At 67.1% G+C, this 55,531-nt stretch carries 56 protein-coding genes (2 of these 56 cut by a window edge); 26 read left to right on the plus strand and 30 right to left on the minus strand.

Annotation, left to right across the window (positions count from 1 at the left end; all coding sequences use genetic code 11):
- Positions 1–529: the 5' portion of a LysE family translocator gene (locus GU920_RS01950; protein ID WP_161765296.1), read on the minus strand. It extends 71 nt beyond the left edge of the window; only the first 529 of its 600 coding nucleotides appear in the window; the start codon lies at positions 527–529; its stop codon lies beyond the left edge, outside the window.
- Between the two features lie 73 nt (positions 530–602).
- Between GU920_RS01950 and GU920_RS01955 the strand changes: the two genes are divergently transcribed.
- Entirely contained in the window at positions 603–1,055 is a 453-nt protein-coding gene (locus GU920_RS01955; RefSeq protein WP_161765297.1) for an Lrp/AsnC family transcriptional regulator, read from the plus strand.
- A 335-nt stretch (positions 1,056–1,390) separates the two neighbouring features.
- Here the strand turns inward: GU920_RS01955 and GU920_RS01960 are convergent, their stop codons facing one another.
- Positions 1,391–1,804 carry a VOC family protein gene (locus tag GU920_RS01960; RefSeq protein ID WP_161765298.1) on the minus strand — a complete coding sequence of 138 codons (414 nt, stop codon included), beginning with the start codon at positions 1,802–1,804 and terminating at the stop codon, positions 1,391–1,393.
- A 184-nt stretch (positions 1,805–1,988) separates the two neighbouring features.
- On the opposite strand from GU920_RS01960, the gene GU920_RS01965 reads away from it, so the two are divergent.
- Positions 1,989–3,281, plus strand: coding sequence for an O-acetylhomoserine aminocarboxypropyltransferase/cysteine synthase family protein (locus tag GU920_RS01965; RefSeq protein ID WP_161765299.1), 1,293 nt, complete (start codon positions 1,989–1,991; stop codon positions 3,279–3,281).
- 68 nt (positions 3,282–3,349) lie between these two features.
- Here the strand turns inward: GU920_RS01965 and GU920_RS01970 are convergent, their stop codons facing one another.
- Positions 3,350–4,048, minus strand: coding sequence for an SIMPL domain-containing protein (locus GU920_RS01970; RefSeq protein WP_161765300.1), 699 nt, complete (start codon positions 4,046–4,048; stop codon positions 3,350–3,352).
- 166 nt (positions 4,049–4,214) lie between these two features.
- On the opposite strand from GU920_RS01970, the gene GU920_RS19675 reads away from it, so the two are divergent.
- Both GU920_RS19675 and GU920_RS01980 read left to right on the plus strand, forming a co-directional pair.
- The gene (locus tag GU920_RS19675) at positions 4,215–7,241 is read left to right on the plus strand and encodes a translation initiation factor 2 (protein ID WP_161765301.1); all 3,027 of its coding nucleotides are present in this window, start codon (positions 4,215–4,217) and stop codon (positions 7,239–7,241) included.
- 64 nt (positions 7,242–7,305) lie between these two features.
- On the plus strand, positions 7,306–9,282 hold the full coding sequence (locus GU920_RS01980; RefSeq protein WP_161765302.1) for a cation:proton antiporter domain-containing protein: 1,977 nt from the start codon (positions 7,306–7,308) through the stop codon (positions 9,280–9,282).
- On the opposite strand, the gene cobT is transcribed toward GU920_RS01980, so the two are convergent.
- Positions 9,279–10,295, minus strand: coding sequence for a nicotinate-nucleotide--dimethylbenzimidazole phosphoribosyltransferase (gene cobT, locus GU920_RS01985; protein ID WP_161765303.1), 1,017 nt, complete (start codon positions 10,293–10,295; stop codon positions 9,279–9,281). The two genes, GU920_RS01980 and cobT, sit on opposite strands and share 4 nt — an antisense overlap.
- A gap of 80 nt (positions 10,296–10,375) precedes the next feature.
- Here cobT and cobS point away from each other — a divergent pair, with 80 nt between their 5' ends.
- Positions 10,376–11,137 (plus strand): adenosylcobinamide-GDP ribazoletransferase, encoded by a 762-nt coding sequence (gene cobS / locus GU920_RS01990; protein WP_161765304.1) that lies wholly within the window; start codon positions 10,376–10,378, stop codon positions 11,135–11,137.
- Between the two features lie 82 nt (positions 11,138–11,219).
- On the opposite strand, the gene GU920_RS01995 is transcribed toward cobS, so the two are convergent.
- From GU920_RS01995 to GU920_RS02015, 5 genes are all read right to left on the minus strand, one after another.
- Positions 11,220–11,729: a CarD family transcriptional regulator gene (locus GU920_RS01995; protein WP_161765305.1), complete on the minus strand. Its 510-nt coding sequence runs from the start codon at positions 11,727–11,729 to the stop codon at positions 11,220–11,222.
- A 305-nt stretch (positions 11,730–12,034) separates the two neighbouring features.
- Complete coding sequence (gene fdxA, locus GU920_RS02000) at positions 12,035–12,373, minus strand: ferredoxin FdxA (RefSeq protein WP_161765306.1); 339 nt, start codon at positions 12,371–12,373, stop codon at positions 12,035–12,037.
- A 47-nt stretch (positions 12,374–12,420) separates the two neighbouring features.
- Positions 12,421–12,756 (minus strand): RNA-binding S4 domain-containing protein, encoded by a 336-nt coding sequence (locus tag GU920_RS02005; RefSeq protein ID WP_161765307.1) that lies wholly within the window; start codon positions 12,754–12,756, stop codon positions 12,421–12,423.
- A 1-nt stretch (position 12,757) separates the two neighbouring features.
- On the minus strand, positions 12,758–15,616 hold the full coding sequence (locus tag GU920_RS02010) for a helicase-related protein (protein ID WP_161765308.1): 2,859 nt from the start codon (positions 15,614–15,616) through the stop codon (positions 12,758–12,760).
- 13 nt (positions 15,617–15,629) lie between these two features.
- Positions 15,630–16,190: a tetratricopeptide repeat protein gene (locus GU920_RS02015; RefSeq protein ID WP_161765309.1), complete on the minus strand. Its 561-nt coding sequence runs from the start codon at positions 16,188–16,190 to the stop codon at positions 15,630–15,632.
- Between the two features lie 71 nt (positions 16,191–16,261).
- Here GU920_RS02015 and GU920_RS02020 point away from each other — a divergent pair, with 71 nt between their 5' ends.
- Both GU920_RS02020 and GU920_RS02025 read left to right on the plus strand, forming a co-directional pair.
- A complete protein-coding gene (locus tag GU920_RS02020; RefSeq protein WP_161765310.1) occupies positions 16,262–16,549 on the plus strand; it encodes an SCP2 sterol-binding domain-containing protein in 288 nt (95 codons plus the stop codon).
- The gene (locus GU920_RS02025; protein WP_161765311.1) at positions 16,546–17,481 is read left to right on the plus strand and encodes an alpha/beta fold hydrolase; all 936 of its coding nucleotides are present in this window, start codon (positions 16,546–16,548) and stop codon (positions 17,479–17,481) included. The genes GU920_RS02020 and GU920_RS02025 overlap by 4 nt, the downstream gene beginning before the upstream one ends.
- 9 nt (positions 17,482–17,490) lie before the next feature.
- Here the strand turns inward: GU920_RS02025 and GU920_RS02030 are convergent, their stop codons facing one another.
- From GU920_RS02030 to GU920_RS02045, 4 genes are read right to left on the minus strand one after another with little or no spacing between them, the layout of a single operon-like run.
- Entirely contained in the window at positions 17,491–18,213 is a 723-nt protein-coding gene (locus tag GU920_RS02030) for a proteasome-type protease (protein WP_161765312.1), read from the minus strand.
- 27 nt (positions 18,214–18,240) lie between these two features.
- Positions 18,241–19,050 (minus strand): transglutaminase family protein, encoded by an 810-nt coding sequence (locus GU920_RS02035; protein ID WP_161765313.1) that lies wholly within the window; start codon positions 19,048–19,050, stop codon positions 18,241–18,243.
- The gene (locus GU920_RS02040) at positions 19,050–20,000 is read right to left on the minus strand and encodes an alpha-E domain-containing protein (protein ID WP_161765314.1); all 951 of its coding nucleotides are present in this window, start codon (positions 19,998–20,000) and stop codon (positions 19,050–19,052) included. The genes GU920_RS02035 and GU920_RS02040 overlap by 1 nt, the downstream gene beginning before the upstream one ends.
- Positions 20,001–20,007: 7 nt before the next feature.
- A complete protein-coding gene (locus GU920_RS02045; protein WP_201744010.1) occupies positions 20,008–21,399 on the minus strand; it encodes a circularly permuted type 2 ATP-grasp protein in 1,392 nt (463 codons plus the stop codon).
- 195 nt (positions 21,400–21,594) lie between these two features.
- Between GU920_RS02045 and GU920_RS02050 the strand changes: the two genes are divergently transcribed.
- The 3 genes from GU920_RS02050 to GU920_RS02060 all read left to right on the plus strand — a co-directional run bounded on the left by GU920_RS02050 (position 21,595) and on the right by GU920_RS02060 (position 26,209).
- Positions 21,595–22,650, plus strand: a complete 1,056-nt coding sequence (locus GU920_RS02050) for a ligase-associated DNA damage response exonuclease (RefSeq protein WP_161765315.1) — start codon at positions 21,595–21,597, stop codon at positions 22,648–22,650.
- Complete coding sequence (locus GU920_RS02055) at positions 22,647–24,269, plus strand: ATP-dependent DNA ligase (RefSeq protein ID WP_161765316.1); 1,623 nt, start codon at positions 22,647–22,649, stop codon at positions 24,267–24,269. The genes GU920_RS02050 and GU920_RS02055 overlap by 4 nt, the downstream gene beginning before the upstream one ends.
- A gap of 113 nt (positions 24,270–24,382) precedes the next feature.
- The gene (locus GU920_RS02060; RefSeq protein WP_161765317.1) at positions 24,383–26,209 is read left to right on the plus strand and encodes a M3 family oligoendopeptidase; all 1,827 of its coding nucleotides are present in this window, start codon (positions 24,383–24,385) and stop codon (positions 26,207–26,209) included.
- 52 nt (positions 26,210–26,261) lie between these two features.
- On the opposite strand, the gene GU920_RS02065 is transcribed toward GU920_RS02060, so the two are convergent.
- From GU920_RS02065 to GU920_RS02085, 5 genes are all read right to left on the minus strand, one after another.
- The gene (locus GU920_RS02065; protein WP_201743951.1) at positions 26,262–27,245 is read right to left on the minus strand and encodes a Gfo/Idh/MocA family protein; all 984 of its coding nucleotides are present in this window, start codon (positions 27,243–27,245) and stop codon (positions 26,262–26,264) included.
- Positions 27,246–27,339: 94 nt separating this feature from the next.
- The gene (pssA, locus tag GU920_RS02070; RefSeq protein ID WP_161765319.1) at positions 27,340–28,107 is read right to left on the minus strand and encodes a CDP-diacylglycerol--serine O-phosphatidyltransferase; all 768 of its coding nucleotides are present in this window, start codon (positions 28,105–28,107) and stop codon (positions 27,340–27,342) included.
- A complete protein-coding gene (locus GU920_RS02075) occupies positions 28,104–28,796 on the minus strand; it encodes a phosphatidylserine decarboxylase (protein WP_161765320.1) in 693 nt (230 codons plus the stop codon). Before GU920_RS02075 ends, pssA begins: the two co-directional genes overlap by 4 nt.
- A gap of 312 nt (positions 28,797–29,108) precedes the next feature.
- A complete protein-coding gene (gene rpoH, locus GU920_RS02080; RefSeq protein ID WP_161765321.1) occupies positions 29,109–30,005 on the minus strand; it encodes an RNA polymerase sigma factor RpoH in 897 nt (298 codons plus the stop codon).
- A gap of 187 nt (positions 30,006–30,192) precedes the next feature.
- Positions 30,193–31,263, minus strand: coding sequence for an RluA family pseudouridine synthase (locus GU920_RS02085; protein ID WP_161765322.1), 1,071 nt, complete (start codon positions 31,261–31,263; stop codon positions 30,193–30,195).
- On the opposite strand from GU920_RS02085, the gene GU920_RS02090 reads away from it, so the two are divergent.
- The 7 genes from GU920_RS02090 (at position 31,262) to GU920_RS02120 (ending at position 38,797) form a co-directional block, all read left to right on the plus strand.
- Positions 31,262–31,561 (plus strand): DUF6476 family protein, encoded by a 300-nt coding sequence (locus GU920_RS02090; protein ID WP_161765323.1) that lies wholly within the window; start codon positions 31,262–31,264, stop codon positions 31,559–31,561. The genes GU920_RS02085 and GU920_RS02090 overlap by 2 nt on opposite strands.
- Positions 31,562–31,882: 321 nt before the next feature.
- The gene (locus GU920_RS02095; protein ID WP_161765324.1) at positions 31,883–33,340 is read left to right on the plus strand and encodes an amidase; all 1,458 of its coding nucleotides are present in this window, start codon (positions 31,883–31,885) and stop codon (positions 33,338–33,340) included.
- Positions 33,341–33,410: 70 nt separating this feature from the next.
- Positions 33,411–34,475, plus strand: a complete 1,065-nt coding sequence (locus GU920_RS02100) for an ABC transporter ATP-binding protein (RefSeq protein WP_161765325.1) — start codon at positions 33,411–33,413, stop codon at positions 34,473–34,475.
- A gap of 4 nt (positions 34,476–34,479) precedes the next feature.
- A complete protein-coding gene (locus GU920_RS02105) occupies positions 34,480–35,385 on the plus strand; it encodes an ABC transporter permease (protein WP_161765326.1) in 906 nt (301 codons plus the stop codon).
- Positions 35,378–36,181 carry an ABC transporter permease gene (locus GU920_RS02110; RefSeq protein WP_161765327.1) on the plus strand — a complete coding sequence of 268 codons (804 nt, stop codon included), beginning with the start codon at positions 35,378–35,380 and terminating at the stop codon, positions 36,179–36,181. Before GU920_RS02105 ends, GU920_RS02110 begins: the two co-directional genes overlap by 8 nt.
- Before the next feature lie 47 nt (positions 36,182–36,228).
- On the plus strand, positions 36,229–37,254 hold the full coding sequence (locus tag GU920_RS02115; RefSeq protein WP_161765328.1) for an ABC transporter substrate-binding protein: 1,026 nt from the start codon (positions 36,229–36,231) through the stop codon (positions 37,252–37,254).
- A 130-nt stretch (positions 37,255–37,384) separates the two neighbouring features.
- Positions 37,385–38,797, plus strand: a complete 1,413-nt coding sequence (locus tag GU920_RS02120) for an amidase (protein WP_201744013.1) — start codon at positions 37,385–37,387, stop codon at positions 38,795–38,797.
- 6 nt (positions 38,798–38,803) lie between these two features.
- On the opposite strand, the gene thpR is transcribed toward GU920_RS02120, so the two are convergent.
- The 3 genes from thpR to GU920_RS02135 are packed head-to-tail and all read right to left on the minus strand — an operon-like array spanning position 38,804 to position 40,919.
- A complete protein-coding gene (thpR, locus tag GU920_RS02125; RefSeq protein ID WP_161765330.1) occupies positions 38,804–39,343 on the minus strand; it encodes an RNA 2',3'-cyclic phosphodiesterase in 540 nt (179 codons plus the stop codon).
- Positions 39,340–40,461 (minus strand): acetoin utilization protein AcuC, encoded by a 1,122-nt coding sequence (locus GU920_RS02130; protein ID WP_161765331.1) that lies wholly within the window; start codon positions 40,459–40,461, stop codon positions 39,340–39,342. The genes thpR and GU920_RS02130 overlap by 4 nt, the downstream gene beginning before the upstream one ends.
- Complete coding sequence (locus GU920_RS02135; RefSeq protein WP_235932995.1) at positions 40,458–40,919, minus strand: glutathione peroxidase; 462 nt, start codon at positions 40,917–40,919, stop codon at positions 40,458–40,460. Before GU920_RS02135 ends, GU920_RS02130 begins: the two co-directional genes overlap by 4 nt.
- A 314-nt stretch (positions 40,920–41,233) precedes the next feature.
- Between GU920_RS02135 and GU920_RS02140 the strand changes: the two genes are divergently transcribed.
- The 3 genes from GU920_RS02140 (at position 41,234) to GU920_RS02150 (ending at position 43,029) form a co-directional block, all read left to right on the plus strand.
- Positions 41,234–41,743 (plus strand): NUDIX hydrolase, encoded by a 510-nt coding sequence (locus tag GU920_RS02140; protein WP_161765333.1) that lies wholly within the window; start codon positions 41,234–41,236, stop codon positions 41,741–41,743.
- A gap of 75 nt (positions 41,744–41,818) precedes the next feature.
- On the plus strand, positions 41,819–42,244 hold the full coding sequence (locus GU920_RS02145; RefSeq protein WP_161765334.1) for a DUF1178 family protein: 426 nt from the start codon (positions 41,819–41,821) through the stop codon (positions 42,242–42,244).
- 116 nt (positions 42,245–42,360) lie between these two features.
- Positions 42,361–43,029 (plus strand): Hint domain-containing protein, encoded by a 669-nt coding sequence (locus GU920_RS02150; RefSeq protein ID WP_161765335.1) that lies wholly within the window; start codon positions 42,361–42,363, stop codon positions 43,027–43,029.
- Position 43,030: 1 nt separating this feature from the next.
- Here GU920_RS02150 and GU920_RS02155 read toward each other — a convergent pair whose 3' ends face one another.
- Positions 43,031–43,354 (minus strand): 2Fe-2S iron-sulfur cluster-binding protein, encoded by a 324-nt coding sequence (locus GU920_RS02155; RefSeq protein ID WP_161760838.1) that lies wholly within the window; start codon positions 43,352–43,354, stop codon positions 43,031–43,033.
- Between the two features lie 150 nt (positions 43,355–43,504).
- Here GU920_RS02155 and GU920_RS02160 point away from each other — a divergent pair, with 150 nt between their 5' ends.
- From GU920_RS02160 to GU920_RS02170, 3 genes are all read left to right on the plus strand, one after another.
- Positions 43,505–43,960, plus strand: a complete 456-nt coding sequence (locus GU920_RS02160) for an OB-fold nucleic acid binding domain-containing protein (protein WP_161765336.1) — start codon at positions 43,505–43,507, stop codon at positions 43,958–43,960.
- 98 nt (positions 43,961–44,058) lie between these two features.
- Entirely contained in the window at positions 44,059–44,601 is a 543-nt protein-coding gene (locus tag GU920_RS02165; protein WP_235932997.1) for a peptidoglycan-binding domain-containing protein, read from the plus strand.
- Positions 44,598–45,233, plus strand: coding sequence for an HD domain-containing protein (locus tag GU920_RS02170; RefSeq protein ID WP_201743952.1), 636 nt, complete (start codon positions 44,598–44,600; stop codon positions 45,231–45,233). Before GU920_RS02165 ends, GU920_RS02170 begins: the two co-directional genes overlap by 4 nt.
- Before the next feature lie 55 nt (positions 45,234–45,288).
- On the opposite strand, the gene GU920_RS02175 is transcribed toward GU920_RS02170, so the two are convergent.
- The 7 genes from GU920_RS02175 to GU920_RS02205 all read right to left on the minus strand — a co-directional run bounded on the left by GU920_RS02175 (position 45,289) and on the right by GU920_RS02205 (position 52,132).
- Positions 45,289–46,794 carry a DegQ family serine endoprotease gene (locus GU920_RS02175; protein WP_328799222.1) on the minus strand — a complete coding sequence of 502 codons (1,506 nt, stop codon included), beginning with the start codon at positions 46,792–46,794 and terminating at the stop codon, positions 45,289–45,291.
- Positions 46,795–46,949: 155 nt separating this feature from the next.
- Positions 46,950–47,150 carry a DUF2065 domain-containing protein gene (locus GU920_RS02180; RefSeq protein ID WP_161765338.1) on the minus strand — a complete coding sequence of 67 codons (201 nt, stop codon included), beginning with the start codon at positions 47,148–47,150 and terminating at the stop codon, positions 46,950–46,952.
- The gene (gene hflC / locus GU920_RS02185) at positions 47,147–48,049 is read right to left on the minus strand and encodes a protease modulator HflC (RefSeq protein WP_394351521.1); all 903 of its coding nucleotides are present in this window, start codon (positions 48,047–48,049) and stop codon (positions 47,147–47,149) included. The genes GU920_RS02180 and hflC overlap by 4 nt, the downstream gene beginning before the upstream one ends.
- Positions 48,049–49,260 (minus strand): FtsH protease activity modulator HflK, encoded by a 1,212-nt coding sequence (hflK, locus tag GU920_RS02190; RefSeq protein WP_161765339.1) that lies wholly within the window; start codon positions 49,258–49,260, stop codon positions 48,049–48,051. Before hflK ends, hflC begins: the two co-directional genes overlap by 1 nt.
- 76 nt (positions 49,261–49,336) lie before the next feature.
- On the minus strand, positions 49,337–50,695 hold the full coding sequence (gene gor, locus GU920_RS02195) for a glutathione-disulfide reductase (RefSeq protein ID WP_161765340.1): 1,359 nt from the start codon (positions 50,693–50,695) through the stop codon (positions 49,337–49,339).
- Positions 50,692–51,477, minus strand: coding sequence for a ribose-5-phosphate isomerase RpiA (gene rpiA / locus GU920_RS02200; RefSeq protein ID WP_161765341.1), 786 nt, complete (start codon positions 51,475–51,477; stop codon positions 50,692–50,694). The genes gor and rpiA overlap by 4 nt, the downstream gene beginning before the upstream one ends.
- Positions 51,478–51,568: 91 nt before the next feature.
- The gene (locus tag GU920_RS02205) at positions 51,569–52,132 is read right to left on the minus strand and encodes a hypothetical protein (RefSeq protein WP_161765342.1); all 564 of its coding nucleotides are present in this window, start codon (positions 52,130–52,132) and stop codon (positions 51,569–51,571) included.
- A 169-nt stretch (positions 52,133–52,301) separates the two neighbouring features.
- Between GU920_RS02205 and GU920_RS02210 the strand changes: the two genes are divergently transcribed.
- Both GU920_RS02210 and GU920_RS02215 read left to right on the plus strand, forming a co-directional pair.
- A complete protein-coding gene (locus GU920_RS02210; protein ID WP_161765343.1) occupies positions 52,302–52,958 on the plus strand; it encodes a glutathione S-transferase family protein in 657 nt (218 codons plus the stop codon).
- 6 nt (positions 52,959–52,964) lie between these two features.
- Entirely contained in the window at positions 52,965–54,344 is a 1,380-nt protein-coding gene (locus tag GU920_RS02215) for an L-serine ammonia-lyase (RefSeq protein WP_161765344.1), read from the plus strand.
- On the opposite strand, the gene GU920_RS02220 is transcribed toward GU920_RS02215, so the two are convergent.
- Entirely contained in the window at positions 54,345–54,965 is a 621-nt protein-coding gene (locus GU920_RS02220; RefSeq protein WP_161765345.1) for a gamma-glutamyl kinase, read from the minus strand.
- 124 nt (positions 54,966–55,089) lie between these two features.
- On the opposite strand from GU920_RS02220, the gene GU920_RS02225 reads away from it, so the two are divergent.
- Positions 55,090–55,531, plus strand: partial view of a DMT family transporter gene (locus tag GU920_RS02225; RefSeq protein WP_161765346.1) — the beginning only. 500 nt of this gene lie beyond the right edge of the window; only the first 442 of its 942 coding nucleotides appear in the window; its start codon is at positions 55,090–55,092; its stop codon lies off the right edge, out of view.

Raw genomic sequence — 55,531 nt, forward strand, 5'->3', positions numbered from 1 at the left:
GCAGCCGCCCCGGCCCTTCCAGCCAGCGCCGCAACGCCTGCCCCGCCGCCGCCCAGACCGACACGCTGGGCAGGTTCACCAGCGCAAACACCCCCGCCACCGCCGCATAGGCCCCGACCGAAGGCTCCGGCACATAGGCCGCCACCGCCCCCAGCGCCATGGCCCAGGCCTTGGGGTTCACCCATTGGAACGCCGCTGCCTGCAGAAAGGTCATCGGCCGCCCGCCCGCGCGCCCCTCTCCGGGGGCCGTCGCATGGGCGATCTTCCACGCCAGCCACAGCATGTAACCCACCGCCGCCACCTTCAGCGCGGTCAGCGCCAGCGGATGCGCCAGGAACACCCCCGCCACCCCCAGCCCGACCAGAAACACCATCACCGAATGTCCGACGGAAATGCCCAGCATATGCGGCAGCGTCCGCCGCAGCCCGAAATTCACACCCGATGCCAGCAGCATCATGTTGTTCGGCCCCGGCGTGACCGATGTGACAAAGGCAAAGCCCAGCAGGGCAAGGAAGAGATCATGTGTCATGGCGCAATCCTTGGCACATCCACGACGCGCAGGGATTGCAAACACAGCAAACCATGCGCATATTTCGCAACAAATGGCGAAGATTGACGATATCAACGCGCGCATATTGCGCGAATTGCGCCGCGACGGACGGATCAGCAACCTGATCCTCGCCGAACGTGTCGGCCTGTCGCCCTCTGCCTGCCTCCGCCGCGTGCAAGAGATGGAACGCGCAGGCGTCATCAAGGGCTACCGCGCCGTGCTCGATCCCGTCCAGCTTGGCATCGGCTTCACCGCCTATGTCACCGTGGGCCTGAACACCCATACCAAGGCCAGCCAAGAGGCCTTCGAACGCGCCGTCGCCCGCGCGCCGCAGGTCACCGAATGTCACAACATCACCGGCACGGTGGAATATCTCCTGCGGGTCGAATGCGCCGACCTTGCCGCCTACAAGCACTGGCATACCGATGTGCTGGGCACGCTGCCGCAGGTGCAATCCATCACCACCTTCGTCGTGATGGGCAGCCCGAAGGATGACCGCGCCTGAGCGTAAGGTTTTCTTCATCAGGGCGGCGCACCCTGCTCTCACACCTTGGCCCGGATCCCCGAATACCGACCTTATCCCCCCCGCCCTCGGCCGGCGCTTGGGCGCCGTCCCAAGCCCGGCTCGGGCGGTGGGGTCGGGCGGTGAGGTCGGGCGGGGGCATCACCGAACCGCACCCATCAGGGCGCATCACTTCCGGGGGTTCAGGCCCATCCCTGCATCACCGCACAGAAATCACCCAAAAGGCGCAACAGTCTGCCGGATTTTGTATGAACACTCTGCTGCACAGGCGTCTGCACCATGGTCAGCATCCGGGACACCACCTCAACCCATTGAAATCAATGGGCGAACACGCCTTCCATCGTCGGAAACCCCTTCACCTCGATCGCATTGCCCGACGGATCGCGCAGGAACATCGTCCACTGCTCCCCCGGCTCGCCCACGAACCGCACCTGTGGCTCCAGCACGAAATCCACGCCCGCCGCCCGCACCCGCGCGGCCAGCCGCTGCCAGTCCGCCAAGGGCAGGACCAACCCGAAATGCGGCATGGGCACCATCTTGTCGCCCACCCGCCCGGTGGGCGCATTGGGCATGGGTTCGCCCAGATGCAGGCTCAGCTGATGGCCGAAAAAGTCGAAATCCACCCATGTGGGCGCCGACCTGCCCTCGGCGCAGCCCAGCACCCCGCCATAGAAGGCCCGCGCCGCCGCCAGATCGGTGACGTGAATCGCCAGATGGAACGGTGTCAGCATCGTCTTCCCCCCACTTGCCGCACCTCGCCAGACTATCTTTCCCCACACGCCCCGCAAGACGCTATCGCCCATCTCCCAAACCTTTGCAAAAGCGAAGAAATCCCCCTTTGCACGCAGCCCCCTTCACAGGCCCGGCGCCATCCCCTAGGCTTTCTGCACCGCAATTCCTTGGGAGGGGAACCCGATGTCCGACGACCGCACGCTTGCCTTCGAGACGCTCCAGATCCATGCAGGCACCGCCCCCGATCCCGCCACCGGCGCGCGGCAGGTGCCCATCTACCAGACCACCGCCTATGTCTTCCGCGACGCCGACCACGCTGCGAAACTCTTCAACCTGCAGGAGGTGGGCTATATCTATTCGCGCCTGACCAACCCCACCGTCTCGGCACTGGCGAACCGCGTCTGCGCGCTGGAAGGCGGGGCGGGGGCGATCTGCTGCTCGTCGGGCCATGCTGCCCAGATCATGGCGCTTTTCCCGCTTATGGGACCGGGGCGCAACATCATCGCCTCCACCCGGCTCTATGGCGGCACGATGACCCAGTTCAGCCAGACGATCAAACGCTTCGGCTGGTCCACGAAGTTCGTCGATTTCGACGATCTCGCCGCGATCGAGGCCGCGGTGGATGACGACACCCGCGCCATCTTCTGTGAATCCATCGCCAATCCGGGGGGTTACATCACCGACCTTGATGCCGTGGCGGGCGTCGCCGACAAGGTCGGTCTGCCCCTGATCGTGGATAACACCTCGGCCAGCCCCTATCTCTGCCGCCCCATCGAACATGGCGCGACGCTGGTCGTGCATTCCGCCACCAAATACCTTACCGGCAACGGCACCGTCACGGGGGGCATCGTGGTGGATTCGGGCAAGTTCGACTGGTCCAAGTCGGGCAAGTTCCCCTCGCTCTCGGAACCCGAACCCGCCTATCACGGGCTGGCCTTCCACCCGGCCCTCGGCCCGATGGCCTTTACCTTCCACTCCATCGCGGTGGGCCTGCGCGACCTCGGCATGACGATGAACCCGCAGGGCGCGCATTACACGCTGATGGGCATCGAAACCCTGTCGCTGCGCATGGACCGGCATGTGGAAAACGCCCGCAAGGTGGCCGAATGGCTGGAGAAAGACCCCCGCATCGACTATGTCACCTATGCCGGTCTGCCCTCCTCGCCCTATCACCACCGCATGGCGCGCATCTGCCCCAAAGGCGCGGGCGCGCTGTTCACCTTCGCGGTCAAGGGCGGCTATGACGCCTGCGTGAAGCTGATCGACAGCGTCAAGCTCTTCTCGCATGTGGCGAACCTGGGCGATACGCGCTCGCTCATCATCCACTCGGCCTCCACCACCCACCGGCAACTGACCGAGGAACAGCAGATCAAGGCCGGTGCCGCGCCCAATGTCGTGCGCGTCTCCATCGGGACCGAGAACGCCGATGACATCATCGCCGATCTCGATCAGGCGCTGGCAAAAGCGACCGCCTGACCGAAAAGGAAAAGGGGCGCGGCCCTCCGCGCCCCTTCTGCCCCTGAAATCGCAGGGAAAAGGCAAGCTTACTGCGCGATCTCCCATGTGATGGTGACCTGCGCCGTCACCCCGACCTCGCCGCCCGCCACCGGCACCGGGGCATCGGCCATCGCGGCCTCCATCCGGTACATGGGCATGGGCGGCGCATAGCCGCCGCTCTCGCTGATCGACACGATCCGCCCCAGCCCGACCCCCGCCGCACCGGTCAACAGCTCTGCCCGCGCCCGCGCCTCGGCAACCGCCGCCTTGCGTGCCTCGTCCATGGCAGGGTCCGGCTCGGCCAGCCCAAAGCTCACCCCGTTCAGCGTATTCGCCCCGTCTGCGATCGCGGCATCGAGGATGGGTCCCAGCTTGGCCATGTCGCGCACGCGGATCGACAGGGTGTTGGTCGCCACATAGCCCTGGATTTCGGGCATGGAACTGCCATCGCTGTTCGACCAGTTAGGGTTCAGGTTCAGGGTCGAGGTCTGGATGTCGCGATCCTCCACCCCCGCCGCCTTCACCCGCTCCAGCACCGCGGCCAGCGATGCGGAATTAGCCGCCATCGCCTCGGCCGCCGTCGCGCCCTGCGTGGTCACCCCAAGGCTGACCGTGGCAAGGTCCGGCGCCGCCGTCACCACGCCTTCGCCGGTCACGGTGATCGTGGCGGGGCTCACATGCTGATCGGCCATGACCGGGCTGGCCAGAACGGCGCCGGAAAGAAGAAGGGCGGAAAGGGTGCGCATGGGGATGCTCCTGTTATGCGATGGCCCCTTTTCCACCCGCCGCCCCCCCTGCCGCAAGTCAGATAAACGTGCAGTCTCCTTCCCTTCGGCAAAAAGCTGCTGTAGACCAGTGCGCAGCCGCCGCCTTGCATTCCCGCTGTCCCGGAAGCTGTGCTAGACCCGCCCCATGAAGCCGAACTTTGCCCTCAACTTCACCGATGACAGCATCACGCTGCTGCACCGCACCAAACGGGGCTGGGCAGAGGTCGGAAGCACCCCCTTCGATACCGATGACCTGCCCGCCGCACTGGCCGATTTGCGCAGCAAGGCCGAAGGGTTGGCCCCCGGCGGGATCACGACCAAGCTGGTCATCCCGAATTCGCAGATCAAGTATCTGACGCTGGCCGCCCCCGGCCCCGATGCCGCGGCCCGCAAGGCACAGATCGCCGTCGCGCTGGAAGGCCAGACGCCCTATGACGTGGCCGATCTCGTCTGGGATCACAGCGGCACGGGCGACAGCGTCACCGTGGCCGTTCTGGCACGCGAAACGCTTGACGAGGCGGAAGGTTTCGCCGTTTCGAACGGGTTCAATCCGTTGGCCTTCGTGGCCATCCCGCCCGATGGCGCGTTCGGGGCAGAGCCGTTCTTCGGGCAGACGAGTTTTGCAGAAACCGTGCTGAAGCCGGGCCAGAAGGTGGAGCGCGAGGCCGACCCGATCCGTCTGTCGGATGCCGCAGCCACCGCCTCTGCCGCGCCCTCGTCAGAGACGCCCGACACGACATCTGCCGCCACCTCCGACGCACCCTCTGCGCCGGAAACCGCCCCGGACCCCGCCCCCGCGCCACCGGCCGCGCCGGAAGCACCGCTTGACGTGCGGGCCGCGGCCGATCCCGCGCCTGACGCCGAACCCTCGGCGCTTCCCGGCGGCGTCGATGATCTGCCGGAACCCGCCCCCGTCGAAGTGCCGCCCCCCGGCCCCGAGGCCGCCGTTCCGCAGACCGAACCCGAACCGGCACCCGTCACCACACCCGTTTCGGCACCCGTCGCGCCCCCCACCGCCCCATCGCTTTCCGCCGACAGGGCCACCGATCCGACCGTGGACCCGGCGGCCATCGCCGCCACGCTGAGCGCGGGCGATCCGCCCGCCATGCCCTCCGTGCTCGCTGCCGCGATCCCTGACCCGGACGAGGCGCCGATGGCCGTGGATGTGGGCGACGATCTGCCCGGCGCGGGCGATGCGCCGCGCCGCATCGTCGATCCGGGCGTCGAGGATGATCTTCCGCCGATGCCGTCTGCTGCGGCGCTTGGCGCCTATGCCGGGCGTCCGCAGGGCGCACGGGCCGGAGCGAACGACCTGCCGCCCCGTCCGGCACCCATCGTGGCCGAAGCTGACCGCAGCCTCGCCCGCGGCGGCAAGGCGCCTGCCGAACGTCCGGCCGGGGCGCGCCCCGCACCCAAGTTCAGCTACGAGACACCCGGTGAAAAGCCGCCCTCCGCCGCCAGCAAGGCGCTGCGCGGGGTGACGGCGATGGTCACCGCGCCGTCGATCCCCGGCGGCCGTGGCAAGGCGAAGGTCACGGCGGGCATCGCCGCAGCCGCCACCGCCGCAGGCGCGGCGGCAGGGTCCGCCGCCACTGGCGCCGCGCAGGCCACAGCGCAGGCCGCCGCACAGGCCACATCGCCCGCCACCAAGCGGTCCAGCGGCCTCGGCACCCGCCCCATGCCCGTGCGCGGCAAGCCCCGCCACCTCGGCCTGATCCTGACCGGCATCCTGCTGATCATGCTCGCCCTCGCGGCGGGCCTGTCGTCCTATTATGTAAGCTGGAACTCTGACACTGAGGCGCAGCCCACACAGGCGGCCTCTGACGCCATCACCGCCCCCGACGGGATCACCGCATCCGACGTCGCCCCGGAAGACGAGATGCTGGCCGATCTGCAGGACCCGGCAGATTTCGCGCAGCCCGCGCCGGACGCCGGGGCGCCAGCGCCCGACGATACCGCCGCCGCCCCCCCGGCAGAGGCACCGGTCGCAGAGGCTGCACCACCGCCAGACGCCACCGCATCCGAACCCGCCACAGCCGCTGCACCGGAACCCGCACCCGCGACCGTCGTCGCGGGTGATCCCGCCCGTGCCGCCGCGCCTTCGGCAGATGCGCAGGACGAGATTTTCCTGTCCGCCGCCGACACGCCCCCCGCGCCGGTGGACGCGGCGGCCCTCGCCGCCCCGACAGCCGCGCCGGACACGCCGCCCGCCGCGCCGCAACCGCCCCCGCCCTTCGGCACCGTCTATCAGTTCGATGCGGACGGTCGCATCCTGCCCACGCCCGAAGGCATCGCCACGCCCGATGGCGTGATGCTGTTTGCAGGCAGCCCGGCCCTCGTGCCGCCCAGCCGCCCCGAAAGCGTGACCGAGGCCGCCCGCGCCGCCGCCGCAGCCGCCGCACCGGCAGCCGCTGCCGCACCGGCGGGCGATCCTGCCACCGCCACAGACACCGCCGCCACCACCACGGCCGAGCCTGAATTCATCATCCCCTCCGATCCTGCCCTCGCCGATGCGCGGCCCCTGCCGCGCCCGGCCGGACTGGCCCCTGCACCCGCGACCGAGGCCGTGGTGGACGATGGCGCCGCGCTGGCCCCGGCCGCCGACCCGCGCCTCGCGGGCCTGCGCCCGGCCGCACGGCCACAAAGCATCGTCGCTGCCGCTGCCGCAGCAGGCACAACCCCCGCCGCGAACCCCAATGGCAGCCTCGCGCTGGTCGCCCCCGAAGGCACCGTCACGCCCATCGGCCTTGCCATCTCGCGCCGCCCCGCCGAACGCCCGCGCGATTTGAGCCGCGCCGTGGAAGAGGCTGTCGCCGCCGCGATCCGCCTCCCCGACCCGGAACCGGCCCCGCCCGCCGCAGAAGAAGTCACCCCGGAAACCGAAGAAGAGCCCGAAATCGCCGAAACGGCGGCGCCGCGCATCCCGTCGTCGGCGAATGTCGCGACGCAGGCCACCCTGCGCAACGCGATCAACCTGCGCGACATGAACCTGATCGGCGTCTACGGCACCTCGTCCAACCGCTATGCGCTGGTGCGCAACCCCAATGGCCGCTACGTGCGGGTCGAGGTTGGGGATCGGCTTGACGGCGGGCGTGTGGCGGCCATCACGGCCTCTGAGGTGCGCTACGAAAAGCGGGGCCGGATGGTTGTCCTCGCGCTTCCCAACAGCTGATCGGTTGATCCGAAGCGGCCGCGCGCCCCATCACATGGCCTGAGCGGGCGGCAGAAGGGACGGCATGGAAGGGCTTCTGCTTCAGGGCAGCATCTATCTTGGCGCGGCGGTCCTTGTGGTGCCGCTGGCCATGCGGCTGGGCCTTGGTTCGGTCTTGGGCTACCTCGCGGCCGGGATCCTCGTCGGCCCTGTGTTCGGTCTGGCAGGGGCGGATACGGCGGATCTTCAGCATTTCGCGGAATTCGGCGTTGTCCTGATGCTGTTCCTGATCGGGCTGGAGCTGGAGCCGCGCACGCTTTGGGACATGCGCCACCGGCTGGTGGGGCTGGGCGGCGCGCAGGTGGTGCTGACCGCTGCCGCCATCGCGTGCCTATGCCTTTCGCTGGGCTTTGTCTGGCAGGTTGCGCTGACCCTTGGGCTGGTGTTGTCGCTGTCCTCCACCGCGATCGTCCTGCAGACGTTGAACGAGAAAAACCTGATGCGCACCGCAGGGGGGCGGGCGTCGTTTTCCGTCCTGCTGACGCAGGATCTTGCCGTCATCCCGATGCTGGCCTTCCTGCCGCTGCTCACCCTGCCCGGCCTTGCGGCCCCCACGGCGGCCACCTTCGGCATCACCAACGGCGCCGCAACAGGGGGCGATCACGCCACAGAGGGGGTGGCAGAGCCGCTCTTGACGCTGGTTGATCAGCTTCCGGGCTATGCCACCACGCTGCTGACGCTGGCCATCGTGGGCGGGATCGTTCTGGCGGGGCATTTCCTGTCGCGCCCGGTGTTCCGCTTTGTCCACGCCGCCCGCTTGCCCGAGATGTCCACCTTCATCTCGCTCCTGATCGTGCTGGGCATCGCCTTCCTGATGATGCTGGTCGGCCTGTCGCCCGCGCTTGGCACCTTCCTCGCGGGCGTCGTGCTGGCCAATTCCGAATTCCGCCACCAGATCGAGGCCGAGATCAAACCCTTCAAGGGGCTTCTCCTGGGCCTGTTCTTCATGACGGTGGGCATCGGGATCGACACCCGCGTGCTGTTCAGCCAGCCGGTGACGATCCTCTCCCTCACCCTTACACTGATCGCGGTGAAGGCGGCGATCCTCTATCTCATCGCCATTCCCTTCGGGTTGCGCGGGCATGATCGCTGGCTGTTCACCCTCGGTCTTGCGCAAGCGGGCGAATTCGGCTTCGTCCTGGTCAGCTTTGCCCGCCAGCAGGGCATCCTGTCGCTGAACGAAGGTCAGGTCGCGCTTCTGGTGGTCAGCCTGTCGATGCTGCTGACGCCTGCGCTGTTCATCGCCTATGAACGACTAGCCCGCCGCCTGCGCAGCCGCACCCCGGAACGCGCCCCCGACCTGATCGACGAGAAGGGCCGCGTGATCATCGCAGGGATCGGGCGCTTCGGGCAGGTGGTCAACCGTCTGGTCCGCATGTCGGGGCTGTCGACGGTGGTTCTGGATTCCGACATGGCCACGATCGAGACGATGCGCCGCTTCGGGGTGAAGGGGTTCTTCGGCGATCCGGCCAATCCCGCGCTGCTCGACAGCGCCGGTCTGGACGAGGCGGCGATCCTCGTCGTGGCCGTGGATGACCGCGAAAATGCCAACCGCATCGTCCGCTATGCCCGCCGCCGCAGGCCCGACATCCACATCGTGGCCCGCGCCCGCGACCGGGTGCATGTCTACGAACTCTATCAGGCCGGGGCCGATGACATCGTCCGCGAAACCTTTGACAGTTCGATCCGTGCCGGGCGCTACGTTTTGGAAAACATGGGTTTTTCGGAGTATGAGGCAGCCAAGCTGTCGCAGACCTATTACAAGGTGGACCGCGCCGCGATGCGGGATCTGGCCGGGCTCTGGGTGCCGGGCCAGCCGGTGCATCTGAACGATGCCTATGTGGAACGGGCCAAGCAGCTGGACCGCGATCTGGAATCCGCGCTGACGGATGAACTGCACGAAACCCGCCCGATGGCGGGCGAAGACGTGCCTGCCCCTTTCGTCGATGTGGCCGAAGAAGACGCCCTCGCCGATCCGCAGCCGCGCGGCGAGACGGCCTAGCCGCCCGACACACCCGCCTCGGCAAAGGTCGCCATGTCGGAATGGCAGGCCAGCGCCCCCTTCACCACACCCAGCGCCAGCGCCGCACCCGACCCCTCGCCCAACCGCAGGCCAAGGTTCAGCAGCGGTTCCTTGCCCAAGGCCGCCAGCAGCCGCCCATGCCCGCTTTCCGCGCTGACATGGCCCGCGATGCAATGGTCCAGCGCCCCGGGTACCGCACGTTCCAGCACAGCCGCCGCAGCCGTGCAGATGAAGCCGTCCAGCACCACCGGAATCCGCTCTGCCCGCGCGCGGGCGATGGCCCCGGCCATCGCGGCCAGTTCCCGCCCGCCAAGGCAGCGCAACACCTCAAGCGGATCGTCCAGCACTGCGGCATGCCGCGCCAGACCGCGCGCCACCGCGCTGGCCTTGCGCGCCAGCCCCGCCTCATCCACCCCGGTGCCACGCCCCACCCAGCCCGCCGGATCGCCCCCGAACAGGGCCGCCGCCAGCGCGGCGGCGGGCGTGGTATTGCCGATCCCCATCTCGCCCGTCACGAAAACATCCGCCGCAGGATCCACAGCCGCCCAACCGGTGGCCAGCGCGGCCACCACCTCGGCCTCGGTCATCGCGGGGGCCTTGGTGAAATCCTGTGTGGGCTGGTCAAGTTCGATCGCATGCACCGCCATGTCGGCCCCGAAGGTGCGGCTCAGCTGATTGATCGCGGCCCCGCCCGCCCGGAAATTCGCCACCATCTGCACCGTCACCTCTGCCGGAAAGGCGGAAACGCCTTGCGCCACGACACCGTGATTGCCCGCAAAGATCACCACCTGCGGTCGGTCACAGTGGGGGCGGTCGGTGCCCTGCCAGCCTGCGAACCAGATCGCCAGATCCTCCAGCCGCCCCAGCGCGCCGGGCGGTTTGGTCAACTGCCCGTTGCGGTCTGCCGCTGCGGCCTGTGCCGCCGCATCGGGCCCCGGAAGATCGGCAAGCAGGGCGCGGAAATCGGCAAGGCTGGCGAAGGGAGAAGTCATGCGAAGCTCTTTCTTGAAGGTGGCCCGCCAACTGGCTACCCAAGGTCGCAGGCGAAGACCAGCCGGGAAAGGACACAGCAATGACCAACCGCGACCCCGCCCTGCTGGTCCGCGACGACCTGATCGCCGCCTTCGGCCTCTTGTCGCGCCTGCCCTTGCCCACAAGCGCCGTGGCCCCTGATCCGCGCGCGGCCTGGGCCTGGCCTCTGGTCGGGGCGGTCACCGGGGCGTTGGCCGCGCTGGCGGCCAGCGTGGCGCTGGCGCTGTCGCTGCCCGCAGGGGTGGCGGCGGGGGTGGGGCTGATGACAGGGGCGCTGCTGACGGGCGGCCTGCATGAGGACGGGCTGGCCGACACGGCGGATGGCCTGTTCGGCGCAAGCACGCGCGAGCGGCGGCTGGCGATCATGAAGGACAGCCGCATCGGCAGTTACGGGACGCTGGCGCTTTTGCTGATCACCCTGATGCGCTGGTCGGCGGTCACCGCGCTGGTGATGATCGAACAGCACTGGGCGGGCCTGATCGCCGCAGGCGCGCTGTCCCGCGCGCCCATGGCCGTGCTGATCGCGGCCCTGCCCAATGCGCGCGGCACCGGCCTTTCGCATCTGACGGGCATCCCGCCGCGCGGCGCGGTGATGGCCGCGCTGGCAATCGGAGCGGTGGTGGCCTTCCTCTGCACGGGCCTGACGGTCCTGCCCATGGCACTGGCGGCGGCGGCGACCACGGGGCTGATCGCGCGGGCCGCGCAACGGCGGATCGGCGGGCAGACCGGCGATATCCTCGGCGCGGCACAGCAACTGGCCGAGGTGGCGGCCCTGTCCTTCGCGGCGGCGCATCTGGGCTAAGCGCGCCCTGCCCCGCCACAGGACCATGCGAAAAGGCCGCAGGGCTGCGCCCTGCGGCCTTTGCTTTACGGTCAGAACGGGCTCAGGCCGCGCGGCTGAGCAGCACGTCATCCACCTTCTTCTGCGCCCCGGCCTCATCCACGCCGGAAACAGCGGCGACTTCGCGGGTCAGACGCTCCAGCGCGGCTTCGTACAACTGACGCTCGGAATAGCTCTGCTCGCGCTGGTCATCGGTGCGGTAGAGATCGCGCACAACCTCGGCGATCGACAGCAGATCGCCCGAGTTGATCTTCTGTTCATATTCCTGCGCCCGGCGCGACCACATGGCCCGCTTCACCCGGGCCTTGCCCTTCAGCGTATCCAGCGCCTTGGTCACGATATCGGGCGACGACAGTTGCCGCATGCCGATTTCGGTCGCCTTGTGCGTGGGAACACGCAGGGTCATCTTGTCCTTTTCGAAGGAGATCACGAACAGCTCCAGATGGAGCCCCGCGATTTCCTGCTCTTCGATCGAGATGATCTTTCCCACGCCATGCGCGGGGTAGACGACGAATTCGTTGGGGCGGAATTCGGGCTTCTTGGTCTTGGTCATTCAGTCGCATCCTCGATGGGACTGCCTGCCTCATGCGACAAGTCAACCGCCCGGGTCCTGCATGGCCCCGGTCCAACCGGCTGTTTTGTCACAGAAAGACCCCGCTCAGGCGAGCAGCGCTGAGCCAGGCATCAGGCTTCCGTGGTGTATGTAACAGATTCTATACCACAGAATCGCCCTGATTCCAACTGTGGCAAAGGTCCAAGCATCGGCCAACCGCCCGATTCTTCGGAAAGTATTCAGCGGTATTCCGAATCGTCCATGCAGACATGCCAGAACGGAATGGCCGCCCTGCCCGATCGGGATCAGTTCCCTTCGCCCGCCGCTTCCGAGAAATACTTCTCCAGCTTGCCGGTTTCACCGTCCCGGGCCTCTGCCTCGGGCAGCGGGTCCTTGCGGACGGTGATGACGGGCCACATCTCGGAATACTTCCGGTTGAAGGCCACCCATTCCTCCATGTCCGGCTCGGTATCGGGCCGGATCGCATCGGCGGGACATTCCGGTTCGCAAACCCCGCAGTCGATGCACTCATCGGGGTGGATGACCAGCATGTTCTCGCCCTCGTAGAAGCAGTCCACGGGGCAGACTTCCACGCAATCGGTGTATTTGCAGGCGATGCAGTTGTCGGTCACCACATAGGTCATCGCGGTCTCCTGAATTCACGGCAGTCTGACTAGTGGGCTTTTCCGGATCATTCAAGCGGGTCCGGATCGCCAGCGCCCCCATCCAGATCGACATAGAGCATCTGCGCCTCAGGGGCAGGGCCACGGCGCAGGCCAAGTGCCGTGATCCGCACCAGACGGATGCGGTTTCCCTGCGGGAAGGTCAGCACATCCCCCGCCGCCACCCCGGCGCCGGGCTTGCGCGTGGGCTGGCCGTTGATGCGCAGATGGCCGCTTTCCGCAACCGCCGCGGCCAGAGAGCGCGTCTTGAAAAAGCGCGCCTGCCAAAGCCATTTGTCCAGCCGCAGCGTTTCCCGCTCCGGCCCCGTGCGGGCCCCAGGCTTCTGCGCGCCGGGGCCTGCCAAATCAGGACTTGGTCTTCAGCGCGGCCAGCACCGCAAAGGGATTGTCGGGGTCGATGGGCTTTTCCGCGCGCGGGGGGCGCGCCTCGAAGGCCTTGCCACCGCCCGGCTTGCCGCCATCGCGGTAATCGGGCTTGCCGCCCTTGCCCTTGTGTCCACCCTTGTTCCCGCCATCGCGGCGTTCGCCCTGCGGACGGTCACCCCGGTTGCGATCCCCCTGCGGACGCTCTCCCTGCGGACGGTCGCCCCCTTCGGCGCGTTTCGGACGGTCGCCGCGATTGGGACGGTCGCCCCCGCGTTCGGGCCGCTGGAAGCGCGGCTTGGGCGCCCAGCTGAAGGTGTAGAACACCTCCATCTCGACCGGCGCGGCGGCGGCCTCATCCCCGGCCACGGGCTCAGGCGGCGGCGGCGGGGCGAGGACGGATTCGCCCTCAGGGATCGGCGCGGTGGAAACCGGGGCCTCGGCTGCGGGCGCGGGTTCGGCGGCCTTGACCTTGGCCCTTTCGCCCTTTTCGCCCTTGTAGCCCAGACCCGCCATCAGATCGGCGAACTGCTCCAGCGTCATGCCCGTGATCGACAGCATGTCGGGCGTCGCCTCGAACCCCGCGCGGCTGTCCTTGGCGCGCAGGAGGTCGGCCAGGCGTTCCAGCATATCGATGCGGATCGCCCGGCTGCCCGCCGGGTGATAGCCCGACAGGGTGTAGTGCTGTTTCGGCACCTCGGCGATGTTCGGGATCGTCACCAGACCGGGGGGCGGGCTTTCGGGAAACTCGTCCAGCCCGTTCCAGAGCGACCAGAGCACCAGCCGCAGCCGCGTGGGCGCGGGTTTCAGAAGCGCGGGCAGGAACACCGTGAACTGGCCGAAGCGGACGCCATGCTTGCGCAGCGCGCCACGGGCATCCTGATCGAGTTGCTTGACCTCATCGCCCACCGATTCGCGGGGCAGCACGCCCAGCCCTTCGACCAGACGGAAGGCAAAACCCCGGGCGAGGCCTGTCAGCGCCTCGTCCCGGCTCATTGCGGCCAGCGGTTCGAACAGCGCCGCCACCTTGCGGTCGATGAAATGCTGCAGGCGGCGCTTCACCTTTTCGGCGACGTCGGGACCGGCTTCTTCATCGACAAAGCCTTCGACCGACGGGCGCAGCGCCTCGGCCCCTTTGACCAGTTTGCCGACGGCGGTGGTCCCCCACATGAGGCCACCCTGTTCGGTATAGTCCAATTCGGTATCGGGCGCGTTGTAGAACCGGTCCGCCCGCAGGTGGAACTCGGGCCGCAGCGCCTGCACCGCCGCCTGCCGCAGCGTGCGCGCCTCATCGGGCGTGGCGGAGGCATCCTGCCGGAACCGGAATCCTTCCAGCCGCCCGACGAATTCGCCTTCGACCGTCACTTCGCCCTTGTCATTCACCTCGGCCACGAGGGTCTCCTTCTGCTTCAACCGGCGAAGCAGGACACTGGTCCGCCGATCAACAAATCGCTGTGTCAGCCGCGCATGCAGCGCATCCGACAGGCGGTCTTCTACAGCGCGCGTCTCGTCGCGCCAATGACTTTCCTCTTCCACCCAGCCAGAGCGTTGCGCCACATAGGTCCAGGTGCGGATATAGGCCAGCCGCTTCGAGATGGCGTCGATGTCGCCATCCGTCTTGTCGATCCGGGCGATGGCCTTGGCAAGCCAATCCGAAGGCACCCGCCCGCTGCGCAGGAATTCGAAGATCCGCGCCAGCAGCGTTGCATGTTCCATGCCCGAGGATGACCGGAAATCCGGCACCCGGCAGACATCCCACAACAGGCGCACATCCTGCGGGGATCGCAGGTGATCGCGCACCTCGGGCATCTCGGACAGGGTTTTCAGGGCCACCAGATCATCGGCGTCGCGCGCCCGCGTCAGCCAGTCATTGCTGGTTGGCGCCTCGAGCGACCGGATCAACCGCTCGACCGTGCCGAACTCCAGCGCGGCATTGCGCCAGTGCAGTTTCTTTACCGGGGCGAAGCGGTGGTTTTCGATGGCCTCCACCATCTCTTCGTCCAAGGGCCGCGCCTCGCCCGTGACACCGAAGGTGCCGTTGTCGGTATGGCGCCCCGCGCGGCCTGCGATCTGCGCCAGTTCCTGCGGGAACAGATGCCGCATGCGGCGGCCGTCGAATTTGGCGGTGGAAGAAAAGGCCACATGCCGGATGTCGAGGTTCAGCCCCATGCCGATGGCATCGGTGGCCACCAGATAATCCACGTCGCCGTTCTGGTAGAGCGCCACCTGCGCATTGCGCGTGCGCGGGCTGAGCGCCCCCATCACCACCGCGCAGCCGCCCTTTTGCCGGCGGATCAGTTCGGCGATGGCATAGACGTTTTCAACCGAGAACCCCACGATGGCGCTGCGCGGCGGCATCCGGCTGATCTTTTTCGAACCCGAATAGGTCAGCGTCGACAGCCGGTCGCGTTTGACGAAACTCACCCCCGGCACCAACGCGGCAATCGCGCCGCGCATCGTATCGGACCCGAGGAAGAGCGTCTCATGCAGCCCCCGCGCGCGCAGGAGCCGGTCGGTGAAGACATGGCCGCGTTCGGGATCGGCGCAAAGCTGGATTTCGTCCACCGCCACGAAATCGGCCCCGATCTCCAGCGGCATCGCCTCGACGGTGCAGACCCAATAGGCGGTGCGGTCGGGAACGATCCGCTCTTCCCCCGTGACCAGTGCCACGACCGACGGCCCGCGCTGCGCGACGATGCGATCATAGACCTCGCGCGCCAGAAGGCGCAGGGGCAGGCCGATCACGCCGGTCCGGTGCGCGAGCATCCGTTCGATCGCGTAATGCGTCTTGCCGGTGTTCGTCGGTCCGAGAACCGCCGTAACCCGCCCGGTCATGGCCATGATGTCGCTGCCCTTACAGGTCCTGCCCGGCGGTATCAGCTTCCAGGCGTTCCACCGACTCGATTACCCCTTGCAGATGGGGATGTATAGCCAGCGCGGCCCTATACGCCTCCAGCGCCTTTTCAGGCTGTTCCAGCTGTTCGAAGATCATGCCGAGCCCGGACAAGGCCCCGAAATGGCGGGGGTTCAGCGTCAGGGTGCGGGCGATGTCGTTCACGGAAGGCCCGAGTTCGCCTGCCGCGAAATAGGCGGTGGCCCGCGCGTTCCAGCCTTCGGCGAAATCGGGGGCATGGTCGGTCAGCGCGGTGAAATGGTCGATGGCCGCCGCTGTATCGCCGGCCTGCATCGCATCCCGCCCGCGCTGCAACAGCAGGTCCATCGCGGGAGAGCCGGACTTGGACCATTCGTTCCAGATTTCGCGTTCGATCCGCGATGCTGCCTGGGGATCGGCCTCCTTCAATTCTTCGAACAGGCCGTCAAGCGCGGGGGTCTGTGCCGCCGCGGGCGCGGTAGCGCAGAAAAGCAGCACAAGTGCCGCTACGACATGATTGTGTAACCTGCGACGCGCTTCCATAACGCTAAGGTAAAGCAACCGCGCAGAAAGACCAGCCTGCCGCGGTCACGACCAAGCGATGGAGATGAAGCATGAGCGAAGTGATCGACGCCGCCGTAACCGCCCTGTCGGCCAAGCTGAACGGCGGGTTCGACGGTGTGGCGAAATTCGTGATCCCCGGGGAAGGCGCGATCATGATGGATGCCAATGGCGTGCGCGCGGGCGATGAAGAGGCGGATGTGACGCTGACCGCATCGACCGAGACCTTCCGCGCCATTCTGGATGGCGACATGAACCCGACCATGGCCTTCATGACCGGCAAGCTGTCGGTGGACGGGTCGATGGGGCTGGCGATGAAGCTGGGTTCCGTCCTGTCGTGACCGAAGCCGCGCCGTTCTATGCCGATCTGGCGGATGGGCCGGAGGGTGGGCATGCCCTCTGGGCCGATACGCCCGACCGCCGCCGCATCCGCATCGGTCTTTGGCCGGGCGGCACGCGGGGAACGGTGCTGCTCTTGCCGGGGCGGACGGAGTATATCGAGAAGTACGGCCGCACCGCGCGCGACTTTCAGGCGCGCGGCTATGCGATGCTGGCCATCGACTGGCGGGGTCAGGGTTTGGCGCAGCGCGCGCTGGCCGATCGGCTGGTGGGCCATGTCGATGACTTTGACGAATACCAACGCGACTTTGACACGCTGATCGCGGTGGCGCAGGCGCAAGGCTTCCCCCGGCCCTATTTCCTGCTGGGCCATTCCATGGGCGGCTGCATCGGTCTGCGCGCGCTGATGCGCGGGGCGCCGGTGAACGCGGCGGTGTTCTCGGCCCCCATGTGGGGGATCAGCATGGCCGCTTGGATGCGGCCCGTCGCGCATGTGGTGTCGGCCCTTGCGCGGCCCTTCGGGCAGGCGCATCGCTTCGCGCCCGGCACGAATGACCAGACCTATATCGCCACGGCGACGTTTCAGGGCAATGTCCTGACCACCGATCCCGAGATGTGGCATTATATGCACCACCAGATCCGCACCCAGCCCGATCTGGCGCTGGGTGGCCCCAGCCTTGGCTGGCTGCGCGCGGCCCTGCGGGAATGTGGGGCATTGGCGGCCCTGCCCTCGCCCCGCCTGCCCTGCATCACCGCGCTGGGCAGCGCGGAAAAGGTGGTGGATGCCGCGCCGATCCATCTGCGCATGGCGGCATGGCCCGGCGGGCGGCTGGACCATTACCTTGGGGCCGAACATGAGGTGCCGATGGAGCAGCCCGTCCATCGCAACCGTTTTTTGCAAGAGTCGGTACGCCTGTTCGACGCCAACCGCTAGGCGCGCGGATCAGATGTTGATCTGGCTGAACCCGTCGCGCAGGGCGCGGCTCCAGGCTTCGGACATCGCGCGGAACTGTTCATCCCCCGCCTCGATCCGCCGCGTGTGCGACACGCGGCAGGCGTCCCTTTCGATCACGCAAAGATCCAGCGGCATGCCGACCGACAGGTTCGATCGCAGGGTGGAATCCATCGACAGAAGCACGGCCTTCTGCGCATCGGCGAGCGAGGTGGACGGCTTCACCACCCGGTCGAGGATGGGCTTGCCGTATTTGTGTTCGCCGATCTGAAGGAAGGGCGTGTCTTCGGTCGCCTCGATGAAATTGCCCTCGGGGTAGATAAGGAACATGCGCATCGTACCGCCACGCCGCTGTCCGGCGACGATCAGCGAGGCCGTCACGCCCTGCATGGCCGACATCTTTTCGTCGATATCCTCGCGCACCTTGGCCAGCATGTTGCCCACGATCTCGGCCACCTTGAGCATGGTGGGGGCCTTCATGATCGACTGGGTTTCGTCGGAATCGGGATCCTCGATCGCCTCGCGCAGGCGGGCGATGGTGGTCTGGGTCACCGACAGGCTGCCGGCCGTCATCATGGCGATGACGCGTTCGCCGGGTTCCTCGTACAAAAACATCTTGCGATAGGTGGATATGTTGTCGAGCCCCGCATTGGTGCGGGTGTCTGACAGGAGCACCATGCCTTCGTTCAGCAGAAGGCCCACGCAATAGGTCATGCTTTCTTCCCCTTGGCTGCGACGACCCTATTGCTGCAAATCCTGGACCGCAACGGTAACGTCGAGGCTTTCCTGCCCCAGCCCCCGCGCGATCCCCCGGATGGGGGCCGCATCCTGCGCGTTCAGGCCCGAGCCAAGGCGGATATAGCGCGCATCGGGGCAGCAGCGATTGGCCGGATCAAAGCCGACCCAGCCCAGACCCGCGACATGGATTTCCGCCCAGGCATGGGCGGCCTCATGTGCCGAACCGTCCGCCGTGGCGAAAAGATAGCCCGAAACATAGCGCGCGGGCAGACCGATCGCCCGCGCGCAGGCGATCAGGGCATGGGCATGGTCCTGACAGACGCCTTCGCCCAGCGCCAACGCCTCGGCCGCCGTGGTATGGGCGTGGGTGGCGCCCGGGCGGTAGGCAATGGCGTCGGCGACAGCGGCGGCAAGGCCGTGGGCGGTGGACAGCGCGCCTTCGGGATTGCGGGCGGCATGGGCCAGCGCGGTGAGCGCGGCATCGGCCCGGGTCGGGGGGGTATCGACCAGGTAGACCTCGGGCGGGAGAAGCTCGCGGTGGCCGCGCAAGAGGCCCGCCAGATCGAAGGTTTCCACCGTGCCGGTGACGCGCACCTCGATCTCGGTCACGGGGCCTTTGACCGTCCAGCTTTGGACCACATCGCCCGCCCCGTCGCGGAAGGTTCCGCCGGGGATGCCGTCGGTGACGGTGACGGTCCAGTTGCGCGTCTTCTGCCCGGCAAAGACCGACGGCGTCAGGCGGTGGCTTTGCATCACGGCGCGAACCGGCTGGTCATAGCGGTAGCGTGTCACATGATCGACCGAAAGCAGCATCAGCGCATGTCTCCGCTGAGATAGGTTTCATGGATCAGCGATCCGAGACCAGCCATTTCGCGGATGAAGCGCGAAAGGAAATCGTGCAGGCCTTCATCGAAGATGTCGTCCTCGCGCGTTTCGCGCAGGGCAACCAGCATGGACCGCGCCTGCGCCTGCGCGTCGGTCGTGGTGCCGTAGAGATGGGCCAGGCGGTCAAGATGGGCCGACAGCCCCTCGACACAGGTGATGAGCGAACGGGGGCATTGCGGGTTGAGGATCAGGAAATGGGCGATCTTGGCGGCCGTCACCTCGCCCCCATAGGCCCAGTGGAAGGCGCGGTGGGCCGACATCGCGCGCAGGAGGGTGGACCATTGGTAATTGTCCAGCCCCGAGCCCACGAAATCCACGCGCGGCAGAAGGACATAGTATTTCACATCCATCAGGCGGGCGGTGTTGTCGCCGCGTTCAAGGCTGTAGCCGATGTTGAGGAAATCCCACCCATCGTTGCGCAGGAGCGTGGCCTCGATCGCGCCGCGCACCATGGCGGCGTGGCGCATCGTCCATTCCGTCAGGCGTGACAGTTCCAACTCGCTGCGCGGGGTGCGTTCGAGCTGGCGCAGTTCCTGAAACGCGGTGTTCAGCGCATCCCAGACCTGCGTCGTCAGCGCGGTGCGGACGATGCGGCCGTTTTCCCGCGCCGTGGTGATGCAGGAGGCGACCGAGGACGGGTTGTCGCGGTCGAAGAAGAGGAAGCTTTCGATGTTGCGCTGCACGGGATCGCCATATTTGGCAGCGAAGGCATCGGCATTGCCCGAGGCTTGCAGGAGCGAATCCCATTCGTTGCGATATCCGGCGGCAGAAGGCAGCAGCGCGATGCGCGACCCCACCTCAAGCAGCCGTGCGGCGGTTTCGGCCCGTTCCATGTAGCGGGCGATCCAGAAGAGGTTGTCGGCGGTCCGGCTCAGCATGTCACGATCACTCCGCCAGCACCCAGGTGTCTTTCACGCCCCCGCCTTGGGACGAGTTCACCACCAGCGATCCTTCGGTCAGCGCCACCCGCGTCAGCGCGCCGGGGACAAGTTCGATCCGTTCGCCCACAAGGCAATAGGGCCGCAGGTCCACATGGCGCGGGGCCACGCCTTCGGCCACGAAGGTGGGGGTAGTGGACAGGGCCAGCGTCGGCTGGGCGATGTAATTGCCCGGATCGGCGGTGATCTTGGCGCGGAAGGTTTCCACCTGTTCCTTGGTGGCCTTGGGACCCACCAGCATGCCGTATCCGCCCGACCCATGCACCTCTTTCACCACGAGATCGGCAAGGTTATCCAGCACATAGCCCAGATCATCCTGCCTGCCGCATTGCCAGGTGGGCACGTTCTTCAGGATCGGCTCCTCACCCAGATAAAAGCGGACCATTTCGGGGACGAAGGTATAGACGGCCTTGTCATCGGCCACGCCCGCGCCGGGGGCAGAGCACAGGCTGACCCCGCCCGAGCGGTAGACATCCATCACGCCCGGCACGCCCAGCGTGCTATCGGGGCGGAAGCAGAGCGGGTCGATATAGGCGTCGTCGATGCGGCGGTAGATGACATCCACGCGCTTTGGGCCTTCGGTCGTGCGCATCCAGACGAATTCGCCCTCGACGAAAAGATCCTGCCCTTCGACCAGTTCGATCCCCATCAGATCGGCCAGGAAGCTGTGTTCGTAATAGGCGCTGTTGAACGGGCCGGGGGTGAGCAGGACGATGGTCGGGTCCTTGCTGCATTTCGGCGGCGCGACCGAGGCGAGGGTGCGGCGGAGCAGGTCGGGGTAGCGATCCACCGGTTCGATGCGGTTGCCGCGGAACAGATCGGGGAACATCCGCATCATGATTTCGCGGTTTTCCAGCATGTAGCTGACGCCGGACGGGGTGCGGCAATTGTCTTCCAGCACGAAGAATTCGTCCGGCCCGGTGCGGACGATGTCGATGCCCACGATATGGGAGTAGACGCCCTTTGGCGGCTTGATCCCGGCGACGGCCTTTTCATAGGCCTCGTTCTGATAGACGAGCCGGGCGGGGATGCGGCCCGCGCGGACGATCTCGCCCCGGCCATATACATCGACGAGAAAGGCATTGAGCGCGCGCGCCCGTTGCTTGATGCCCTTTTCCAGACGGCCCCATTCCGCCCCGGTGAAGACGCGGGGGAACATGTCGAAGGGGATCAGGCGATCGGGATCGCCGCCTTCGCCATAGACCGCGAAGGTGATGCCGATGCGGCGAAAGAGATCCTCGGCCTCGGCCTGCTTGAGGGTGCGCAGCTGGGCGGGCATGGCGTTCATCCAGTCCTCCAGCTGCGCATAGGGCGCGCGCACCTTGCCGTTCTGGTACATCTCGTTGAAGTATTGCGTCACCGTCACGCCCCCCGCAGCCACCACTTGCGTGGAGTAAATCAGGGCATCCGGCGCGGGGAAAGCGTTTCGTCCCGCAAAAAAGGGTGCAGCATGAGCAGATGCACAAAATTCAGGCAGGTGTTGCGAGTGGCCCGGCGCGCTGGACCGGGCTTTTGTGGGCGCTAGGTGCGGGGCATGGCTGAGAATCCCGTCCTGACCTTTACCGATCGCGGCATCTTCTGCCCGGATGGCGGGTTTTTCATTGATCCGTGGCGACCGGTCGATCACGCGCTGATCACGCATGGCCATTCGGATCACGCGCGCTGGGGGCACCGGCGCTATCTGGCCACGCATCAGGCGCTGCCGGTGATGCGGCAACGGCTGGGCCAGATCGACGCAGCGGGGATCGCCTATGGCGAGCGGCTTCAGATCGGCGGGGTGACCGTCAGTTTCCACCCCGCGGGCCATGTGCCGGGATCGGCCCAGATCGCGGTGGAGCGGCGGGGCGAGGTCTGGGTCGTGTCGGGCGATTACAAGGTGGAGCCTGACGGGCTGGCCGAAGGATTCGTTCCGGTGCGCTGTCATGCCTTCATCAGCGAATGCACCTTCGGCCTGCCGGTCTTTCGCTGGCAACCGCAGGCGCGGGTGATGGAGGATATCACCCGGTGGTGGGCGGCCAATGCGGCGGCGGGAAAGATGTCGATCCTCGGCGCCTACAGTTTCGGCAAGGCGCAGCGCCTGATGGCGGGGGTGGAGCGGATCGGCCCGATCCTGACGCATGGCGCGGTGGAAGAGATGACGGCAACCCTGCGCGCCCAAGGCTATCCCCTGCCCGAGACGGTGCGGGCGGTGGCAGGTGTGGATGGCAAGACGCATCCCGGCGCGCTGGTCATCGCGCCGCCCGCGGCGCTGGGGTCAGCTTGGGCGCGGCGGTTCGGCCCGGCGGAAGAGGCCTTTGCCAGCGGCTGGATGGCCGTGCGGGGCATCCGCCGCCGCCGTGCGCTGGGGACGGGCTTCGTGGTTTCCGACCATGCCGATTGGGACGGGCTGAACAGCGCGATCCGGGCGACGGGCTGCGAGCGGGTGTTCGTGACCCACGGCTATACCGCGCCCTTCCGGCGCTGGCTGGCCGAGAAGGGCTATGATGCGGGGATCGTGGCCACGGAATATGGGGAAGAGGCCGAAGAGGCCGCCGCCGCGCCGGTGGCCGACCCGGCCGCCCCGGGCGCAGAGGCGGGGGGCGCCCCGTGAAAGCCTTTGCCGCCCTTTTCACTGCGCTGGACGGCACGACCAAGACATCGGCCAAGCTCGCCGCGCTGACGGAGTATTTCCGCACCGCGCCCGAGGCGGACCGGATCTGGACCATCGCGCTTTTGTCCGGGCGGCGGCCCAAGCGGAGCGTGAGTGCGACGGAGTTGCGCGCATGGGCTGCCGAGGCGGCGGGGCTGCCGCTTTGGCTGTTCGAGGAAAGCTATGCGATGGTGGGCGATCTGGCCGAGACCATCGCGCTGATCCTGCCCCCGGCCGAGGCGCGGGTGGAGGTGTCGCTGTCCGAGATGATCGCCGCGTTGATCGCGCTGACCGGCCAGCCCGAGGCGCAGCGGCGGGCGGCGATCCTGCGCCATTGGGGGCAGCTTGGCGCGACGGAGCGGCTGTTGTTCAACAAGCTGATCACCGGCGGGTACCGCATGGGGGTGAGCCAGGGCTTGATGACGCGCGCGCTGGCCATGGCCACGGGCGTGGAAGAGGCGGTGCTGGCGCATCGCCTGATGGGGGACTGGTCGCCGCAGGAGATGCGCTTCGAGATGCTGGTGCGCGCCGATGCGGGCGGGCCGGATTCGCGCCCCTACCCCTTTGCCCTTGCCGCACCGCTGGAGGAGGGGCCGGACAGCCTTGGCGATCCGGGTGGATGGCGGGCAGAGTGGAAATGGGATGGCATCCGGGGGCAACTGATCCAGCGGGCGGGGGCTTTTGCCCTGTGGTCGCGCGGGGAGGAATTGATCACCGACCGCTTCCCGGAATTCGCGCCGCTGGCCGATTTCCTGCCGCATGGCACGGTGCTGGATGGCGAGGTCGTAGCCTGGGATGGGGCTTGGGACGGGACCTCGGACGGGGCGGCGGGGCGCCCCCTGCCTTTTGCCGATCTGCAAAAGCGGATCGGGCGCAAAACGGTACCGAGAAAGCTGCTGGCCGAGGCGCCCGCGCTGATGCTGGCCTATGATCTGCTGGAAGAGGCCGGGCAGGATCTACGGGAACATCCTTTCGACGCGCGGCGGGCGCGGCTAGAGGCGCTGGTGGCGAGGCTGCCGGAGGGCCTGCCGCTGCGCCTGTCGCCTGCCATCGCCTTTGACGATTGGGCAAGTCTGGCCGCGACACGCGCGACAGCGCGGGAGCGGCTGGCGGAAGGGGTGATGCTGAAACGCGCAACCTCGCCCTATCATGTGGGGCGAAAGCGCGGAGATTGGTGGAAGTGGAAGCTGGATCCGTGGACGGTGGACGCGGTGATGATCTATGCGCAGGCGGGCCATGGGCGGCGGGCGAACCTCTACACCGATTTCACCTTCGCGGTGCGGGATGGAAATGCGCTGGTCCCCTTTACCAAGGCCTATTCCGGGCTGACCGACGCCGAATTTGCCGAGATCACCCGCTGGGTGCAGAAGAACACGCTGGAACGGTTCGGCCCCGTGCGGCGGGTGCCGCCGGAACTGGTGTTCGAGATCGGGTTCGAGGGGATACAGGAAAGCCCGCGCCACAAGTCGGGGATCGCGCTGCGCTTTCCGCGCATGATCCGCTGGCGCCGCGACAAGCCGGTGGACGAGATCGACACGCTGGAGGGTTTGCGCGGCTTGCTGCGCGCCGCGCAGGCGTAGGATGGGCAATCCTGCCCATCCTACCCGGGATCGCGCGGAATTGCGGCGGCGCGCCTTGCACCTGTCCCGTCCCGCGCCCTAGATGAAGGGCAGATCACCGAACGAGGTTCCCCATGACGCTTCCCCTGCCCCGCCCCGTCTTCGACGCCAATGCCAGCGGTGGGGGCCTTGGCAAGCTGCCGGATTGGGATCTGACCGACCTTTACCCCGCGCCGGATGCGCCGGAATTCGCGCGCGACATGGCGTGGCTCGAAAAGGCCTGCGCCGATTTCGCCACCGCCTATGAGGGCAAGCTTGCCGGGCTGGATGCGAGCGGCCTTCTGGCCTGCGTGCGGGCCTATGAACAGATCGACGTGGTGGCCGGGCGGATCATGTCTTTCGCGGGCCTGCGCTATTACCAGAACACGATGGACAGCGAGCGCGCCAAGTTCATGGCCGATGCGCAGGACCGGATCACCACCTTCACCACGCCGCTGGTGTTCTTCTCGCTGGAGTTCAACCGGCTGGATGAGGGGCATCTGACCGCCCTGCTGGCACAGGACGCCGGGCTTGCGCGCTACAAGCCGGTCTTCGACCGGATGCGCGCGATGCGGCCCTATCAGCTGTCGGATGAGTTGGAGAAGTTCCTGCACGACAATTCCGTCGTGGGGGCCAGTGCGTGGAACAAACTGTTCGACGAAACGATGGCCGGGCTGATGTTCAAGGTGGAGGGCGAGGAGGAGGAGCTGAACCTCGAGGCCACGCTGAACCTGCTGACCGACACCGACCGCGCCAAGCGCGAGGCGGCGGCGCGGGCGCTGGCGGTGGTGTTCGATCGCAACATCAAGCTGTTCGCGCGCATCCACAACACGCTGGCCAAGGAGAAGGAGGTCGAGGATCGCTGGCGCAAGATGCCCACGCCGCAGACCGGGCGCCACCTGTCCAACCATGTGGAGCCCGAGGTGGTGGAGGCGCTGCGCAATGCCGTGGTGGCCGCCTATCCGAAGCTGAGCCACCGCTATTACCGGCTGAAGGCGAAATGGATGGGGCTGGAGAAGCTGCAGGTCTGGGACCGCAACGCCCCCCTGCCCATCGAGACGCCCAAGACCGTGGATTGGGACAGCGCGACCCGGATGGTGCTGGAGGCCTATGGCGCCTTTGATCCGAAGATGGCCGATCTCGCCAAGCCTTTCTTCGAGAAGGGCTGGATCGACGCGGGCGTGAAGCCGGGCAAGGCGCCGGGGGCCTTTGCCCACCCGACGGTCACCACCGTCCACCCCTATGTGATGCTGAACTATCTGGGCAAGCCGCGCGATGTGATGACGCTGGCGCATGAGCTGGGCCACGGCGTGCATCAGGTTCTGGCGGCGGGACAGGGGGAGCTTCTCTCATCCACGCCCCTGACGCTGGCCGAAACGGCCAGCGTGTTCGGCGAGATGCTGACCTTCCGCAAGCTGCTGGATGGCGCCAAGACGCAAGGAGAGCGCAAGACGCTGCTGGCGGGCAAGGTGGAGGACATGATCAACACGGTCGTCCGCCAGATCGCGTTTTACGATTTCGAATGCAAGCTGCACGCCGCCCGGCGCGAGGGCGAATTGACGCCGGATGACATCAACGCCCTGTGGATGAGCGTGCAGGCCCAGAGCCTTGGCGATGCGTTCGAGTTCATGGACGGGTATGAAACCTTCTGGGCCTATATCCCGCATTTCGTCCATTCCCCCTTCTACGTCTATGCCTATGCCTTTGGCGACGGGTTGGTGAACGCGCTTTATGCGGCCTATGCCGATGGGCTGCCGGAGTTTGAGGCGAAGTATTTCGAGATGCTGAAGGCGGGCGGGTCCAAGCACCACAAGGAGTTGCTGGCGCCGTTCGGCCTGGATGCCAGCGATCCGAAGTTCTGGGACAAGGGCCTGTCGATGATCGCAGGCTTCATCGACGAGTTGGAGGCGATGGAGGCCTGATCTTCGCGGCTGAGGGGGGTCCGGGGGGCACATGAGTGCCCCCCGGCCTGTTTCACCAGTGGATCTCGCGCGCCGTGGCGAAGGCCTGGTCAATCATCACCTGCGTGCCGCGGGTGAATTCCAGCGGGCAGGGATAGGCCGCGCCCGTGCGGAGGGAGCGGCCGAAGTTTTCCACCTGCAGCTTGTAGTGGTTGGCGGCCGGCCAGCGTTCGCTGGTCACGGTCTGGCCCACATGCAATTCGATCCGCGCCTCGGCAAAGAGGTTGGCGTTGAAGGGGCCGTTCGCCACCTTGAGCAGGCCCTTGTCGCCGTGGAAGGTGACCTCTTGCCGGTTCTGCAGGCGCATCGACGTCATCGCGGTATAGGTCGCGCGGCCGAGCGGGCCTTCAAGGATGGCGTCCACCTCGGCCCAGACATCGACGCCGTTCTCGCGGATCAGACGGCAGGAGAGATCGGTCGCCTCGGCCCCCGTGACGAAGCGGGCGGAGCCGTAGGTGTAGACGCCGATATCGCGGATGCCGCCGCCGCCCGTTTCGGGGCGGTTGCGGATGTTCTCGGTCTCGGCATGGTTGTCATAGCTGAAGAAGGCATCGACATGGCGCAGCCGCCCGATGGCCCCGCCCTGCACCAGTTCGCGGGCGCGGATCCATTGCGGGTGGTGGACGATCATGTACGCCTCGGCCACCAGAAGGCCCGCGGCATCGCGGGCGGCGATGAGATCGTCGATCTCGGATGCCTGCATGGCGATGGGTTTTTCGGTCAGCACATGTTTGCCCGCCGCGATGGCCTTGCGCGTCCATTCCACATGGAGGTGGTTGGGCAGCGGGATATAGACCGCGTCGATCGACGGGTCGGCCAGCAGATCGGCATAGGTCATCTGCGGCAGGCCGGGGCAGAAATCCCAGCCGGTCGCCTCACCGGGCCGCGAGGTGCCAAGCGCGGCGAGTTCGGCGTTCTCGGCCATGTGGATGGCGGGGGCCATATGTTCGCGGGCGAATTTGGCATTGCCAAGGACACCCCAGCGGACAGGTTTCATCACGGTTCCTCCGATTTTGTGACGCCATCTTCTGCGGGCGCAAGCTAGGCGGGCGGGGCGCCCGGCGCAAGGTGGGGCGGGGCGGGGCGGGCGGTCAGCCCACCTTGCGCAGGAGCGCCACGAGTTGCTGGCGCGCAAGGAAGAAGATGCCGCCAAGATAGGCCACGGTCAGGACCAGAAGCGTGACCCAGGGATAGGTCAGCAGGGCGGCGATCAGGGCGGCAAGCCCCACGAGGATATAGCGCGCGTCTTCGGCATAGATCGTCACGCGCTTGAGCGACGGGGTGCGGATGCGGCTGATCATCAGCGCCCCCATCGCGATCATCCAGAAGGCGATGACGCCGGCGGGGATGCGGACATCGCCGGGAAAGCAGAAGGCGAGGTAGATGGGCGCCAGCACCAGCATGGCACCCGCCGGAGAGGGCACGCCGATGAAGGAGGTGCGTTCGGCCGGTTCCTCGCCATTGGCGGCCTTGCTGCCCACGTTGAAGCGGGCGAGCCGCAGCATGCAGCAGATGGCATAGATCAGGACGGCGATCCAGCCGAGGCTGGCCTCGCCCTTCAGCCCCCAGAGATAGAGGACGATGGCCGGGGTGACGCCGAAATTGACGAAATCGCCAAGGCTGTCGAGTTCCGCGCCGATCGCGCTTTCGGATTTCAGCATCCGGGCGAGGCGGCCATCCAGCGCGTCCAGCGCGGCGGCAAGGCCGATCAGGGCGACGGCGGTGGCGATGCGGCCGTCAATCGCGAAGCGGATCGCGGTCAGGCCCGCGCAGAGGCCCACCACCGAGACGAGGTTGGGCAGCAGCTGCAGGATGTGCAGCTTGCGGCGCGGGCGGGTGGGATCGTCGGGCGCTGTCATTCCATGTGGGCCATGCGTTGCGGGCTGTCGAGGCCGAGGGTGGCGATCACGGTTTCCCCGGCGATGCAGGTCTGGCCCAGCGCGACCTGCGGCTGCACGCCATCGGGGAGATAGATGTCGAGGCGCGATCCGAAGCGGATCAGGCCGAAGCGTTCGCCGGTGCGCAGTTCCTGCCCCTTGGCGGCGAAGCACAGGATGCGGCGGGCAACGAGGCCTGCGATCTGGACCACGGCGATGGCGCGGCCATCGGCCATGTCGATGCGGATCGAATTGCGTTCATTGTCCACCGAGGCCTTGTCGAGCGAGGCGTTCAGGAACTTGCCCGGGCGGTAGGCGATTTCGGTGACGCGGCCTGCGATGGGGGCGCGGTTCACATGGCAGTTGAAGACCGACATGAAGACCGACACGCGCATCAGCGCATCCGGCCCCATGCCCAGTTCGGGCGGCGGGACGGCGCGTTCGATCAGCGAGACCACGCCATCGGCGGGGCTGACCATGAGGCCTGCATTCTGCGGCACGGCGCGTTTGGGATCGCGGAAGAAATAGTAGCACCAGACGGTGAGGCCGACGCCGATCCAGCCCAGGGGATCCCAGATCCAGAACAGGATCAGGGTCGCAGCGGCGAAGGCCGCGACGAAGCGGATGCCTTCGCGGTGCATCGGCTTGATGAAGGTTTCTAGCATGGTCATCGGCGGCCTCCGGCTTTGCTGCGGTCTACCCCCATGGGCCGGGCGAGGCAACCGGGGAAGGGATGACCGGGATATGGGAAGCCGGGCCTTGGGTGCCAAGCCGGGCGGGCAGCGATGGGCGGAAGGGGGGGGCTCCGGGTGCCGAGGCCGGGGGCGTATTGGGGCGCGGGGGCGTGAAGAGGTCGGGGGCGTGAAGAGGCTGGAGGCGCGCGTTAAGGGTTTGTTCATCAAGCCATGCGCGGGCCGGGCAAACGGGGCGCGCGCCCGGCCCGGGAGGGGCGGGCGCGCGCGGGGCAAGGGGATGCGGGCAGGTCAGGCGGGGATCGCCATGCCCTTGACGCGGGCCAGTTCGCGCATCTTGGATTGCAGCTTTTCGAAGGCGCGCACCTCGATCTGGCGGATGCGTTCGCGGCTGACGCCGTAGCTTTCCGACAGCTCTTCCAGCGTGACGGGCGTATCGGCCAGACGGCGCTGCATCAGGATGTCCTTCTCACGTTCGTTCAGCACGGCCATCGCCTGCACCAGAAGCGCGCGGCGGGCGTCCATCTCATCGCGTTCGGCATAGGCATCGGCCTGATCGCTGTCTTCATCCTCGAGCCAGTCCTGCCACTGCGTGGCGCCTTCACCATCGCTGCCCACCGTGGCGTTGAGCGAGGCGTCGGAACCCGACAGGCGGCGGTTCATGTCGATGACCTCTTCTTCGGTCACGGACAGATCCTTGGCGATCTGGGCCACGTTTTCGGGGCGCAGGTCGCCATCTTCCAGCGCGCCCACCTTGGCCTTGGCCTTGCGCAGGTTGAAGAACAGCTTTTTCTGGGCGCTGGTGGTGCCGAGTTTCACAAGGCTCCACGACCGCAGGATGTATTCCTGGATCGAGGCGCGGATCCACCACATGGCATAGGTGGCAAGGCGGAAGCCCTTTTCAGGATCAAACCGCTTGACCGCCTGCATGAGGCCCACGTTCGCCTCGGAGATCACCTCGGCCTGCGGCAGGCCATAGCCGCGATAGCCCATCGCGATCTTGGCCGCGAGGCGGAGGTGGGAGGTGACGAGCTGGTGCGCGGCGCCGGCATCCTGATGATCCACCCAGCGCTTGGCCAGCATGTATTCCTGTTCGGGTTCCAGAAGCGGGAACTTGCGAATTTCCTGAAGATAACGGTTCAGCCCCTGTTCCGGGCTGGGTGCGGGAAGATTTTGGTAGGTGCTCATGTCGTGCCCCCTGTCAAATGCGCCCCGGGTCTTGCTTAAGCCCCCGGGAACCGAAAAACGTAAGGATGGCAGGTTCGCTGTGCAAGACCGCCTTGCCCTTACCCTACCCTAATTTGGGAACGGTTCCGTAAAGGTTAAAGCGGCGTTTCCGTGCATTCACGCACATGTCAGGCAATGTTTCAGCCCTTCAGCGCGCCTGTTCAAGGGTTTCGATCAGTGCTGCCATGTCGGGGGGCAGTGCGCTTTCGAAGCTGAGTTCACGGCCCGACACGGGGTGGAGAAAGCCCAGGGTCGCGGCGTGGAGCGCCTGACGGGGGAAGCTGTTGCCGGCCTCGGCCGCTGCGGGGCCGACGAGTTTGGGGGCCAGTTTGCGGCGGCCGCCATAGGTCTGGTCGCCCAGAAGCGCGTGGCCGGCATGGGCCATGTGGACGCGGATCTGGTGGGTGCGGCCGGTTTCCAGCCAACATTCCACCAGCGCCGCGGCGGTGCCGTAGCTTTCCAGAACGCGGGCGCGGGTGACGGCGTGGCGCCCTGCCCCATCCCAGACCACGGCCTGACGCTGGCGGTCGGTCTTGTGGCGGGCAAGGCCGGTGGCGATGCGGACGATGCCGCCGGGTTCGAAGCTGACGCCACGGGTGCCGCGCAGGCGGGGATCGGCGGCATCGGGGACGCCGTGGACAAGCGCGATGTAATGGCGGTTGACGCTGTGATCTTCGAACTGGCGGGCAAGGCCGTGATGGGCGCGATCGGATTTCGCGACGACGAGGAGGCCGGTGGTATCTTTGTCGATGCGGTGGACGATGCCGGGGCGCTTTTCGCCGCCGATGCCTGAGAGCGTGTCGCCGCAATGATGCAGAAGCGCGTTGACGAGCGTGCCCGAGGGCGTGCCCGGCGCGGGATGGACGACCATGCCCGCCGGTTTGTCGATCACGATCAGATCGGCATCCTCATAGACCACGGTCAGGGGGATGGCTTCGGGCTGGGCGCGGTAATCGTCGGAAGGCGCGAGGCGGAGGAGGTAGGTCTCGCCCTCGGTCACGCGGGTTTTCGGATCGGTGACGGGGGTGCCGTCGCGCAGGACATCCCCTTCGGCGATCATCTTCATCAGGCGGGAACGAGACAGCGCGGCTTCCTCTGGCACCTCGCGCGCGAGGGCCTTATCAAGGCGGTCGGGCGGATTGGCCCCGATGGTGACGGTCAGGGTGGCGGCGAGGGTCGCGTCGCCTTCATCCGGCAATTCTGGCGAAAGGTCTGGCATGGACGATACCCCTGAGCATGGTGAGCTTCCGCCCAGCCTGAAGTTCCTGAAATGGCTGGTCATCGTGTTGATGCTGACGATGATCGGGGGGGTCATAGCGATTGTCGGGCTGCTTGTCACCCGGATGCCGGACGGCCGCGCGGTGGTGCTGCCGGAGACCCTGACGCTGCCGGAAGGTGTGCGGGCCGAGGCGGTGACGGTGGGGCGGGATTTCCTGCTGGTGGTGACAGGGGATGGGCGGGTGCTGGTCTATGGGCGGGACGGGACGTTCCGGCAGGAGATCGCGCTGACGGAGTGAGGCGGTGTTTTTCCCGACCTGTCGCAGATGGGCCACAGCCTGAAAACGGCGGTCGGGCGGGGTGACGCCGAGGGCGCCTTTCTTGCGAAACTTGCTGTTTTTGCTGGAATATTTCGGTGCGCGTCGTGCAGCACGCTGTGCCACATCCTGTGCAGCAGGGTGTATGCACGCGACGGGCGGGGGGTTAGGGCGGCGTTAACCTTTTGCGCGGGCGCGGTGGTGGCGCGCGGGCGGAAAGCGACGCGCGGGCGACGGTACGGGGCGGGACCGGGACAGTCTTGCCGGTCCAGCATGAAGAAAGGATGAACGGGGGAAACGGGCATGATCGGCGATCTGGGCGCGCGGGATGCAACCGCGCTGGCGGAGCTGGTGGCGGCGGGCGAGGTGACGCCTGCGGAGTTGCTGGACGCGGCGCTGGCGGCGGTGGAGGCGCGCAATCCGGCGATCAACGCGGTGGTGCTGATGCAGGAGGGCGTGGCGCGGCAAGCCATAGCGGCGGGCCTGCCGCAGGGGCCGTTCCGGGGGGTGCCGTTCCTGTTGAAGGATCTGGGCTGCGAGGCGGTGGATTTCCCGTCGCATAACGGATCGCGGCTGCTGGCGAACACGCGATACCACCGGGATTCGGCGATCTATGCGCGCATCCGGGCGACGGGGGTGGTGACCTTTGGCCGGACGACCAGCCCGGAGGGCGGGATCGGGGCGGCGACGGAGGCCGTGGTCTATGGCGGGCCGACGCGGAACCCGTGGGATCCTGGGGTGACGAGCGGTGGGTCGTCTGGCGGGGCCGGGGCGGCGGTGGCGGCGGGGATCGTGGCCATGGCGCATGGGTCGGATGGCGGCGGATCGGTGCGGATCCCGGCGTCCAGCTGCGGGTTGTTCGGGTTCAAGCCGACGCGGGCGCGGCTGCCGGATGGGCCCTACGTGGGCGAAGGCTGGGCGGGCATGGCGATCGACGGGTTCCTGACGCGGTCGGTGCGGGATACGGCGGTGATGCTGGATGCCTGCGCGGGGCCGGATCTGGGGGCGCCCTATGTGGCGCCGCCGCTGGCGCGGAGCCATGCGGATGCGATCAGCCGCCCGCCGCCGCGCCTGCGGGTGATGATCTGCGACACGACCTTCACCGGCGCGGCCATCCATCCGGAGGTGCGGGCGGCGGTGCTGGCGGCGGGGCGGTTGCTGGAGAGCCTTGGGCATCATGTGGAACCCGGGCGGCCGCAGGCGGATGTGGGCATGATGATGCGGGCCTGGACGGATATCGTGGGGGTGGGCACGGCGCTGGGGGTGCGGCGGGCGTTGAAGGGGCGGGATGCGGCGGGGCTGGTGGAGGGCGTGTCGCGCGGCGCGGTGGCCCATGCGGAAGGGCTGCATCCGACGCGCTATCTGGAGGCGGTGGGGGAGATCCACGCCTTTGGCCGCCAGATGGCGGCGGTGTTCGGGGAAGAGGGCGGCGGCGGGCCGGATGTGATCCTGTCGGCCTGTCTGGCAGAGCCGCCCGCGAAGGTGGGCCGGTTCAGCCATGCGACCGAGGATTACGTGGGCTATCGCATCGGGCCGGGCGGCATCTTTGAATATTCCCCCTTCTGCGCGGTGTTCAATGCCAGCGGGCAACCGGCGGCGAGCCTGCCCCTGGGTTGGACGGCGGCGGGATTGCCGGTGGGGGTGCATCTGGCGGGGCGGTTCGGGGCGGATGAGATGCTGATCGCGCTCTGCGCGGAAATTGAGCGCGCGGCGCCCTGGGCCGGGAGGCGGGCACCGATGGCGGGTGGGGCTGCGTCTTAACGCTTGCCAAGAGGGGATTCGGGCGGTCAGATATGATCAAAAGACAAGAACCAATGGGGAGCGCCGCAGAGTGACCGAAGCCGTCACCATCGAGGCCCGGAATGCCGTGAAGGCCTTCGGTCAGGGCGAGCATGTGGTGCGGGCGCTGGACGATGTGTCGATCCAGATCCGCAAGGGTGAGTTCTTTACGCTGCTGGGGCCGTCGGGATGCGGCAAGACCACGCTATTGCGCCTGATCGCGGGGTTCGAGATGCCGACCTCGGGCACGATCCTGCTGGACGGGGCGGATATCACCGATCTGCCGCCCAACAAGCGCCCGGTGAATACGGTGTTCCAGAGCTACGCGCTGTTTCCGCATCTCACGGTGGCCGAGAATGTGGGGTTCGGCCTGACGATGCAGGGCCGCCCCAAGGCGGAGGTTTCCAAGCGGGTGGCCGAGATGCTGGCGCTGGTGAAGCTGGAGCCGATGGCGGGGCGGAAGGTTTCGCAACTGTCGGGCGGGCAGCAGCAGCGGGTGGCGCTGGCGCGGGCCTTGGCGCCGCAGCCCAAAGTGCTGCTTCTGGACGAACCGCTGAGCGCGCTGGATCTGAAGCTGCGCAAGGAGATGCAGGTCGAGTTGAAGCGGTTGCAGACGGAGACGGGGATCACCTTCATCTTCGTGACCCATGATCAGGAAGAAGCCCTGACCATGAGCGACCGGATCGGGGTGATGAGCGCGGGCAAGTTGCAGCAGGTGGGCAGCCCGCGCGACATCTATACCCGCCCGGTAAACCGCTTTGTGGCAAGCTTTATCGGCGAGACGAATTTCCTGCCCGCGACGGTGGTGCCGGGGGGTGTGCGGCTTTCCACCGGGGATGTGGTGGAGGTGGCGACGACCCGGCCCGGGGCGGTAACGCTGACGGTGCGGCCGGAACAGGTGCGGATCGTGGCGGCGGGCGAGGCCGGCGCGATTGCGGCGCGGGTGAAGTTTCTGGTCTATTTCGGGACGGATACGCATTGCCATCTGGACCTGTCCGACGGGACGGAGGTGGTGGCGCGGGTGCAGAGCCCGGCCAGCGGCGAGGCGGGGATCGTGGAGGGATCGACCGTCGGCATCCGTTTCGCGCCCGGCGCGGCGCAGGTTCTGGAGGATTAGGGCGATGGGTGCGGATCGGCTGCAGCGACAATCGGCCCGGAACGGGTGGCTGCTCTCGCTGCCTGCGCTGATCCTTTTGTTCGTGGCGGCGATGGGGCCGCTGGTCATCATCGTGGTCTATTCCTTCCTGACGCCGGGGGAATACGGGAATGTGGTGTGGGAGTTCAGCCTTGATGGCTGGACCGGCATCCTGTTCACGCGCGACATCTTTGACGGGACGCTGGGGCTGGCGGATGCGCATCTGACGATCTTCTGGCGGTCGGTGAAGCTGTCGATCCTGACGACGGTTGCGACCTTTGCGCTGGGGTTCCCGACGGCGTGGTTCATCGCGACGCGGCCCGCGCAGCAGCGGGGGCTGTGGCTGTTCCTGATCACCATTCCGTTCTGGACGAACCTGCTGATCCGCACCTTTGCCATCAACGAGGTGATCCGGGTGGAGGGGGTGCTGAACACGGTGCTGTTGTGGATCGGGGTGATAGATACGCCCTTGGCGATCATCTACACCGATACGGCGGTGCTGATCGGGATGGCCTATGTCTATCTGCCGCTGATGGTGCTGCCCCTGTTCGCCGCGATTGACCGGTTCGACATGCGGCTGCTGGAGGCGGGGTATGATCTTTACGCCAGCCGCTGGCAGGTGCTGCGCCGGGTGATCCTGCCCATCGTGAAGCCGGGGATCATCGCGGGGTCGATCCTCGTTTTCGTCCCGTCGCTGGGGGCCTATGTCACGCCGCGCGTGCTGGGGGGCGGCAAGAACATGATGATCGGGAATTTCATCGAATTGCAGTTTCTGGCGGGGCGCAACTGGCCCCTTGGCGCGGCGCTTTCGGTGACGCTTCTGGTGATCGTGACGGCGGCGCTGCTGGTCTATGTGAAGGCGGCGAACCGGGGGAGCAATCCGCATGGCTGAGCGGCGGTTCGAGGTGGCGCGTCTGCCCGGGTTTGCCACGGTGGCGGTGGCGACCTTCGTGATGCTGTATCTGCCCATCGCGACGCTGGTGACGTTTTCCTTCAACGCGGGCAGCAGCATCGCGGTGTGGGAGGGGTTTTCGCTGCATTGGTATGCGGATGCGTGGAACAATCAGGCGGTGAAGGATGCAACCGTGCGGTCCCTCGTGATCGCGGTCTGGGCGGCGATGATTTCCACGACCGTGGCCACGCTGGCCGCGCTGGGAACCACGCGGCGGGCGGCGTTCAAGGGTGAGACCTTCATCTATGTGGCGATCAACCAGCCCCTGATGGTGCCCGAGATCGTGACGGCGGTGGCGCTGATGATCCTGTTCGGGATGGTGAAGGTGGCCACGGGCTATCAGGGGTTGGGCTATCTGATCCTTGCCCATTCGGCCTTTTGCATCCCCTTTGCCTATCTGCCGATCCGGGCGCGGCTGGAGGGGATGGACCTGAGCCTTGAGTCGGCGGCGGCGGATCTTTACGCCTCGCCCTGGCAGACCTTCCGGTTCGTGACGCTTCCCCTGCTGGGGCCGGGGATATTGGCAGGGGCGATGCTGGCCTTTGTGATCAGCCTCGATGATGTGATCATCACGGAGTTTGTGAAATCGGGCGGGCAGGATACGCTGCCCACCTACATGCTGGGGCAGATGCGCCGGACGATGACGCCCGAGGTGAATGCGATTTCCACCGCGCTGCTGGCGCTGACGGTGGTGCTGCTGACGGCCTTTTTCCTGCTGACGCGGAAGAAGGGCTGAGGCGCGAGAAGAAAAAAACAAACGACTGCAACATGGGAGCGACTGCGATGAAAAGACTGATCTCTGCGACCGCGCTGCTGCTGGCCACCTCGGCCATCGCGCAGGCGGAAGGGCAACTGAACCTGTACAACTGGGGCAATTACACGAGCCCCGAGTTGCTGGAGAAGTTCAAGGCCGAGACGGGCATCACCGTGACGGTGACGGATTATGACAGCAATGACACCGCGCTGGCCAAGGTGGAGGCCGGGGGGCATGGGTTTGATCTGGTGGTGCCGTCGGCCAACTATGTGCCGATCTGGGTGGAGAAGGGGCTGATCGTGCCGCTGGATCTGTCCAAGCTGCCCAATCACGCCAATATCGCGCCGGAATGGAAGGATGTGACGTGGGATCCGGGCCGCGCCCACACCATCCCGTGGCAATGGGGTTCGACCGGGGTGGCCGTGGATACCGCGATCTATCCGGGCGACATCAATACCAGCGCGGTGTTTCTGGAAGTGCCGGATGAGTTGAAGGGCAAGATCAACGTGGTGCCCGAGATGAACGACATCGTGGCGATGGCCACCATGTATGCGGGCGGCGAGCCCTGTTCGGAGGACCCGGAGGTTCTGAAGAAGGCGCGCGACCTTCTGGTGGCGGCGAAGCCCAACTGGATCAGCATGGATTACGGCGCGACGGAGCGGCTGTCGAATGGCGACTGGGCGGCGTCGGTGAACTGGAACGGGTCCACCATGCGGGCGCGTCTGGCGAACAATACCGTGGCCTATGGCTATCCGAAGGAAGGCTATCCGTTGTTCATGGATTCGGTCGCCCTGCTGGCGGATGCGCAGAATGTGGAGGAGGCGTACAAGTTCCTCGACTTCATCATGGTGCCGGAGAATGCGGCGATGATTTCGGCCTTTGCGCGCTATGCGAACGGGATCGCGGGATCGGAGGCCTTCATGCCGGAAGACATGAAGACCGCGCCGGAAGTGGTGATCCCGGAAGAGTTCAAGGCGGCGGGCGTGTTCCTGCCTACCTGCACGGGCAAGGCGCAGGAATACATCACCGCGATCTGGACCGAGTTGCAGAAGTGATCTTGCGGAGTGCTGCGGGCCGGATGGCCCGCAGCACGCGCCTTTTAGGTCACGGGCGCGGGCCATCGCCCGCGCCCGTTCCCGTTGGGGTTCCACCCCAAACCCCAGGGGTATTTGGGCCAAGATGAAGATGGATGATCTTGTTGCACTGTCGGCCACGGAGCTTTCACGCCTGATCGCGGCGCGGGAGGTGAAGCCGTCGGAGGTGATGGAGGCCACGCTGGCGCGGGTGGCGGCGGTGAACGGGGCGGTGAATGCCATCGTGTCGATGCCGGACGGGGACGCCCTGATGGATCAGGCGCGGGCGGCGGATGCGGCGGCGCCTGCCGGGTGGCTGCATGGGATGCCCGTGGCGGTGAAGGATCTGGTGGCGGTGCGGGGGATCCGCACGACCTGGGGATCGCCGATCTTTGCCGATCACGTGCCGGTGGCGGATGATCTGATTGCGGCGCGGATGCGGGCGGCGGGGGCCATTTTCATCGGCAAGACGAATACGCCAGAATGGGGGCATGGGAGCCATTCCTTCAACCCGGTGCATGGGGTGACGCGCAATCCCTATGACCTGACGCGCACGGCGGGGGGATCGTCGGGGGGCGCGGCGGCGGCGCTGGCGGCCCGGATGGTGGCGGTGGCGGACGGATCGGACATGATGGGGTCGCTTCGCAATCCGGCGGCCTTCTGCAATGTCTATGGGTTTCGGCCGAGTTACGGGTTGGTGCCTGCCGATGCGGTGGGGGATACCTTCCTTGCCACGATGGCGACGGAAGGCCCCATGGCGCGGACGGTGGAGGATGTGGCGCGGCTGTTGGAGGTGCAGGCGGGGGTGAACCCGGAAGTGCCTTTCGGGCGGGCGGCAGAGCCTTTCGCGGACCTGATGGCGGTGGAGATGCGGGGCAAGCGCATCGGCTGGCTGGGCGATTGGGACGGGGCTTATGGCTGTGAGCCGGGGATATTGGACCTGTGCGACGGGGCCTTGCGGGTGTTCGAGGGGATGGGGGCGGTGGTGGAGCCGGTCGCCCCGCCCTTCCCCGCCGAAAAGCTGTGGTTTGCCTGGACGACGATCCGGGCGATGCTGAATGCAGGCGACAAGCAGGCGATGGCGGCGGACCCTGCGAAGCGGGCGCTGATGAAGCCCGAAAGCCTGTGGGAGGTCGAGCAGGGATCGAAGGTGACGGCGGCGGAGTTCCATGCGGCGAGCGTGATCCGGTCGCGGTGGTATGCGCGGCTGGCGAAGCTGTTCCGCGAGTTCGACGCGCTGGTGATGCCTTCGGCGCAGGTCTGGCCCTTTCCGGCGGAATGGCGCTGGCCGGAGCGGATCGGGGATCGGGTGATGGACACCTATCACCGCTGGATGGAGGTGGTCATCCCGGTGAGCCTTGCAGGCGTGCCGTCGCTGAACGTGCCGGTGGGGTTTGGGGGGCAGGGCCTGCCGATGGGGATGCAGATCTTCGGGCCATACGGGGCGGATGCGGCGGTGCTGGCCATGGGGCAGCAGTATCATCTGGCAACCGATTGGCCGGGGCGGCGGGGGCCGGTTCTTTAGCCGCCGCTAGAGATCGTAGCGGGCGAGTTCGGAATAGACGCTGCCCTGTTTCGTCTGGCAGCTTTCGTAAAGGCAGAAATGATCCACCACCCATTCGGGGGTGGAAAAGCCGCTGCCCTGCGCGATGGCGCGTTCGAGGCGGAAGGTTTCGTCGGGCGGCGGGGGCGGGAAGCGGCCCAGCGTGACATGGGGGGTGAAGCGGCGGCTTTCGGTGGCGATCCCGGCGCTGCGGGCGGCGTGGTCGAGCTTGGCTTGCAAGCGGTTCAGCGGTTCGCAGGGGGCGACACCCGCCCAGGCCGCGCGGGGTTTGGCGCCGCCGAACAGGCCAAGGGATCGGAGCGACAGGGGAAAGGGCGGGAGGCGGATCTCGGCGAAGCGTTCATGGGCGGCGTGGAGGACGGGTTCGGGCTGTTCACCGAGGAAGACGAGGGTGAGGTGGAAGCTGTCGGGGTCCACCTTGCGCGGGAGGGGAAGGAGGAAGTGCTGCACGCGGAGGGCGGAGAGCACCTCGGGCGGCAGGGGAAGGGCAAGGAAGGCGCGGATCATCGGCGGGCCAGATGGGCGAGGCGTTCGGTGATTTCGGGGCGGACGGGGCCTTCGCGCGGGGGATCGAGCAGGGTTTCGGTCATGTGCGGCTCCGGGGCCGGGCGGGTGCCGCCGCCCCAGGAGAGGGCGCGCAGGAGGGCGGCGGCGTCTTCGGGCAGGCGGTCGGGGATGTCCTGCCCGGCAAGGGTGGCCCAGAGCGCCGACCAGCAGCGCCCGACGGACCACGGGTTGTAGCCGCCCCCGCCGAGCAGGAGGAGGCGGGGTGCGAGGGGGCGGATTTCGGTGAGCGCCTCGATATAGGCGCGGTTGGAGAGGGCGAGGCGGGAGAGGGGATCCTCGAGCAGGCTGTCGGCGCCAGCTTGCAGGACGATGGCCTGTGGCGCGTGGGCGGCGAGGCGGGGCAGGATGAGGCCGTGCAGGACGGCGCGCGCCTCGGAATCGTTGTAGCCGCGCGGGACGGGGAGGTTGAAGGCATTGCCGCCCGCGTCATCCGTCAGCGCCCCGGTGAAGGGCCAGCGGTTTTCTTCGTGCACCGAGATCATCAGGAGGTCGGGGTCGCCTGCGAAGGCGGGTTCCACGCCATCGGGGTGGTGGGCGTCGAGATCGACATAGGCAAGGCGTTGCAGGCCGGCGCGGCGCAGGGCCATCAGGGCAAGGACAGGATCGTTGAGGTAGCAAAAGCCATTGGCGCGATCGGGCAGGCCGTGATGGGTGCCGCCGCCCGGGACGTGGATCGCGCCGGTGGCATGGGTGGCCAGCAGTTCGGCCGCCAGCATCACAGCGCCTGCGCCGGTGGCGGGGCGGCGGAACATTTCGGGGAAGACCGGGTTCGATGTGGTGCCGAGGTGGTGGCGGGCGCGGGTTTCGGCGTCCACCTCGCCCGTTTCTTCGGCGCGTTGCAGGGCGGCGAGGTAGGTGGGGGTGTGATAGGCGGTGAGGGCTGCCGGTTTGGCGCGCGGGCTGGTGCGGTAGCGGGCGGGCGGCAACCAGCCTAATGCGGCGCAAAGGTCCATCACCGTGGACACGCGCGGCACGCGCAGCGGATGGGACCGGCCATAGCTGGAGCCGCGATAGATGCCGGAGCCGAAAAAGAGCGGCCCCGGAAGGGCGGATGTCACGGCAGCAGCGCCTCGATCTTCTGGACGACGGGGGCGGCGGTGGGGCGCACGGCGCTGCCCCAGGTGGCGACGATGTCGCCGCTGCCGTCGAGCAGCACCTTGTTGAAGTTCCAGGTGGGGACGAAACCCGACGTATCGGCCACCCATTTGTAGAAGGGGTGGGCGGCGTCGCCCGTGACGGGGGTGATGTCGGTCATCGGGATGGTGAGGTCGAAGTTGACGGCGCAGTATTCCTTGACCTCGGCCGCGCTGCCAAGTTCCTGGCGGAAATCGTCGGACGGGACGGCGAGGACGACGAGACCGCGATCGGCATAGCCATCATGGAGCGCCTGCAAATCATCGAACTGCCCGGCAAAGCCGCAGAGCGAGGCGGTGTTCACCACCAGCACGGGGCGGCCCTTGAAGGCATCGAGGTCGATCGTGCCGCCGTCGATGGAGGGAAAATTGAAGCCCGCCATCGCGGCGACGGGCAGGCAGGAAAGAGCGGCAGAAAAAAGGAGGGTTGAGTGGCGCATCGCAGCCCCTGCAAATCGGTTTCAACGGGAACGTAAGGCAGTCATTTTCGAGGTCAACGCCGCCGGACGGGCATGGGTTGGAATTTGCCGCTGCGGCGGTGCCGAGGTCATGGGCACCCGTGACCAATATCACAGCAATACCGCCTAAATTCCATAAGATTTCCATCGTCCTATGGAATGTCGGCGCAGGTGTTGCCATATATGACAGCAAAGCAACGATCCGGCGGGTTGAACCGGGTCGAGGGATCGGGCGGCAGATGAAGTGGGATCAGACCAGCGATGCCCTTTCCCCCGGGGAAGGTGGAACGCGCAGCCAGTGCGCGGCGCTGTGCTGGCGCATGCATCGGGGCCGGGTCGAGGTGCTGCTGATCACCAGCCGGGAGACCGGGCGCTGGGTCATCCCCAAGGGCTGGCCGATGGCGGGCAAGAGCGCGGCGCAATCGGCGATGCAGGAAGCCTGGGAAGAGGCGGGCGTGCGCGGTAAGGGGCGGGATCAGCCCGTCGGCACGTTCGGATATTTCAAGATCATGGCGGACAAATCCGCCCAGCCCTGCGTGGTGACGGTCTATCCGCTGCGGGTGAAGGAACTGGCCGCGCGCTACCCCGAGCGCAAGCAGCGCCGCCGGCGGTGGCATGACGCGGAGGACGCGGCGAAGCTGGTGGCAGAGCCGGAGTTGCGCGCGCTGTTCCTGCGGCTGGCCGAGGAGCCTGCGCTGCTCAAACCGTCCGAGGCGGCGGCGGCCATCGTGGCGGTGGCTGCGCGCTGATGGCGCGGGCGGGTTGATTTTGCTGCCCCTCTGCATAGGTGGAGGGAGAGATGACCAACCATCCGGTGATCCACGATGATCCGCTTCCAACTGAAATGCGCGCAAGACCATGGGTTTGACAGCTGGTTCCAGTCCGGCGCGGCGTTTGACGCGCTGAAGGCCGCGGGGCATGTGGCCTGCCCCGTCTGCGGATCGGCAGAGGTGGAGAAGGCGCTGATGGCGCCGAGCGTGGCCCTGCGTGCCGGGGCAGAGGAGGCGCCCGCGCTGCGCGCCCCCGCGAATGAGCGGGAGGCGGCACTGGCCGCCCTGCGGCGGCAGGTGGAGGAAAACTCGGATTACGTCGGGATGAATTTCGTCACCGAGGCGCGGCGCATCCACAGCGGCGAGGCGCCCGAACGCGCGATCCATGGCGAGGCGCGGGTGGATGAGGCGCGCAAGCTGATCGAAGAAGGGGTGCCTGTGGCCCCCCTGCCCTTCCTGCCAAGCCGCAAGGCGAATTAGGGCAGAGGGGAGCGGCGCGGTTCTGGGCGGATTTGCCTTGAATTGTTAACTCTTTTTCCAACGGTCGCTGCGAGCTTGCCGTATTCTGGACACAATCGGGGGCGAATCTGCGGATTGTGGTTGGTGAACGGGTGATGGTGATGTCGGAGCAGGCGATGGATGCACGGGTGGATGCGGCGCTGGCCTTGGCCGTGCAGGTGTTCACGACCACCGATCTGGCCTGTTTCGCCCGGGGAACGCGCATCGAGACGGCGACAGGATTGGTCGCGGTGGAAGATTTGCGCGACGGGATGCTGATCGAAACCATGGATCACGGTCTGCAGCCGGTGCGGCGGGTTCTGTCCAAGCTGGTGGATGGGCGCGGGGCGCTGGCGCCGGTTGAGATCGGCGCGGCGGTTCTGGGCAATATGCGGCCGCTGCGCGTGTCGCCGCATCACCGGATGGTGGTGTCTGGCTGGCGGGCGGAGTTGCTGACCGGTGAGGCAGAGGTTCTGGCTGCTGCGGCCGATCTGGTCGATGGGGCGCGGGTGCGGGTGGTGGAGATGGAACAGGTGGAATATTTCCACCTGCTGTTTGACCGCCACGAGATCATCTTTGCCGAGGGTGCGGCAACCGAAAGCTATCACCCCTTTGCCGGTGACGCGGTTGAGCTTGCGCCCGGGACGCTGGCGGAATTGCAGGCGCTGTTTCCCGATATGGGGCGGGCCTTCTGGGAAGGCACGCTTTTGGGCGGGACGGCGCGCCCCTGCGCGAGCCGGGACGAAGCGGCGCTGCTGCTGGCCTGAGTTAGATCTGCTTTTCGGGCATCTGCACGCGCAGGCCATCCAGCGCGTCGGAGACCTTGAGCTGGCAGGTCAGGCGCGAACGCACCGGATCGGGGTTCCAGGCGAAGTCGAGCATGTCTTCTTCCATGCTGTCCTTCTTGGGCAGGCGGTCCACCCAGGCCGGATCGACATAGACATGGCAGGTGGAACAGGCGCAGGCGCCGCCGCAATCGGCCTCGATCCCCGGGATGCCGTTGTCGCGGGCGCCTTCCATCACGGTGAGGCCGTTGGCCACCTCGACCACATGTTCCTTGCCGCCGTGTTCCACATAGGTGATCTTCGCCATGGATGCCTTGCCTTGTGCCGATTATGGGTGCCGATGATGGGTCTGGTGCGCCCGACATAGGCCATTCCTGCGCCCTTTGCCAGAGGTTGGGATAAGGGGCGGGCGATGTGACGGCTTGTCAATGGCCGCGGATGTTCTATTTTTGTTCTCATGTCATCATGGCCCCAGCCCAGCCCCCGTTCCGCCGATCCGACACAGCGCAGCTTGTCGGACTGGCTGGTGCCGACGGTGCGGCCCGGCACATGGCCACGCCCGCCTGCGGCGCTGGTGGCGGCGCGGCTGGACGAGCCGCCTGCCGGGGCGCGGGTCTGCGTGGCGGGGCTGGTGCTGCTGCGGCAGCGGCCCGGCACCGCGAAGGGGGTGATCTTCGTCACGCTGGAAGACGAGACGGGCACCTGCAATGTGGTGGTCTGGGCCAAGGTCTATGAACGGTTCCGCCGGGCGGTGATCGCGGGGCGGATGCTGCGGGTGACGGGGCGGCTGCAGCGCGAGGCGGGGGTGGTGCATGTGGTGGCCGAGGTGATCGAGGATCTGTCGGCGATGCTGGACCAGTTGCTGCGCCCGGATTTCCGCCATGACGGGGTGCGGGCGGGGGATCAGCCCTGAGGCGCGGCTGCCCCTGCGGCGGGGTTTAAGGCCGGGGCGAATGACGCTATGCTGCGCCTTGCGATCCGGGCGAACCGGACGGGCAGGACAAGAGGCGGATGCAGATCAGGATGAGAGCGGCGGGCGTGATGCTGATGCTGGCGGTGCTGGGCGCCTGCCAGACCGCCATGCCCCCTGCCCCGCGCACCAGCGACCTGTCGCGCGAGATCGTGCGGCTGGATCGGCCCGGCCCCCCGGCGCGGCCCGAAGGTGCCTGCTGGGAAAGCGACGTGACACCTGCGGTGATCGAGACGGTGACGGAGCAGGTGGTCGTGACGCCCGAGACGCGGGCCGGGGATGGGCAGGTGCTGACGCCTGCCACCTATCGCACGGACACACGGACGCGGATCGTGCAGGATCGCGAGGAGGTGTGGTTCCGCGCGCCCTGCCCTGCGGAATATACGGTGGATTTCGTCGCCTCGTTGCAGCGGGCGCTGAAGGCGCGGGGGTTCTATCTGCTGCCCCTGACGGGGGAGCTGGATGCGGGCACGCGCGATGCGGTGCGGCGCTATCAGGCCGAGCGGGGGCTGGACAGCCCGCGCCTGTCGCTGGCGGCGGCGCGGGAGTTGGGGCTGTTGCCCACCGCGCTGGAGGAGCTGTGACAGATTGGGCGGGCCGCGCGCGGGCGCGGATGGCGGAGATCTGGGCCGATGCGGCGGATGGGGCGCATGATCTGGGCCATCTGGACCGGGTCTGGAAAAGCTGTCGCCGGATCGCGCGGGAGGAAGGCGGGGCGGATGCGGATGTGCTGGCCGTGGCGGCCTATTTCCATGATGCGGTGAACCTACCCAAGGACAGCCCCGACCGGGCGCTGGCGTCGCGGCTGTCGGCCGATCTGGCGGTGCGGGAACTGACAGCGATGGGGTTTGCGGCGGATCGGCTGGCGGCGGTGCATCACGCGATTGCGGCGCACAGCTTTTCGGCCGGGATCGCGCCCGAGACGGTGGAGGCGCGCATCCTGCAGGATGCGGATCGGCTGGAGGCGCTGGGGGCGATTGGCCTGGCGCGGATGTTCCTGATCGCGGGGCAGATGGGGGCGGCGCTGTTTGATGCGGGCGACCCGCTTGCGATGGGCCGCGTGCTGGATGACCGGCGCTTCGCGCTGGACCACCTGGAGGTGAAGCTGTTCCCGGCGGCTGCGGCGATGCAGACAGCGGCGGGGCGTGCCATGGCGGCAGAGCGGGCGGAGTGGATGGAGAGCTTTCGCACGCGGCTGCTGACGGAAATCGGATAGGAAAAGGGGCGGCAGGTTGCCCTGCCGCCCCGTTCGGTTCCGGCGTCTGCCGGGATCACTGTTCGGCCGGGGCCGGTTCTTCCACGGCAAGGGCGACGAAGCGGGGATCACCCGCGCGGCGCACAAGCAGGAGGAGCGATTTGCGCCCGGCCTCGCGCGCCTCGGTCACGCGATCTTCGAGGTCTTGCAGGCGTTCCACGGGCTGTTGCCCGGCCTCGGTGATCACGTCGCCTTCGCGCAGGCCCTTGCCATACGCCTCGGACGCGGCATCGACGGCGGTGACGGCAAGGCCTTTGGCATCATCCGGCAGGCCAAGCTGGGCGGCGGTTTCCGCCGTGAGCGGTTGCAGCGTCAGGCCAAGCAGCTGCAATTCGCCCGGGTCTTGCGGCGGTTCGCCTGCGGCGGGGACGACCTCGGCGGCCTCGGCCTCTTCGCGGCGGCCAAGGGTGACGGAGAGGGTGGTGGTTTCGCCATCACGCAGGACGATCACGGGGACGGCAGACCCGACCGGGCTGTCGGCCACCTGACGGGTCAGGTCGCGGACGGAGCCGATTTCCTTACCGTCGAAGGTGGTGATCACGTCACCGGCCTGCATCCCGGCATCCTTGGCGGGGCCATCGGGGACATCGGTGATGAGCGCGCCGGCGGCGGCCTCGAGCCCCATGGCTTCGGCCACGTCGGGGGTGACATCCTGGATGCGGACGCCGAGCCAGCCACGGCGGGTTTCGCCGAATTCGCGCAGCTGATCCACCACCTTGGTCACGACGTTGGAGGCCATCGAGAAGCCGATGCCGATGGAGCCGCCATTGGGCGACAGGATGGCGGTGTTCACGCCGATCACCTGCCCGTCCATGTTGAACAGGGGGCCGCCCGAGTTGCCGCGGTTGATGGCGGCGTCGGTCTGGATGTAATCGTCATAGGTGCCCGACAGTTCGCGACCGCGCGCCGAGACTATCCCGGCGCTGACCGAGAAGCCCTGACCCAGCGGGTTGCCCATGGCCATGACCCAGTCGCCCACGCGGATCAGGTCGGAATTGCCGAACTGCACGAAGGGAAGCGGTTCGTCGGAAGTGACCTTCAGAAGCGCGATGTCGGTCTTGGGGTCGGTGCCGACGAGTTCGGCTTTCAGCCGGTCGCCCGAGAAAAACTCGATCTCGATTTCGTCCGCGCCTTCGATGACGTGGTTGTTGGTGACGATGTAGCCGTCTTCGGAGATGACGAAGCCCGATCCCAGCGCCTCGGACCGGCGGGGTTCGGCGGGGCCTTCATCGGCGCCGGGGGGCATGAAATCGCGGAAGAAATCCTCGAACGGGGATCCTTCGGGGACCATCGGGCCGTTCCCGGTGGGGGCGGCGACGACGGCGGAGGTGGTGATGTTCACCACCGAGGGGCTGATCTGTTCGGCCAGATCGGCAAAGCTGTCGGGGGCCGACTGGGCGCGAACGTCAAGTGCATTGCCCAGCGCCAGCGACAGGCCAAGCGCGAGGGCGAGGAAGACGCGGGAGGGTTTGCGCGGCACGGCCTCGGCGCGGGCCGCTTGGGACAGAACGGTGGGATGCACTCCGAACTCCTTTCGTTTGCGGTGCCGCGCGGCCTGAGGCCCGGGCGGCGGAGCACGCTTGTGATCATCAGGTAGGAAAGCCGAATTGCAATGCAAACCGGGTCGCGCTCTCTCAACAGCATGTGAACCCGATGGGGGGATTGTTTCAAGAGGCGCTAGGGGGCCGCGATCAGGTGGCGTGCAAGCCAGACCAGAAACACGCCGGTGGCGATGGCGGCGAGGCCGATGAGGCGCAGGCGATCGGGCGGTTGGCTGGCGAGGAAAGCCAGCAGCTGTTCAATGCGCGAAGGGGCCAGCGCAAGCGCCAGCCCCTCGATCACAAGCACAAGGCCAAGGCCCAGAAGGAGCCAGGTCATTCCGTCGCGGGTGCCGCCCTGCCGGGCGTGTCGCCACGGCCGGAGTCAGAGCGGAGATAGTCGAAGAATTCGCTATCGGGCTGCATGACGATGGAGGAATTGCCCGATTGCAGCGCCCGTTCATAAGAGGTGAGCGAGCGGGTGAAGGCAAAGAACTCCGGGTCCTGACCAAAGGCTTCGGCGTAGATGGCATTGCGTTCGGCATCGGCCTGACCGCGGATCACGTCGGCCTCGCGCCGGGCGTCGGAGGTGAGTTCGACCACCGTCCGGTCGGCGGCGGCGCGGACGCGCTGCGCGGCTTCGTTACCGCGGGCGATTTCATCGACGGCCTCACGCTCACGTTCGGCGCGCATCCGGGCGAAGGTGGCCTCGAGGTTCTGTTCGGGCAGATCGGTGCGGGTAAGGCGGACATCGATCACGTCGATCCCGAGATTTGCGGCCTCACGGCGCGCGATATCCCGGATCTGGTTCATCAGGGCGGTACGATCCTCGGACAGGACGCGGTTGGAATCGACCGAGCCCAGAACTTCGGGGATCGCGTTGTTGAGAATGCGTTCGAGACCGACGAGCGCCTGTGCTTCGCCGCCCGCACCTACGGCTTCGCGGAACTGAATGAGGTTGGTAATCCGCCAGCGCGCGAAGGCATCGACCACAAGGCGGCGATCATCCAGCATGGTCACTTCGAGTGGCGTAGTCGGCAGGCCAAGGATACGCGCATCGTAGCGCACCACTTCCTGAATCAGCGGGATCTTGAAGCCGAGACCGGGGTCTTCCTTCACCTGCTTGACCTGACCGAATTGCAGCACGAGCACCTTTTCGCGTTCGTCCACGATGAAGAGCGACGACAGTACGGTGGCGCCGAGGATGGCGACGATGGGCAGAAGGATGGCGCTTTTCATCAGTTGGTCGCTCCGGTCGCGGCGGCACCCTGTGCGGGGGCCGGACGGTTGAGTTCGTTGAGCGGCAGGAAGGGCACCACGCCCTGACCACCGCCTTCGCCGGAGGCCACGCCGTCAAGGATGACCTTGTTCATGCCACCCAGCACCTTTTCCATGGTTTCCAGATACATGCGGCGGCGCGTCACTTCGGGCGCCTTCACATATTCCTCGTAGACCGAAAGGAAGCGGGATGCCTCACCCTGTGCCACGTTGACGACCTGGGCGCGGTAGGCCTCAGCCTCTTCCAACAGACGGGCGGCCTCGCCGCGGGCGCCTGCGGTTACGCGGTTGGCGTAGGCGTCCGCCTCGTTCTGGAGGCGTTCGCGTTCCTGCTGGGCGGCCTGCACTTCGCGGAAGGCGTCGATCACCTCATCGGGCGCGACAGCGCGTTGGAGGTTGACGCGGATCACCCTGATCCCAGCCTGATAGCTGTCGAGCGTGTTCTGCACGTTCACCCGCAGTTCATCCCCGATGGCACGCCGGTCACGGTTCAGGATGGGCGAGAGCTCGGACCGGGCAATAATGTCGCGCATCGCGGATTCCGACACAGCGCGGATCGTGTCGCTGGGATCGGCGAGATTGAAGAGGAAAGCAGTCGGATCGGACACGTTCCAGACCACCTGAAAACCGACATCCACGATGTTCTGATCCCGCGTCAGCATCAGGGCGCCGCTGTCCGAACCGTTGCCGCCGGCCCCGATATCGGTGGTGCGTTCGCCGGTCACAGAAACGACTTCCGCAGTGATGAGGGGCCACGGGGCAAAGTTCAGGCCGGGCGTTCCGACGCTGGAAAACTCACCCAGGAACAGCTCGACCGAGCGTTCGTCCTGTTGGACAGCGTAGAAGGACATGAAGGCCCAGAGGCCCGCGGCGACCAGACCGCCGAGGAGAAGGCCCTGTTTGGTAACCAGCGGGCCGTTCGGATCGCGCCCGCCATTGCCGCCGCCGCCCGTGCGGCCACCGCGGCCGCCCATCAGGACGCGGAGTTGCTCCTGCCCCTTCTTCATGATCTCGTCGATTTCGGGGATCTGCGGGCCGCCTTCGCCGGGGCGACGATTGCCACGTCCTGTATCACGGCCGCCATCACGGCCACCGTCACGACCGTTGTCGCGCCCGCCGTTCCGGTCATCATCGCCCGGGCCGCCGCCCCAAGGACCACCGCTTCCTGCCATTGATCGTACCCTTTTTCTGTCGTCCGGCTTTAACTGTGCATGTTTGCGTGAAATTCAAGCAGTTGCCCGCCCGCGTCTAGCCTTTTCGGGTGGGCTTTCGCATCGTCACCAGTTCTTCGGAAATGGTGGGGTGGACGGCGACGGTGCGGTCGAAATCCTCTTTCGTGGCGCCCATGCCGATGGCGATGGCGGCAAGCTGGATCAACTCGCCCGCGTCGGGTGCGACGATATGGCAGCCCAGCACGCGGCGGGTGGCGGCGCTGACGATGAGTTTCATCAGCACGCGGTCCTGCCGCCCGGCGAAGAGGGTTTTCATGGGGCGGAAGGTGGCGACGTAGACCTCGATCTCTTCCTGTGCGCGGGCGGCCTCTTCGGAGAGGCCGACGCTGCCCAGTTCGGGCTGGGTGAAGACGGCAGAGGGGATGAGGCTGTGGTCGAATTTCGTCGGCACGCCGCGGAAGACGGTATCGGCGAAGGCGTGGCCTTCGCGGATGGCGACGGGGGTAAGGTTGACGCGGCCCGTCACATCGCCCACGGCGAAGATGGAGGGGACGGCGGTTTGGGAGTAGTCATCGACGAGGATCTGGCCGTGACGGCCGAATTTCACGCCGAGATCTTCAAGGCCGAGGCCGCGGGAATTCGGGTTGCGGCCCGTGGCGTAGAGGACGAGGTCAAACTCGCGTTCGGTGCCGTCGGTGGCCACGGCGCGGATGCCGGTGGCGGTTTTTTCCAGCCGGATGACATCGGTGCCGCAGTGGATACCGATGCCGCGCATCTGCATGGCATTGGCGACATGGCCGCGCGCTTCATCATCGAAACCGCGCAGGATCTGCGCGCCACGGTAGTATTGGGTAACCGCGACACCGAGGCCGTGCAGGATGCAGGCGAATTCCGACGCGATATAGCCGCCGCCCACGATCAGCGCGCGCTTGGGCAGGGTGTCGAGGTGGAAGATTTCGTTCGAGGTGATGGCAAGGTCGCGGCCGGGGATATCGGGGACGAAGGGCCAGCCGCCAGTGGCGATCAGGATGTGCTTGGTGGTGAAGGTTTCGCCCGTGGCAAGGCGCACGGTGTGCGGGTCCACCACGGTGGCGCGGGTGTCGTGGATGGTGACGCCGGCATTGATCAGCGTGTTGCGATAGGCGCCTTCGAGGCGGTCAAGCTCGCGCTCGAGCGCGGTGCGGAAGCGGGGCCAGTCGAAGCCATCGGCGTTCACGCGCCAGCCATAGGCGCGGGCGTCTTCGATGATTTCGGGGAAGGCGGAGGCGAAGACCATGAGTTTCTTGGGCACGCAGCCCCGGATGACGCAGGTGCCGCCCATCCGGCTTTCTTCCGCAAGGCCAACGCGCGCGCCACCTTCGCCCGATGCGATGCGGGCGGCGCGAACCCCGCCGGAGCCACCGCCGATGACGAAGAGATCGTAGTCGAAGGTCATTCGATATCCGCGAAGATGTTGTCGGTGGGGGCGAATTCGACGAAATCCTCGCCCTCGGTCCCCTGATTGATGTCGCGCACGGTGACGCGGCCATCGCCGTGGCCGATCACCACGATATCGCAGATGTCGATGAAGAGGCCGTTTTCCACCACGCCGGGGATCTGGTTCAGCACCAGCGCCAGTTGGCGCGGGTTGCCGATGCGTTTCAGATGCAGGTCGATGATGAAATTCGCCTCATCCGTGACCAGCGGGCGTTCGCCGTTCATGCGTAGCGTGCAGTCGCGGTTGAGGACGTCGAGCGAGACCAGCGTTTCCTCGATCAAGGCCTTGGTGGTTTGCCAGCCGAAGGGGATCACCTCGACCGGCAGGGGGAAGGCGCCAAGCTGCGTCACCTCTTTCGCGGCATCGGCGATGACGATCATCTGGTCGGAGGCGGTGGCGACGATCTTTTCCTGCAGGAGCGCGGCACCACCCCCTTTGATCAGCGCGAGGTGGGGGTCGAATTCATCGGCGCCGTCGATCGTCATGTCGAGCCATTTCACCTCGTCCAGCGTGGCGAGGGGAACGCCAAGGGAGGCCGCGAGTTCGGCGGTGCGGGTGGAGGTGGGCACGCCCGTGACGCGCAGGCCTTCCTCGCGGATGCGTTCGGCAAGGCAGCGCACCATCCATGCGGCGGTGGAGCCGGTGCCGAGGCCCAGTTTCATGCCATCCTCGACGAATTCGGTCGCGCGCTTGGCGGCCACGAATTTCGCCTTGTCGATGGGGGAAAGCTCTGCGGGCATGGGGCAACTCCTTCACGGCTTGCCCCTGCTTATAGGCAATGCGGGCGGGGCGTGTAAGGGCGAAATGCCACCCCCCTGCCCTGCGGCGCGGTCAATCGGTGGTGGCGAGGGCATCCATCGCGCGGGTGATTTCGGCAAGGGCCGTCTGCCCATCGGCGTTGCTGTCGAAGGCGGCGGCGGCGCGCAGGAGGCCTTCGTCGAGGGGGCGGGAGGCGCGGGCAACCTCTGCCTCGGCATGGGTGCGCAGTTCGGTGGGCGAGAGCGTGCCGTCGGCATCGGCATCGGCGGCGGTCATCTGGCGCAGCAGGCGGGCGCGGCCGGGGGCTGACAGGGTGGCGGCGCGGGCGGCCGCCTCGGCCGTTGTCAGGGTGCCGTCGGCATCGAGATCGGCTTCGTGGAAGGGGCGCAGGGCGCGGGTGCGGAGATAGGCGCGGTCGATGGCGATGGCGGTGTCGATCGCGGCGGGAGTGATCGCCCCGCCTGTGCCGTGGCCATGGATGAGGTCGGCGGCGAGGTCGGCGAAGCGGTCAGGGCGGGCGAGGATGGCCTCGGCCACCTCGGCCGGGAGGGAGGCGGGGAGCGGGGTCGCCTCTTGCGCGTGGGCGGGCGGGGCCACGGCGAGAAGCGGGGCGAGGAGGAGAATGAGGGCGCGCATGACAGCTCCGTTCTAGAGGATCACGGGACGCAGGATGGCGAGGCGGGGTTAACGCGCCGTGAAGATCGGCAGCGGGAAGTGCGGATTATGCTTTCGGTATGTCGCTTTCCGCAGGACGTGGCAGGATGGCGCGGCGCATTCTGGCGCGGGTCCGATGGCGGGAGGTGGGATGTACAGGCTGTATGGTGTGCAGGATTTCGCGAACCTCGCGGTGCATGTCGCGCTGGAAGAGGCCGGCGTGCCGCATGAGGCGGTGTTTCTGGACATGGATGGCGGGGATCTGCGATCGCCCGCGCATCTGGCGCGGCATCCCATGGGGCTGGTGCCTGCGCTGGAAACCCCGGACGGGATGATGTTCGAGACGGGGGCCTGCCTTCTGTATCTGGGCGAGCGGCACGGGCTGGCCCCGGCGGCGGGCGCGGCGGAGCGGGGGGCGTTCCTGTCGTGGTTCGTCTTTGTGAACAACGGCCTGCACACGGCGGTGATGGACCTGATCCATCCCTACCGGGTGAGTGAGGATCACGCCCGCGCGGTGGCCGAGGCGGCGCGGGCGCGGCTGATGGAGCGGCTGGCGGTGCTGGAGGCCATGGCCGCGACGCGGCCCGGATGGCTGCACCCGGACAGGCCAGGCGTGCTGGCGATTTACATTTCCATGCTGTTGCGCTGGATGCGGGCCTTTCCCTGGGCGGGGGATCTTGCCATTTCTGCACAGGAGTTCCCTGCCCTGCTGGCCATCGCCACGGCCTGCGAGGCGCGGCCCGCGACGCAGGCCGTGGCCGCCGCCCATGGGTTGAGCGGGCGTTTCTTCACCGATCCGGAGGTCTGATCGCGCATGTTCCTGTCTGTCTTCGACATGTTCAAGGTGGGGGTCGGCCCGTCGTCGAGCCACACGATGGGGCCGATGGTGGCGGGGGCGCGGTTCCTTGAGAAGATGCGCGCCTCGCCCTTTCATTTCCGGGGGCTGCGGGCATCGCTGCATGGATCGCTGGCCTTTACCGGGGTCGGCCATGCGACGGATCGGGCCACCATCCTTGGCCTCGCGGGGTTCGAGCCTGCGAGTTATGACGCGGCGCGCGCCGAGGCCGTGCTGGCGGATATCAAGGCGCGCAAGGTGATCGACGTGCCGGGGATGGGCGAGATGGCCTTTGATCCGGGCCGCGATCTGGTCTTCGACTATGGCCCCGCCCTGCCCGGCCATGCCAACGGGATGATCCTGAAGGCGACCGACGCGCAGGGCGACGTGATCATGGAGGAGACCTATTACTCCATCGGTGGGGGGTTTGTGCTGACGGCGGGGGAGTTGGCCGAGGCGGGCGGTTCCAAGGCCAAGGCGCGGGCGGATGTGCCCTATCCGTTCGAGACGGCCGACGAGATGCTGGCGATGGCGAAGGCCTCGGGGTTGAGCATTGCCGCGATGAAGCGGGCGAATGAGGTGAAGTTCCGGTCGGCGGCCGATCTGGACCGCGGGATGGATCGCATCTGGCAGGTGATGAACGACTGCATCACGCGGGGGATGGCGGGCGAAGGCATCCTGCCGGGGGGGTTGAAGGTGCGGCGGCGGGCGAAGGGCATCCATGATGCGCTGATGGCGGAGCGGGGGCTGAACATGACGCCGCCGCATACGATCAACGACTGGATGAGCCTGTACGCGATGGCGGTGAATGAGGAGAACGCGGCGGGCGGGCAGGTCGTCACCGCGCCGACGAATGGCGCGGCGGGGGTGGTGCCGGCAGTGATCCGCTATTGGCTGGACCATGTGCCGGGGGCATCTTCGGCCCGGGTGGGGGAGTTCCTGCTGACGGCGGCGGCGGTGGGCGGGCTGGTGAAGCACAATGCCAGCATATCGGGCGCGGAATGTGGCTGTCAGGCCGAGGTGGGATCCGCCGCGGCGATGGCGGCGGCGGGGCTGGCGGCGGTGCTGGGCGGGACGCCCGAGCAGGTGGAGAACGCGGCCGAGATCGCGCTGGAGCATCATCTGGGCATGACCTGCGACCCGGTGAAGGGGTTGGTGCAGGTGCCTTGCATCGAGCGGAACGGGCTGGGGGCGATCAAGGCGGTATCGGCGGCAAGCCTCGCGCTGCGGGGGGATGGGGTGCATCTGGTGAGCCTTGACGTCTGCATCGAGACGATGCGCCAGACGGGCCGCGACATGCACGAGAAGTACAAGGAGACGAGCCTTGGCGGGCTGGCGGTGAATGTGCCCAACTGCTGATCAGCGGCTGATCAGGTGGCCCTTGGCGGCGACCTTGGCGTAAAGGTCGATCTCCGTGCCATGGGCGGCGCGGAAGCGGGCCATGAGCGGGGCGGGCAGATCGGGCGCCTCGCCCCCTTTGGGCGAGATGTTGCGTTCGCCGAGCGTGAGCGGAACCTCCAGCCGGTTGGACAGGAAGGCGACCATGCGGTCCATCCGGGCGTAATCGAAGATATGGGTGACGGGCGGGCCACCGCCCAGATGGCCGAGGAAGCGATCCTGTCGCCCGATGGCGGCGAAGGGGGGCTGGGGGGTGGCAAGCCGGGCCTCGACGAATTCTGCGAAGCTTATCCCGTGGGTCGAATTGGGATGGCCGCGCAGCGCATCGCGCTGGCGGTAGCGATACCAGCTGTGCATGTGTTCGAGGGGTTCGCGCATCACGGCGAAGGTTTCGGGCGGGCGTCCGATGGCCACCTGCACGGTGCGGGCAAAGCGGCGGGCGAAGATGGCCGCGTTCATGTGGGGATGGTCGCGCGACACTTCGGCCGAGGAGCTGTGCGGGGCCAGCATGGCACGGATCGCCTGCGAGGCGGTCTTGGGATTGGCGAGATAGACCAGACCGGCCTTGGCAAGAACCAGCACGCGAAACCTCCGACAGGAACCCCGGCAAAGTGGGGAAGGCAGAGGCGCGGGGCAAGGGGTTTTGCACCATCGGATGTCGGATTTGCGATGGACGGGGCCGGAGCGGGCAGATAGCCACGACGGCATGACACGCCAGAGTGACCGCATCCTTCCCGGCATCGTGCTGATGCTTGCCTTCTGCGCGCTGGCCCCCCTGTTGGACGTGTCAGCCAAGCTGGCGGCGCAGGGCGGGATCCCCGTGGGTCAGATCACGGCGGCGCGCTTTGTTGTGCAGGCGATCCTCATGCTGCCGGTGGTGTGGTGGATGGGTCTGGCCTGGGGGATCAGCCGACGGGTGCTGGGCTTTGTGGTGCTGCGGGCGCTGTTCCTGATCCTGTCCACCTTTTCCTTCGTGTCGGGGATCGCGGTGATGCCAGTGGCGGATGCGCTGGCCATCGCCTTTGTGGAGCCGTTCGTCCTGCTGATCCTTGGCCGTCTGATCTTTGGCGATGAGGTGGGGCCGCGCCGGATTGCCGCAAGTGCGGTGGGGTTCGCAGGTGCGCTGCTGGTGATCCAGCCATCGCTCG

The sequence above is a fragment of the Paragemmobacter ruber genome (assembly GCF_009908315.1).
GTDB classification, from domain to species: domain Bacteria; phylum Pseudomonadota; class Alphaproteobacteria; order Rhodobacterales; family Rhodobacteraceae; genus Paragemmobacter; species Paragemmobacter ruber.

Bases quoted from the DNA above. Each gene is read 5' to 3' on its own strand.
- GU920_RS01955 (WP_161765297.1), top strand. From the start codon at position 603: ATGGCGAAGATTGACGATATCAACGCGCGCATATTGCGCGAATTGCGC.
- GU920_RS01960 (WP_161765298.1), bottom strand. From the start codon at position 1,804: ATGCTGACACCGTTCCATCTGGCGATTCACGTCACCGATCTGGCGGCG.
- GU920_RS01965 (WP_161765299.1), top strand. From the start codon at position 1,989: ATGTCCGACGACCGCACGCTTGCCTTCGAGACGCTCCAGATCCATGCA.
- GU920_RS01970 (WP_161765300.1), bottom strand. From the start codon at position 4,048: ATGCGCACCCTTTCCGCCCTTCTTCTTTCCGGCGCCGTTCTGGCCAGC.
- GU920_RS19675 (WP_161765301.1), top strand. From the start codon at position 4,215: ATGAAGCCGAACTTTGCCCTCAACTTCACCGATGACAGCATCACGCTG.
- GU920_RS01980 (WP_161765302.1), top strand. From the start codon at position 7,306: ATGGAAGGGCTTCTGCTTCAGGGCAGCATCTATCTTGGCGCGGCGGTC.
- cobT (WP_161765303.1), bottom strand. From the start codon at position 10,295: ATGACTTCTCCCTTCGCCAGCCTTGCCGATTTCCGCGCCCTGCTTGCC.
- cobS (WP_161765304.1), top strand. From the start codon at position 10,376: ATGACCAACCGCGACCCCGCCCTGCTGGTCCGCGACGACCTGATCGCC.
- GU920_RS01995 (WP_161765305.1), bottom strand. From the start codon at position 11,729: ATGACCAAGACCAAGAAGCCCGAATTCCGCCCCAACGAATTCGTCGTC.
- fdxA (WP_161765306.1), bottom strand. From the start codon at position 12,373: ATGACCTATGTGGTGACCGACAACTGCATCGCCTGCAAATACACCGAT.
- GU920_RS02010 (WP_161765308.1), bottom strand. From the start codon at position 15,616: ATGGCCATGACCGGGCGGGTTACGGCGGTTCTCGGACCGACGAACACC.
- GU920_RS02015 (WP_161765309.1), bottom strand. From the start codon at position 16,190: ATGGAAGCGCGTCGCAGGTTACACAATCATGTCGTAGCGGCACTTGTG.
- GU920_RS02020 (WP_161765310.1), top strand. From the start codon at position 16,262: ATGAGCGAAGTGATCGACGCCGCCGTAACCGCCCTGTCGGCCAAGCTG.
- GU920_RS02030 (WP_161765312.1), bottom strand. From the start codon at position 18,213: ATGACCTATTGCGTGGGCCTTCTGCTGAACGAAGGCATGGTGCTCCTG.
- GU920_RS02035 (WP_161765313.1), bottom strand. From the start codon at position 19,050: ATGCTGCTTTCGGTCGATCATGTGACACGCTACCGCTATGACCAGCCG.
- GU920_RS02040 (WP_161765314.1), bottom strand. From the start codon at position 20,000: ATGCTGAGCCGGACCGCCGACAACCTCTTCTGGATCGCCCGCTACATG.
- GU920_RS02045 (WP_201744010.1), bottom strand. From the start codon at position 21,399: ATGTACCAGAACGGCAAGGTGCGCGCGCCCTATGCGCAGCTGGAGGAC.
- GU920_RS02050 (WP_161765315.1), top strand. From the start codon at position 21,595: ATGGCTGAGAATCCCGTCCTGACCTTTACCGATCGCGGCATCTTCTGC.
- GU920_RS02060 (WP_161765317.1), top strand. From the start codon at position 24,383: ATGACGCTTCCCCTGCCCCGCCCCGTCTTCGACGCCAATGCCAGCGGT.
- GU920_RS02065 (WP_201743951.1), bottom strand. From the start codon at position 27,245: ATGAAACCTGTCCGCTGGGGTGTCCTTGGCAATGCCAAATTCGCCCGC.
- pssA (WP_161765319.1), bottom strand. From the start codon at position 28,107: ATGACAGCGCCCGACGATCCCACCCGCCCGCGCCGCAAGCTGCACATC.
- GU920_RS02075 (WP_161765320.1), bottom strand. From the start codon at position 28,796: ATGACCATGCTAGAAACCTTCATCAAGCCGATGCACCGCGAAGGCATC.
- rpoH (WP_161765321.1), bottom strand. From the start codon at position 30,005: ATGAGCACCTACCAAAATCTTCCCGCACCCAGCCCGGAACAGGGGCTG.
- GU920_RS02090 (WP_161765323.1), top strand. From the start codon at position 31,262: ATGGACGATACCCCTGAGCATGGTGAGCTTCCGCCCAGCCTGAAGTTC.
- GU920_RS02085 (WP_161765322.1), bottom strand. From the start codon at position 31,263: ATGCCAGACCTTTCGCCAGAATTGCCGGATGAAGGCGACGCGACCCTC.
- GU920_RS02095 (WP_161765324.1), top strand. From the start codon at position 31,883: ATGATCGGCGATCTGGGCGCGCGGGATGCAACCGCGCTGGCGGAGCTG.
- GU920_RS02105 (WP_161765326.1), top strand. From the start codon at position 34,480: ATGGGTGCGGATCGGCTGCAGCGACAATCGGCCCGGAACGGGTGGCTG.
- GU920_RS02110 (WP_161765327.1), top strand. From the start codon at position 35,378: ATGGCTGAGCGGCGGTTCGAGGTGGCGCGTCTGCCCGGGTTTGCCACG.
- GU920_RS02115 (WP_161765328.1), top strand. From the start codon at position 36,229: ATGAAAAGACTGATCTCTGCGACCGCGCTGCTGCTGGCCACCTCGGCC.
- GU920_RS02120 (WP_201744013.1), top strand. From the start codon at position 37,385: ATGGATGATCTTGTTGCACTGTCGGCCACGGAGCTTTCACGCCTGATC.
- thpR (WP_161765330.1), bottom strand. From the start codon at position 39,343: ATGATCCGCGCCTTCCTTGCCCTTCCCCTGCCGCCCGAGGTGCTCTCC.
- GU920_RS02135 (WP_235932995.1), bottom strand. From the start codon at position 40,919: ATGGCGGGCTTCAATTTTCCCTCCATCGACGGCGGCACGATCGACCTC.
- GU920_RS02140 (WP_161765333.1), top strand. From the start codon at position 41,234: ATGAAGTGGGATCAGACCAGCGATGCCCTTTCCCCCGGGGAAGGTGGA.
- GU920_RS02145 (WP_161765334.1), top strand. From the start codon at position 41,819: ATGATCCGCTTCCAACTGAAATGCGCGCAAGACCATGGGTTTGACAGC.
- GU920_RS02155 (WP_161760838.1), bottom strand. From the start codon at position 43,354: ATGGCGAAGATCACCTATGTGGAACACGGCGGCAAGGAACATGTGGTC.
- GU920_RS02160 (WP_161765336.1), top strand. From the start codon at position 43,505: ATGTCATCATGGCCCCAGCCCAGCCCCCGTTCCGCCGATCCGACACAG.
- GU920_RS02165 (WP_235932997.1), top strand. From the start codon at position 44,059: ATGCAGATCAGGATGAGAGCGGCGGGCGTGATGCTGATGCTGGCGGTG.
- GU920_RS02180 (WP_161765338.1), bottom strand. From the start codon at position 47,150: ATGACCTGGCTCCTTCTGGGCCTTGGCCTTGTGCTTGTGATCGAGGGG.
- hflC (WP_394351521.1), bottom strand. From the start codon at position 48,049: ATGAAAAGCGCCATCCTTCTGCCCATCGTCGCCATCCTCGGCGCCACC.
- hflK (WP_161765339.1), bottom strand. From the start codon at position 49,260: ATGGCAGGAAGCGGTGGTCCTTGGGGCGGCGGCCCGGGCGATGATGAC.
- gor (WP_161765340.1), bottom strand. From the start codon at position 50,695: ATGACCTTCGACTACGATCTCTTCGTCATCGGCGGTGGCTCCGGCGGG.
- rpiA (WP_161765341.1), bottom strand. From the start codon at position 51,477: ATGCCCGCAGAGCTTTCCCCCATCGACAAGGCGAAATTCGTGGCCGCC.
- GU920_RS02205 (WP_161765342.1), bottom strand. From the start codon at position 52,132: ATGCGCGCCCTCATTCTCCTCCTCGCCCCGCTTCTCGCCGTGGCCCCG.
- GU920_RS02210 (WP_161765343.1), top strand. From the start codon at position 52,302: ATGTACAGGCTGTATGGTGTGCAGGATTTCGCGAACCTCGCGGTGCAT.
- GU920_RS02215 (WP_161765344.1), top strand. From the start codon at position 52,965: ATGTTCCTGTCTGTCTTCGACATGTTCAAGGTGGGGGTCGGCCCGTCG.